This window comes from Neobacillus sp. PVCKKU3, assembly GCF_058323225.1.
In genome coordinates this window covers 1-57,671 of sequence record NZ_JBLVQN010000007.1, presented here as the reverse complement: position 1 = coordinate 57,671, position 57,671 = coordinate 1, and the positions used below count along the sequence as shown (strand labels likewise).

The 57,671-nt window shown below is 42.9% G+C and carries 56 protein-coding genes, 1 tRNA gene and 1 riboswitch; of the genes, 40 read left to right on the top strand and 17 right to left on the bottom strand.

The genetic code is table 11. The annotated features are described in order from the left end of the window. Positions 1–68: 68 nt before the first annotated feature. Positions 69–1,544: an alanine/glycine:cation symporter family protein gene (locus tag ACNQGS_RS06730; protein ID WP_491486662.1), complete on the top strand. Its 1,476-nt coding sequence runs from the start codon at positions 69–71 to the stop codon at positions 1,542–1,544. Between the two features lie 64 nt (positions 1,545–1,608). On the opposite strand, the gene ACNQGS_RS06725 is transcribed toward ACNQGS_RS06730, so the two are convergent. Continuing rightward, a complete protein-coding gene (locus tag ACNQGS_RS06725) occupies positions 1,609–2,973 on the bottom strand; it encodes a sensor histidine kinase (protein ID WP_491486661.1) in 1,365 nt (454 codons plus the stop codon). Further along, the gene (locus ACNQGS_RS06720; RefSeq protein WP_491486660.1) at positions 2,970–3,674 is read right to left on the bottom strand and encodes a response regulator transcription factor; all 705 of its coding nucleotides are present in this window, start codon (positions 3,672–3,674) and stop codon (positions 2,970–2,972) included. The genes ACNQGS_RS06725 and ACNQGS_RS06720 overlap by 4 nt, the downstream gene beginning before the upstream one ends. A gap of 207 nt (positions 3,675–3,881) precedes the next feature. Between ACNQGS_RS06720 and ACNQGS_RS06715 the strand changes: the two genes are divergently transcribed. After that, a complete protein-coding gene (locus tag ACNQGS_RS06715) occupies positions 3,882–4,616 on the top strand; it encodes an urease accessory protein UreH domain-containing protein (RefSeq protein WP_491486659.1) in 735 nt (244 codons plus the stop codon). Between the two features lie 573 nt (positions 4,617–5,189). Here the strand turns inward: ACNQGS_RS06715 and ACNQGS_RS06710 are convergent. The 3 genes from ACNQGS_RS06710 to ACNQGS_RS06700 form a co-directional block, all read right to left on the bottom strand. Continuing rightward, entirely contained in the window at positions 5,190–5,936 is a 747-nt protein-coding gene (locus ACNQGS_RS06710) for an amino acid ABC transporter ATP-binding protein (protein WP_491486658.1), read from the bottom strand. A gap of 18 nt (positions 5,937–5,954) precedes the next feature. Beyond that, entirely contained in the window at positions 5,955–6,614 is a 660-nt protein-coding gene (locus tag ACNQGS_RS06705) for an amino acid ABC transporter permease (protein WP_491486657.1), read from the bottom strand. A 69-nt stretch (positions 6,615–6,683) separates the two neighbouring features. Further along, positions 6,684–7,469 carry an amino acid ABC transporter substrate-binding protein gene (locus tag ACNQGS_RS06700; protein WP_491486656.1) on the bottom strand — a complete coding sequence of 262 codons (786 nt, stop codon included), beginning with the start codon at positions 7,467–7,469 and terminating at the stop codon, positions 6,684–6,686. 338 nt (positions 7,470–7,807) lie between these two features. Between ACNQGS_RS06700 and ACNQGS_RS06695 the strand changes: the two genes are divergently transcribed. Continuing rightward, complete coding sequence (locus ACNQGS_RS06695; protein WP_491486655.1) at positions 7,808–8,371, top strand: YdhK family protein; 564 nt, start codon at positions 7,808–7,810, stop codon at positions 8,369–8,371. Between the two features lie 57 nt (positions 8,372–8,428). Here ACNQGS_RS06695 and ACNQGS_RS06690 read toward each other — a convergent pair whose 3' ends face one another. Beyond that, positions 8,429–8,569 carry a hypothetical protein gene (locus ACNQGS_RS06690; protein ID WP_213144183.1) on the bottom strand — a complete coding sequence of 47 codons (141 nt, stop codon included), beginning with the start codon at positions 8,567–8,569 and terminating at the stop codon, positions 8,429–8,431. Positions 8,570–8,636: 67 nt separating this feature from the next. Then, positions 8,637–8,837 (bottom strand): hypothetical protein, encoded by a 201-nt coding sequence (locus ACNQGS_RS06685; protein ID WP_491486654.1) that lies wholly within the window; start codon positions 8,835–8,837, stop codon positions 8,637–8,639. A 254-nt stretch (positions 8,838–9,091) separates the two neighbouring features. Here ACNQGS_RS06685 and ACNQGS_RS06680 point away from each other — a divergent pair, with 254 nt between their 5' ends. Next, on the top strand, positions 9,092–9,484 hold the full coding sequence (locus tag ACNQGS_RS06680) for a hypothetical protein (RefSeq protein WP_491486653.1): 393 nt from the start codon (positions 9,092–9,094) through the stop codon (positions 9,482–9,484). A 2-nt stretch (positions 9,485–9,486) separates the two neighbouring features. Next, complete coding sequence (locus tag ACNQGS_RS06675; RefSeq protein ID WP_491486652.1) at positions 9,487–10,851, top strand: 4Fe-4S binding protein; 1,365 nt, start codon at positions 9,487–9,489, stop codon at positions 10,849–10,851. A 109-nt stretch (positions 10,852–10,960) separates the two neighbouring features. Here ACNQGS_RS06675 and ACNQGS_RS06670 read toward each other — a convergent pair whose 3' ends face one another. From ACNQGS_RS06670 to ACNQGS_RS06650, 5 genes are all read right to left on the bottom strand, one after another. After that, the gene (locus ACNQGS_RS06670) at positions 10,961–12,166 is read right to left on the bottom strand and encodes an ABC transporter permease (RefSeq protein ID WP_491486651.1); all 1,206 of its coding nucleotides are present in this window, start codon (positions 12,164–12,166) and stop codon (positions 10,961–10,963) included. Continuing rightward, positions 12,163–12,846: an ABC transporter ATP-binding protein gene (locus tag ACNQGS_RS06665; protein WP_491486650.1), complete on the bottom strand. Its 684-nt coding sequence runs from the start codon at positions 12,844–12,846 to the stop codon at positions 12,163–12,165. Before ACNQGS_RS06665 ends, ACNQGS_RS06670 begins: the two co-directional genes overlap by 4 nt. After that, a complete protein-coding gene (locus ACNQGS_RS06660; protein WP_491486649.1) occupies positions 12,830–14,062 on the bottom strand; it encodes an efflux RND transporter periplasmic adaptor subunit in 1,233 nt (410 codons plus the stop codon). The genes ACNQGS_RS06665 and ACNQGS_RS06660 overlap by 17 nt, the downstream gene beginning before the upstream one ends. Positions 14,063–14,386: 324 nt before the next feature. Further along, positions 14,387–15,031 carry a response regulator gene (locus ACNQGS_RS06655; protein ID WP_491486648.1) on the bottom strand — a complete coding sequence of 215 codons (645 nt, stop codon included), beginning with the start codon at positions 15,029–15,031 and terminating at the stop codon, positions 14,387–14,389. Beyond that, entirely contained in the window at positions 15,031–15,822 is a 792-nt protein-coding gene (locus tag ACNQGS_RS06650; protein WP_491486647.1) for a sensor histidine kinase, read from the bottom strand. Before ACNQGS_RS06650 ends, ACNQGS_RS06655 begins: the two co-directional genes overlap by 1 nt. A gap of 183 nt (positions 15,823–16,005) precedes the next feature. On the opposite strand from ACNQGS_RS06650, the gene ACNQGS_RS06645 reads away from it, so the two are divergent. After that, positions 16,006–17,580 carry a copper resistance CopC/CopD family protein gene (locus tag ACNQGS_RS06645; RefSeq protein WP_491486646.1) on the top strand — a complete coding sequence of 525 codons (1,575 nt, stop codon included), beginning with the start codon at positions 16,006–16,008 and terminating at the stop codon, positions 17,578–17,580. A gap of 22 nt (positions 17,581–17,602) precedes the next feature. Then, entirely contained in the window at positions 17,603–18,250 is a 648-nt protein-coding gene (locus ACNQGS_RS06640; protein WP_491486645.1) for a YcnI family copper-binding membrane protein, read from the top strand. Positions 18,251–18,404: 154 nt separating this feature from the next. Here the strand turns inward: ACNQGS_RS06640 and ACNQGS_RS06635 are convergent, their stop codons facing one another. The 3 genes from ACNQGS_RS06635 to ACNQGS_RS06625 form a co-directional block, all read right to left on the bottom strand. Then, positions 18,405–19,127: an amino acid ABC transporter ATP-binding protein gene (locus tag ACNQGS_RS06635; protein WP_491486644.1), complete on the bottom strand. Its 723-nt coding sequence runs from the start codon at positions 19,125–19,127 to the stop codon at positions 18,405–18,407. Then, entirely contained in the window at positions 19,124–19,807 is a 684-nt protein-coding gene (locus tag ACNQGS_RS06630; protein WP_491486643.1) for an amino acid ABC transporter permease, read from the bottom strand. The genes ACNQGS_RS06635 and ACNQGS_RS06630 overlap by 4 nt, the downstream gene beginning before the upstream one ends. A gap of 99 nt (positions 19,808–19,906) precedes the next feature. Next, complete coding sequence (locus ACNQGS_RS06625; protein WP_491486740.1) at positions 19,907–20,701, bottom strand: ABC transporter substrate-binding protein; 795 nt, start codon at positions 20,699–20,701, stop codon at positions 19,907–19,909. 68 nt (positions 20,702–20,769) lie between these two features. Then, positions 20,770–20,954, bottom strand: a riboswitch (Lysine riboswitch). Between the two features lie 181 nt (positions 20,955–21,135). On the opposite strand from ACNQGS_RS06625, the gene ACNQGS_RS06620 reads away from it, so the two are divergent. Beyond that, a complete protein-coding gene (locus ACNQGS_RS06620; RefSeq protein ID WP_491486642.1) occupies positions 21,136–22,785 on the top strand; it encodes a M20/M25/M40 family metallo-hydrolase in 1,650 nt (549 codons plus the stop codon). A gap of 95 nt (positions 22,786–22,880) precedes the next feature. After that, positions 22,881–23,426, top strand: coding sequence for a TVP38/TMEM64 family protein (locus tag ACNQGS_RS06615; protein ID WP_491486641.1), 546 nt, complete (start codon positions 22,881–22,883; stop codon positions 23,424–23,426). A gap of 47 nt (positions 23,427–23,473) precedes the next feature. Here ACNQGS_RS06615 and ACNQGS_RS06610 read toward each other — a convergent pair whose 3' ends face one another. Further along, on the bottom strand, positions 23,474–25,840 hold the full coding sequence (locus ACNQGS_RS06610) for an immune inhibitor A domain-containing protein (RefSeq protein WP_491486640.1): 2,367 nt from the start codon (positions 25,838–25,840) through the stop codon (positions 23,474–23,476). A gap of 421 nt (positions 25,841–26,261) precedes the next feature. On the opposite strand from ACNQGS_RS06610, the gene ACNQGS_RS06605 reads away from it, so the two are divergent. The 30 genes from ACNQGS_RS06605 (at position 26,262) to ACNQGS_RS06460 (ending at position 55,898) form a co-directional block, all read left to right on the top strand. Then, on the top strand, positions 26,262–26,546 hold the full coding sequence (locus tag ACNQGS_RS06605; RefSeq protein ID WP_491486639.1) for a YhdT family protein: 285 nt from the start codon (positions 26,262–26,264) through the stop codon (positions 26,544–26,546). Beyond that, positions 26,543–27,988, top strand: a complete 1,446-nt coding sequence (gene panF, locus ACNQGS_RS06600; protein WP_491486638.1) for a sodium/pantothenate symporter — start codon at positions 26,543–26,545, stop codon at positions 27,986–27,988. Before ACNQGS_RS06605 ends, panF begins: the two co-directional genes overlap by 4 nt. Before the next feature lie 100 nt (positions 27,989–28,088). Further along, a complete protein-coding gene (locus tag ACNQGS_RS06595) occupies positions 28,089–28,334 on the top strand; it encodes a CsbA family protein (protein ID WP_261363790.1) in 246 nt (81 codons plus the stop codon). Between the two features lie 287 nt (positions 28,335–28,621). Further along, on the top strand, positions 28,622–30,601 hold the full coding sequence (gene uvrB / locus ACNQGS_RS06590) for an excinuclease ABC subunit UvrB (RefSeq protein ID WP_491486637.1): 1,980 nt from the start codon (positions 28,622–28,624) through the stop codon (positions 30,599–30,601). Positions 30,602–30,640: 39 nt separating this feature from the next. Next, a complete protein-coding gene (gene uvrA / locus ACNQGS_RS06585; RefSeq protein WP_491486636.1) occupies positions 30,641–33,514 on the top strand; it encodes an excinuclease ABC subunit UvrA in 2,874 nt (957 codons plus the stop codon). Positions 33,515–33,828: 314 nt separating this feature from the next. After that, positions 33,829–34,770, top strand: a complete 942-nt coding sequence (locus ACNQGS_RS06580) for an ABC transporter permease subunit (RefSeq protein ID WP_491486635.1) — start codon at positions 33,829–33,831, stop codon at positions 34,768–34,770. A 2-nt stretch (positions 34,771–34,772) separates the two neighbouring features. Beyond that, on the top strand, positions 34,773–35,678 hold the full coding sequence (locus tag ACNQGS_RS06575; RefSeq protein ID WP_491486634.1) for an ABC transporter permease subunit: 906 nt from the start codon (positions 34,773–34,775) through the stop codon (positions 35,676–35,678). Positions 35,679–35,752: 74 nt separating this feature from the next. Beyond that, on the top strand, positions 35,753–36,067 hold the full coding sequence (locus ACNQGS_RS06570; RefSeq protein ID WP_464491520.1) for a magnetosome magnetite crystal formation protein family: 315 nt from the start codon (positions 35,753–35,755) through the stop codon (positions 36,065–36,067). A gap of 42 nt (positions 36,068–36,109) precedes the next feature. Further along, positions 36,110–37,216: a DUF4097 family beta strand repeat-containing protein gene (locus ACNQGS_RS06565; RefSeq protein ID WP_491486633.1), complete on the top strand. Its 1,107-nt coding sequence runs from the start codon at positions 36,110–36,112 to the stop codon at positions 37,214–37,216. A gap of 70 nt (positions 37,217–37,286) precedes the next feature. Next, the gene (locus ACNQGS_RS06560) at positions 37,287–37,655 is read left to right on the top strand and encodes a phage holin family protein (protein WP_491486632.1); all 369 of its coding nucleotides are present in this window, start codon (positions 37,287–37,289) and stop codon (positions 37,653–37,655) included. Between the two features lie 168 nt (positions 37,656–37,823). Next, positions 37,824–38,759 (top strand): HPr(Ser) kinase/phosphatase, encoded by a 936-nt coding sequence (gene hprK, locus ACNQGS_RS06555; protein ID WP_491486631.1) that lies wholly within the window; start codon positions 37,824–37,826, stop codon positions 38,757–38,759. Positions 38,760–38,825: 66 nt separating this feature from the next. After that, positions 38,826–39,641: a prolipoprotein diacylglyceryl transferase gene (lgt, locus tag ACNQGS_RS06550; RefSeq protein ID WP_491486630.1), complete on the top strand. Its 816-nt coding sequence runs from the start codon at positions 38,826–38,828 to the stop codon at positions 39,639–39,641. Between the two features lie 62 nt (positions 39,642–39,703). Then, the gene (locus ACNQGS_RS06545; RefSeq protein WP_491486629.1) at positions 39,704–40,639 is read left to right on the top strand and encodes a nucleoside recognition domain-containing protein; all 936 of its coding nucleotides are present in this window, start codon (positions 39,704–39,706) and stop codon (positions 40,637–40,639) included. Continuing rightward, on the top strand, positions 40,639–41,277 hold the full coding sequence (gene ppaX, locus ACNQGS_RS06540) for a pyrophosphatase PpaX (protein WP_491486628.1): 639 nt from the start codon (positions 40,639–40,641) through the stop codon (positions 41,275–41,277). Before ACNQGS_RS06545 ends, ppaX begins: the two co-directional genes overlap by 1 nt. Before the next feature lie 23 nt (positions 41,278–41,300). Continuing rightward, positions 41,301–41,834, top strand: coding sequence for an acyltransferase (locus tag ACNQGS_RS06535; protein ID WP_491486627.1), 534 nt, complete (start codon positions 41,301–41,303; stop codon positions 41,832–41,834). 392 nt (positions 41,835–42,226) lie between these two features. Further along, a complete protein-coding gene (locus ACNQGS_RS06530; RefSeq protein ID WP_491486626.1) occupies positions 42,227–43,396 on the top strand; it encodes an ATP phosphoribosyltransferase regulatory subunit in 1,170 nt (389 codons plus the stop codon). Next, positions 43,393–44,022 carry an ATP phosphoribosyltransferase gene (gene hisG / locus ACNQGS_RS06525; protein ID WP_491486625.1) on the top strand — a complete coding sequence of 210 codons (630 nt, stop codon included), beginning with the start codon at positions 43,393–43,395 and terminating at the stop codon, positions 44,020–44,022. The genes ACNQGS_RS06530 and hisG overlap by 4 nt, the downstream gene beginning before the upstream one ends. 3 nt (positions 44,023–44,025) lie before the next feature. Continuing rightward, entirely contained in the window at positions 44,026–45,300 is a 1,275-nt protein-coding gene (gene hisD, locus ACNQGS_RS06520; RefSeq protein ID WP_491486624.1) for a histidinol dehydrogenase, read from the top strand. A gap of 12 nt (positions 45,301–45,312) precedes the next feature. Continuing rightward, entirely contained in the window at positions 45,313–45,900 is a 588-nt protein-coding gene (gene hisB, locus ACNQGS_RS06515) for an imidazoleglycerol-phosphate dehydratase HisB (RefSeq protein ID WP_491486623.1), read from the top strand. Between the two features lie 61 nt (positions 45,901–45,961). Next, positions 45,962–46,588, top strand: a complete 627-nt coding sequence (hisH, locus tag ACNQGS_RS06510; RefSeq protein ID WP_491486622.1) for an imidazole glycerol phosphate synthase subunit HisH — start codon at positions 45,962–45,964, stop codon at positions 46,586–46,588. After that, complete coding sequence (hisA, locus tag ACNQGS_RS06505) at positions 46,585–47,313, top strand: 1-(5-phosphoribosyl)-5-[(5-phosphoribosylamino)methylideneamino]imidazole-4-carboxamide isomerase (RefSeq protein ID WP_491486621.1); 729 nt, start codon at positions 46,585–46,587, stop codon at positions 47,311–47,313. The genes hisH and hisA overlap by 4 nt, the downstream gene beginning before the upstream one ends. A gap of 21 nt (positions 47,314–47,334) precedes the next feature. After that, the gene (gene hisF, locus ACNQGS_RS06500) at positions 47,335–48,096 is read left to right on the top strand and encodes an imidazole glycerol phosphate synthase subunit HisF (protein ID WP_491486620.1); all 762 of its coding nucleotides are present in this window, start codon (positions 47,335–47,337) and stop codon (positions 48,094–48,096) included. Between the two features lie 54 nt (positions 48,097–48,150). Continuing rightward, positions 48,151–48,780: a bifunctional phosphoribosyl-AMP cyclohydrolase/phosphoribosyl-ATP diphosphatase HisIE gene (gene hisIE, locus ACNQGS_RS06495; protein WP_491486619.1), complete on the top strand. Its 630-nt coding sequence runs from the start codon at positions 48,151–48,153 to the stop codon at positions 48,778–48,780. A gap of 317 nt (positions 48,781–49,097) precedes the next feature. Then, a complete protein-coding gene (locus tag ACNQGS_RS06490; protein WP_491486618.1) occupies positions 49,098–50,594 on the top strand; it encodes a tetratricopeptide repeat protein in 1,497 nt (498 codons plus the stop codon). Between the two features lie 245 nt (positions 50,595–50,839). Next, entirely contained in the window at positions 50,840–51,790 is a 951-nt protein-coding gene (gene trxB / locus ACNQGS_RS06485; RefSeq protein WP_491486617.1) for a thioredoxin-disulfide reductase, read from the top strand. 360 nt (positions 51,791–52,150) lie between these two features. After that, on the top strand, positions 52,151–52,609 hold the full coding sequence (locus ACNQGS_RS06480; RefSeq protein WP_491486616.1) for an 8-oxo-dGTP diphosphatase: 459 nt from the start codon (positions 52,151–52,153) through the stop codon (positions 52,607–52,609). 21 nt (positions 52,610–52,630) lie between these two features. Beyond that, entirely contained in the window at positions 52,631–53,527 is an 897-nt protein-coding gene (rapZ, locus tag ACNQGS_RS06475; protein WP_491486615.1) for an RNase adapter RapZ, read from the top strand. Then, positions 53,524–54,507 (top strand): gluconeogenesis factor YvcK family protein, encoded by a 984-nt coding sequence (locus tag ACNQGS_RS06470; protein ID WP_423799569.1) that lies wholly within the window; start codon positions 53,524–53,526, stop codon positions 54,505–54,507. The genes rapZ and ACNQGS_RS06470 overlap by 4 nt, the downstream gene beginning before the upstream one ends. A 106-nt stretch (positions 54,508–54,613) precedes the next feature. Further along, entirely contained in the window at positions 54,614–55,564 is a 951-nt protein-coding gene (gene whiA / locus ACNQGS_RS06465; RefSeq protein ID WP_491486613.1) for a DNA-binding protein WhiA, read from the top strand. Between the two features lie 76 nt (positions 55,565–55,640). Then, complete coding sequence (locus ACNQGS_RS06460) at positions 55,641–55,898, top strand: HPr family phosphocarrier protein (RefSeq protein WP_491486612.1); 258 nt, start codon at positions 55,641–55,643, stop codon at positions 55,896–55,898. Positions 55,899–56,618: 720 nt separating this feature from the next. On the opposite strand, the gene clpP is transcribed toward ACNQGS_RS06460, so the two are convergent. After that, positions 56,619–57,221, bottom strand: coding sequence for an ATP-dependent Clp endopeptidase proteolytic subunit ClpP (gene clpP / locus ACNQGS_RS06455; RefSeq protein WP_378583067.1), 603 nt, complete (start codon positions 57,219–57,221; stop codon positions 56,619–56,621). 247 nt (positions 57,222–57,468) lie between these two features. Between clpP and ACNQGS_RS06450 the strand changes: the two genes are divergently transcribed. Beyond that, positions 57,469–57,540 (top strand) — tRNA-Arg (locus tag ACNQGS_RS06450). The last annotated feature ends 131 nt before the right edge of the window (positions 57,541–57,671 follow it).

Genomic DNA, 57,671 nt, shown 5'->3' with positions numbered 1-57,671 from the left:
TTTTTTATCACCTTGTTATATAACATCTTTGAGGGGAAATTTGCAGTACATAACAGAGGGGGAAAATTATGTTTGAGAAACTGGTCACAATCATTACAGGTTATTTATGGAGCCCGCCACTCATCGTCTTCATCGTTGCGGTAGGGCTGTACTTTAGTTTCCGCACCGGATTTTTGCAAATTCGTCATTTTAAAGAAATGATTCGGTTAATCTCTTCCGGTAAAAGTTCCAATGAGGGGGTATCTTCCTTTCAAGCATTGGCCATGTCATTATCAGGCCGTATAGGTGTCGGGAACATTGCTGGAACGGCAACGGGAATTGCCTTTGGAGGACCAGGTTCTGTGTTTTGGATGTGGGTGATTACCTTTATTGGTGCAGCATCCGCTTTTGTGGAATCCACACTTGCGCAAATTTACAAGGAAAAGCAGGACGGAGAGTATCGAGGCGGTCCGGCCTTCTATATTGAAAAAGGGCTTGGATGGAAATGGTTTGCGGTTATTTTTGCGATTGCCACTCTCCTTGCTATGGCTGTATTGATGCCGGGTATTCAGGCAAACTCCATCGCAGAGGGCATCAGCAATGCATTTGGCATTGACAGGACGGTTACTGGTTTAGTAGTTGTGGTCCTAATGGGTCTTATTATTTTCGGCGGGGTTAAGCGTATTGCTAGAGTCGCAGAAGTTGTCGTGCCGTTTATGGCCGGTGCATATTTATTGATTGCTATTGCCATCATTGCGGTTAATTTTGATAGAATTCCAGAAGTATTTTCCCTTATTTTTAAGAGTGCTTTCGGAGCAGAAGAAATGTTTGGCGGAATACTCGGTTCGACCATCATGTGGGGTGTAAAACGCGGTCTATATGCGAATGAAGCAGGACAAGGTACAGGTGCCCACCCCGCAGCGGCAGCAGAAGTATCACACCCGGCAAAACAAGGACTTGTACAAGCATTTTCGATCTATCTTGATGTATTCCTAGTCGTTACATCGACTGCACTTATGATTTTATTTACAAATTCGTATAATACCATTAATGAAAAAACTGGAAAAATCCTAGTTGAGCACCTCAAGGGAGTGGAGAGTGGTCCTGCTTTCACGCAAGCGGCAGTTGATACCATCCTGCCTGGATTAGGTTCAGGATTCATTGCTATCGCTTTATTCTTCTTTGCTTTTACAACCATATTTGCCTATTACTATATTGCAGAAACCAATCTTGCCTATTTAGTAAAAGGTAAAAATAGAAAATTGTCTATGACAGTTTTAAAGATTGTTCTCTTAGGTGCTACTTTCTATGGGTCCGTAAAAACAGCAGCAACCGCGTGGGCCATGGGGGATATCGGACTTGGAATAATGGTATGGTTGAACTTGCTGGCCATTCTTTTATTATTCAAACCAGCACATATTGCTTTAAAGGATTATGAAGCACAGCTGAAGCAAGGGCTGGATCCAGAGTTCAATTCAACAAAACTGGGTATCAAGAATGCAGATTTCTGGGCTGATGGTTATAAAAAGTCTGAAAAAGATGAACAGAAACGTGTAGCAAATTAAGCAAAAAAATGTATAAAGCAGGACAAGGCAGCAGGGAGGAGTACCAATTTCCTGCTGCCTTTATTTATTTCCTTAATGTTATGATAAAACAAGTGCCCTGCCCCACTTTACTTTCAACCGTAATTTCTCCGCCGTGTGCTTCCACTAATTGTTTTACAATGGCAAGGCCCAGCCCAAAGCCGCCGGTTGCCCTTGATCGGGATTTATCCACTCTATATAAACGGTCAAAAATATAAGGGAGGTCCTCTTGAGGTATGCCAACTCCCTGATCCTGAATGTTAAGCCGGATGGTTTCGTTCTCTTCCAGCACTGTGATAAAGGTTGTCGTACCCTCTTTCGAGTATTTAAGACTGTTATCGAGCAGGTTTAAGATTACTTGTTCAAACCGAACTGAGTCTATTTCTACAGACAAACTTTTCGGACAATCTACGAATAAACGAATTCCCTTATTATTAAAGGCAGGCAGCACTTTTTCATAGACCGACTTTAAAAAAATACATAATTCCACTTTTTCCTTAATAATAGAAAATGCGTTTTGGTCTAACTTCGCCAGGTCAAATAACTCCTTCAATAATTCGCTGACACGCTGGGATTCTTCCTGGATGATATTCAGGTATTGGTCCCTGTCCTTTTCATCCAGCCCCTGTCTCCTAGCGATATCAGCGTATCCGCTAATATAGGTCAGCGGCGTTCGCAGTTCGTGTGAAACACTGGCCAAAAATTCATTTCGTTCTTTTTTTAGGTGATTTAGGTCATTCGCCAATGTTTCAATGGATTGGGATAGTTCCCCTAATTCATCCCGGGAAGGCGTAGGAAGTGTGACGGAAAAATCCCCTTTACTTAATTTTTTAGTTGCTTCCGTCATTGATATTAGCGGTTTCGTTAAAACCTTTGATAAAAAGAAAATCGTAATCAGAATAAAGAAGAGAATCAATAGAGACGCCAAAAGAAAATGCTTATTCAATTGTGTAATCAGTTTTTGAACCTCAACCGTGTTCTTGAACATATAAACATATCCGGCTTTTTTTCCATGGCTATTATAAGCTGTCAGGGTTGCGATATAAGGTTCCTTTTGCCAATCATCTTCTATGATACTTCCATTTCGCGGAAGGTTAGGGATTGACTTTTTTAGTACTGCTTGAATATTGCTATCCATATTTCCAGAAGAAACTAGAACATTTCCCTTTGTATCTGTAATCACGACTTCTGTATCCGTGTGGGATTCCATTAAACCTATATGATGCAGAGTGGAGGGGTCTGCACTAATTTCTAAGACAGCACGATGACTGTTTCCCCTAGCCTGCAGTACGTGTATTTCCCGGTCCACTTGTGAATGAACTAAATTGTTATGAAGAAATCCCATCGAAAAGACTTCGATGACTAATATGCAGAAAAAGAACCATAAACCGAATTTAATGGAAATTTTCATAATTTACTCCGTTGCGATTCCGATCCCTCATTAACCCATTTATAGCCGACTCCCCATACAGTGAAAAGATGCTGATTAATCGGAAACCCGGCATTTCGTAATTTATCTCGTAGATTACGAATATGGGAATCAATGGTTCGGTCGTCGATATTGGATTCTAGGCCCCAAATAGTCGAAAGTAAATGCTCACGGGAGAATACCTTTTGTGGATTTTTTAAGAATAAACCAATTAGAGCAAATTCTTTAGGTGTGACTGAAACAGGCTGGTTTTGATATTTTAATTCAACTGAATCTTCTTTCCATTCCAATCCTTTAAAAACTAAATGTTGATCCTTGTCTTGGCCGGTTCTTCTTAAAAGTGCTTCCACTCTAGCTAATAGTTCCGCTTCGTGAAAAGGTTTGGTTATATAATCATCAGCGCCTTTTTTCAGCCCTTTCACTACGTCTGCCGTTTCACTTCGAGCCGTAAGCATGATGATTGGGACATCTGAAAACTCCCGGATTTTTTGGCAGGTTACCCAACCGTCCATTTCCGGCATCATCACATCCAAAATAACCAGGTCGGATTTCTCCCTTTTTAAAAAATTTAACGCCTGTTTACCGGATTCTGCTTTAATGCAACGGTAGCCGTTTGGTGTGAGGTAAAGGCCCAAAAGGTCAAGCATTCGAATTTCATCATCGACAAGAAGAATTGTTTTCATATTTCCACCACCTATACCATGTTTATACCATAATGATAGAAGAATAGTTCCCTGATTTTTTACAAAAAAAGCAATTTAAATTGTTCCTGTATCAAGAATATGTACTGATGACCTTTAAAAGGTTTGGATTTCGTCATTTTTTCTCCATAAAACCTGCACGTTTGTGTGTTAGACTAATTCTATTAAAATGGTATTTAAGGTGATATCATGTACAATTTATTTAGCCAAATTAGTGCAGTATTAAGTAAACCATTTTTTGAGATGGCCAATAGTTTAGAATCATGGCCGATTATTTTTGCTATAATTCTAGGGTTGGTAGGAGCCCTTGCCCCCTGCCAGCTGACAGGGAATATTAGTGCCATAACCCTTTATGGCAACCGTTCGATTCAACGGAAAATTGCCTGGAAGGATGTTTTCTTTTTTACTCTGGGGAAAATAATCGCATTTTCTCTATTAGGTGTTTTGGTTTGGCTGCTGGGAAAAGAAATAGAACAAAATCTTACCTTTGTTTTTCCATGGCTACGTAAGATTATGGGCCCATTATTAATTTTTGTGGGACTATTTATGATAGGAATCATAAAATTGAAAGGGACTTTCAATCTTTTTAAGGGAACAAAAGAGTACAAACATGAAAATCCTTTTGGATCCTTTATGCTTGGGTTTAGCTTTTCGCTTGCCTTTTGTCCGACCATGTTTATTCTGTTTTTTGTTACCTTAATGCCCGTTGTGCTTGCCAGTCCATATGGATTTATTCTTCCTCCTGTATTTGCCCTTGGTACTGCCATTCCATTATGGATTATCATTTTAATCATTTGGTATCTCGGTGGAAGCGGTGCAATCATGAAAAAAGGGAGAAAGTTTGGGGCATTCATTCAAAAAGCTGCTGGCATCATTTTGTTGCTTTTAGGAATTTTTGATACGTTAACTTATTGGTCTTTATAAAAATAAAAGCCGACCATAAGGTTTAACGGGTTTACTTTAGAGGTGCAATCATTATAAACTACACAGCAAAACGCACTTGAATTCACAATATGATTCACAGTGCGATTTTTATTGATTTATCACCATTTTAGAGAATTTTAATTGCTTAAATAAAGTTCACTTGATTTTTTTGAAACATAAGAAGTCTTATTCTTAATTGAGTAATTTGTGGTAGTAAAATAAGCGAAGATTTTTCCGTTAAATGTAGAATTGGGCTCATTCAGGCGTAAATAAGGGAAGGTTTTTCGCTTAAACAAAGCAAAATACCCAATACTGAAGTTTTTTTAGTCAATAGGGGAAATTTCTTCGCCTATTTAAGTTATTTTTAATCTTATTTATTATTTAAGGGAAATTCCTTCCCTTATTTATCAAATGAACTTATACAACTTACGGTCGCTTTAGTGAAAAAAGGCTTAGAGACATTTTCATCTCAAAGCCTTATGGACTGTGCAATATACTATGATTTGTGTTGTAAAAATTATGTTATTTACTAATACTGCTACCAAAGGGTTTCGGCTTTTACTTTTATCTAAATTATTTCAAACTGCGGTTCAAGAAAGCCTTCGTCCGTTCATGCTGCGGTTTTTCAAAAAGCTCAGCTGGATGGCCAGATTCAACAATCTCCCCGTTATCCATAAAAATAACACGGTTGGCTACCTCTTTGGCAAAGCCCATTTCATGGGTTACGACAATCATCGTCATGTGTTCTTTGGCTAGTTCCTTCATTACCTGCAGAACCTCTCCTGTTAACTCCGGGTCCAAAGCAGAAGTCGGTTCATCAAACAGCAGTATATCAGGATTCATCATCAGAGCACGCGCGATGGCTACCCTTTGTTTTTGTCCGCCTGATAAGTTAGCTGGGTAGGCATTCGAGTGACCGGCAAGGCCAATTTTTTGCAGTATTTCTGCGCTCTGCTGTTGGATAGTGGCGAAAGACTCCTTTTTTACCAATCTAGGGGCAAGCTCCAGGTTTTCCTTAACCGTTAAGTGTGGAAAAAGGTTAAAGTGCTGGAAGACCATACCCATCTTGGCGGTAATATTCTTGATATCGGCAGGTCTAGAATAGACGCCATCCTTCACCAAATAATCTCCGGAAACACGGATGCTTCCTCCGTCAATTGTTTCAAGCTGTACCAGGCTGCGAAGCATCGTACTTTTTCCAGAACCGGAGGGGCCGATCACCGCCACTACATCATTTTTATTTACATCAAAGGTAATTTGTTTTAGTACATCTAAATTGCCATAGGACTTTTTTAGATTCGACACTTCGATTATTGCCATATCTGTTCAGCCCCTTTCTTATGCAAATTTGAACCGCTTCTCAAACCATTTAAAGAACATCGTTAAGATTAACGTCATAATTAAATAAATAATACCGGCCACAAGGAAAGGTGTAATCGTAAAATCACGGTTTACCGCTGTTTCCGCAAAGTGGAGCAATTCTGGAACAGCAACGGCATAAAGGAGAGCGGTGTCCTTAACTAGTGTCACTGATTCGTTTGCCACTGCCGGAAGAGCAATGCGGAACATCTGCGGCAAAATGACGCGTGTCAATGTTTGAAATTTATTTAAGCCAAGAACCTGGGCCGCTTCATATTGGCCTTTATCAATGGCTAATAGTCCGCCGCGAAAAATTTCCGCAAAATAGGCCGCATAGTTCAGGATAAACCCTAAACAAGCTGCAACAAAGCGATCTAACACCAAATATTCACCGATAACTGGAATCATCGGCAATCCGAAACAAATGAATAATAGCTGCAGCAAAAGCGGCGTGCCGCGCATCACATAAATATAGCCCTGGGCAATCCAGGATAACGTCTTAAAGCGGCTTCTGACTGCCAATGTCAATAAAAAGCCTAGCGGTATCGATACGACAATGGCAATTAAAAACAACAGGATGGTCATCTGTGCCCCTTCGAGCATGGGTCCAAGAATGGAGTCGATATAATCAAATGACATAGAAGGATTCCTCCAAAAACAAAACAGGGTTTCCCATGGAAATCCTGTTCCGTATAATCTTCATTATTATTATTTTAAAACTTTATCTTCGCCAAACCACTTTTCTGAAATTTTCGCGGCAGTGCCGTCTTCGTTCATTTCATCTAAGGCTTTTTGCAGTTTATCTAGAAGCTTTTCATTTCCTTTTTTTACACCGATTCCGTACTCTTCAGGAGCAAGGGATTCATCGAGAATTTTAAAGGATTCTTTTTCTTTGGACATGTAATACTTAATAACAACCTCATCAATGACAACAGCATCCAAACGGCCACTCTTTAGGTCGTTCAACGCAAGGACGTTGTCTTTGAATTCTGTTACTGTTTTGATTTTGTCTTTAATTGGATTAGCATCTAAGGCATCCGATGCAGAAGAAAGAGATTGCAAGCCAACCACTTTGCCTTCTAAATCAACTAATTTTTTTATGTTAGAATCAGAGCGAGTAACAACTACCTGGGCATTTTTTAAATAAGGCTTTGTAAAAAGTACTTTCTTTTTACGTTCATCTGTAATAGTGTAACCGTTCCAGATGAGGTCGATTCGGCCAGAGCTTAATTCGGACTCTTTTGTTTTCCAATCGATAGGCTGGAATGTAACCTTTTGACCCATTTTTTCAGCCGTTGCTTTTGCATAATCAATATCAAAACCAACAATTTCGTTCTTTTCATCGCGGAATCCCATAGGGGCAAATTTATCATCGATACCAATGACTAGCGTGTCGTCGGCCTTAGCTGCTTTTTCAGCGGAATTGGAAGAACATCCCGTTACGATGGAAAATACGGCAGCTATTGATAGAATCATAGTTGCTAAACGTTTCATTGTTATATAAACCACCTTTATATTTAATTTTTACTTTAATCCTTTATCACACTACCATATTATAATACTAAAATACTATCTAGTACAATAGCAGTATAATAAAAATAATATTAAGAATATTAAATACATACTGTGCTTTGGAGTATTAACCAAAAGAGTTTATTTATTTTTTTGTAGGAAATAAAAATAATGAAAGAACAGGCATTATAATTTTTCAAGACTTCTTTGAGGCTCGAAATATAGTTTCCTAAATTCCTACTATGGATATATATAAATCCATAATTTCTGCACATTTATTTAGTAATATTCAATTTAAATTAACTTGTAAGGAGGAAACCATGAAAAGTAAAAGAGCGTTAATAGGTTTTATTTCTTTAGCATTCATGCTGATGTTATCTGCTTGTGCAAGCAATGGTAATCAAAAGGGTTCGGAACAAACTAAAGATATGGGACATAAAGGTATGGATATGGAACATTCTAGTTCAGGAGAAGTTCCTAAAGGATTAAAAGTAAAAGAGAATCCAACCTATAAAGTAGGGGATAAAGCAATTATTCACACAGAACATATGGAGGGGATGGACGGTGCTGAAGCAACGATCGTAGGTGCGTATGATACGATAGCATATGCTGTTACCTATACCCCAACTACAGGAGGAGAAAAAGTAAAGAACCACAAATGGGTTATTCAAGAGGAGTTTAAAAATGCTGGTAGTGAACCTTTAAAACCAGGGTCGGAAGTAACGATTGAAGCAGACCACATGAAAGGGATGAAGGGGGCAACAGGCACAATCGATTCAGCAGAACAAACAACCGTATACATGGTTGATTACACACCAACTACAGGTGGAGAAAAAGTGACAAACCATAAATGGGTAACAGAAAGTGAACTTTCATCTAAATAGCGTTCACTTATTGAAGATATAAAAGGCTTGGCAGTAACGCCAAGCCTTTTAAACAATTTAGTTCATTTTTTGATTTCGTAATGCTAATTTAACTGCAAAATAAACAACTCCGCCTATAACAGCAAGACCTATCAGCCACATCAGGATACACATTACCACTCCCATGGTTCCGCCCATCATTCCATAAGAGCCCATCATGTCAAATCACCTCATCGTTAAAATTGGTTCATCATATTTTCACTTTTGGTTTCCGATGTTCCTCCCATCATTCGCCCTTTTCATGGCAGGCTTTGTACATGTCCTCTAACTCTTGTTTAGAGGAATCCGGGTGCATTTTTTGCATGAAAGGAAGCATCTTATCAAAGCTTAGGCCTTCTCCAGTGTTATTATTTCCAGCAGCAAATACCGCCGTGCCTGCTCCCAGGATTAATGCAGCAGAAAATAATCCAAACGCTAACTTCTTCACTTTTAGCATCTCCTTCCTTTGTTTATACCTTCATCATAGAGCAAAAATATGCAGAAAAAATGGATATCTCGTGTCAATGTTATGAAGATTTAGCCCTTAGTGAAGTTTTGACAAAAAAATGAACAATCCTAATAGATATATATGCTGCCATATTATCTTCATCAAAAATGCATAGAAACTGCAAACTTACCCACTAAATTATAGGCATAAAGCAAACAGATAATAAGTTACTAAACTTAATGGAGGTGCAAAAAGTGAAAAGGATATTTCTCGTTTTATTTGCTTTAGCATTTATTTTCTCATTTGATTTAAAAGCTTTAGCAGATGAGGGTCACTCGCATGATGAAAGTGTCAAGAAAGCGGCAGAAAGCTTCAAAAGTGGTTCACAGGCAAGCAATGAGGATCATGAGAACATGGAAGGAATGGACCATGATGGCAGAAGCAGTGATCATGCCAACATGGAGGGTATGAACCATGAAAGTGGAAGCAATGATCAAGCTACTCATGAAGAGGGAGGCGGACACAGTCACGGTGCAGTAGCCGAAACACCGCCAAATTATAAAGTGTTAGGAACATATGGAGCTGTAAATCTATCATTTGTTATGATTGGCATTTGGAACAAATGGTTTAGAAGGAAGGAGAAATAACTATGGCAATGCCTGAGGGAAAAATAAAACCAGAAAAAGCACCTTTTGACCTGCTTTCCATTCCATTTGTAAAAAAGTTTGTCAAAAGCAAATGGTATCCCGGAATTTTTCAATGGATTGTTATTACCGTGTTTTCGATCATTGTATTTGAATTAGTTATGGGTACGGTCAACCCAAGTAAGAACTTTGGAACAACGATGACCTGGGTACTGTGGTGGCCGATCATTCCAATTATTTTCTTAGTTGCCGGCCGCTTCTGGTGTGCAATCTGTCCGTTTGGTAAATTGAGTGACATTGTTCGAAAAACCATCGGCGCGAACCGGCCGATGCCAAAGTTTCTAAGAAAATACGGAATATGGTTGATAGATTTATTCTTTATTGCAATTACGTATAGTGACCACGTTTGGGGCATTGTAGAATCCCCAAGGGGTTCCGGATATTTATTGCTGCTGCTCGTAACAATGGTAGTAGCGACTTCTGTTTTTTATGAAAGAAGAACTTTCTGTAAAACACTTTGCTTCCTGGGCGGATTGGCCGGAAACTATTCCAGATCAGGGGCAGTTAAGTTAACCACTACACCTGATATTTGCAAAACGTGTAAAGTGCAATCCTGCTATCGGGGAACCGAAAAGGTCGAAGGGTGTCCAATGTTCCAATTTCCAAGAACGATGGAATCCAGTGCGGAGTGTAATCTTTGTGCTAACTGTGTGAAAAACTGTCCTAACAACTCTATTAAAATTGAGACGAGAATTCCAACAAAAGAACTGTGGGACTTAAAAAATCCGAAGATTGAGCATGCATCCCTTGCTGCTGTTATCATGGGTATCGTTTTCGTCCAAAATATTACGATGCTTGAACCATGGCAGGATATTCTAAGTGCGATTGGGACTGTGACAGGAACCACTAATTACACGGTTAATTTTACAGTAGCCTTTATCATTGCGATGGCTATTCCGATTCTATTATTGTTAGGAACGGCAAAGATTGCGTCATTATTTGGAATGGAAGGTACTGTGAAAAAGAACTTTACCCGTTTTGGCTATGCGATTATTCCGTTGGATCTTGCCGGCCACTTAGGTCATAACCTGTTCCACATCTTTACTGAAGGAAAAGCAATCTGGTATAACTCAATTGGTTTATTTGGAGTACAGTCTAATCCATCAAGCTTAAGCTTGGCTTCGACACCAACAGTTCAAATGATTCAGTATGCGATTATTTTAATCGGTTGGGTAGGTACCACTTATGTTGTGTACAGAATGGGTAAAAAATCAAGCTTTAAGGCGGTTCTGCCATATTATTTACTAATGTTTGCGCTAACGATTGTCAATATTTATTTGTTCTCATTACCTATGATGCACAGGGTTTAATGAAGTGTGAAAATTAAACCAGTATTACATCTTTATTAACAGGCAAAAAAGCATCAAACATGAAATTTAACTAGTTTGATGCTTTTTGCCTTAATTCATCAAATTCAATTTATTCATAACGTAAAGCATCAATTGGACTAAGCTTTGATGCTTTATTAGCAGGGAGGATGCCGAAAATAATCCCGATAAAGGCAGAAAAACTAATTCCAATGAGCACAATTAATGGGCTCATTGTGGCAGTAATTGGTGATACTTTTGAAACAATTATCGTACCGATTGTGGCTAACCCCATTCCAATCAGTCCTCCCAAAGAAGTTAACGTAATCGCTTCAATTAGAAATTGCAGGAGTATTTTTCTGCGTGTTGCGCCGATTGCTTTCCGAAGTCCGATTTCCCTTGTTCGTTCTGTAACCGAAACTAGCATAATATTCATGACGCCAATCCCGCCAACTAACAAGGAAATACCTGCAATACTTCCAATCAGCAGTGTCAGCAACGAAATCATATTATTTAATTCCTTTTCATAATCTTCGAAGCTATTTGTTGTATACTTTCCATCTTCCAGTCCTTTTTTTTCTGTCAAGGTTTCTGCAGCCAATCTGCCAGTCGCTGAAACTTTCTCAGGATCACTTGCAATCACAGATAATTGTTCAATTTCCCGATTGCCAAACATCATCGAAATGACAGCCCGAGGCATCATCATTTCACCGTTATCCTTGTTCCGGAATTGCTCAGGAATAGGTGATTCATAGACACCAACGACTTTATAAGGATTGCCGTTTAAATCAATAATTTCACCAATAGGATTTTCAGATTCCTTGAAGAATTTCTTTCGGGCAACAGTGTCAATCATGACTACTCGATTCAGCCCGTCATTATCTGCTGCATAAAAGGACCGGCCTTCCGGAACCTTAACTTTTCTGGCAGAGAAGTATTCAGCACCGACACCGGTGATTTGCATGTCTCCCTGCACATCATTTCGCACCATCATGCCAAAGCCTTGATTAGTCGCAATAACTGCCTTAACGCCGGGAACTTCAGCAAGTGTTTGGACATCATCGTTGGTAAGCTCAGGTTCCATCCAAAACGTCGGTTCTTCACCTTCTGGGGGAACGTATTCATAGAAAATATTAATCGCATTTTTATCGGTTCCGAAAAATTCATTCGTCATTTTAGTTCTGGTACCTTGTCCAATTGCTACTATAATGATAACAGCGGCAACACCGATAATAATCCCAAGCATCGTTAAGATGGACCGCACCTTATGACTCCAAATCGAGGAAAAGGCAATTTTAAAGCTTTCCCAAATATTCATGAGGCTACCACACTCCGGTCATCTGTAATCATGCCATCTTTTATTGTAATAATCCGCTTCGCGTAGGCTGCGATCTCTTCTTCGTGGGTAACGATAATCACCGTTTTTCCTTCCTCGTTCAGCTGGGTAAATAGCTTCATGATTTGGGCGCTTGTTTTTGAATCGAGAGCCCCAGTTGGCTCATCTGCTAGAATAATTGTGGGATTGTTGACAAGAGCCCTGGCTATGGCGACCCGCTGTTTTTGACCTCCGGATAATTCGCTGGGTAGATGCTTCATCCGGTCTTCTAAACCGACCTTGGTAAGCATCTGCTTCGCCCTTTCGTTTCGTTCCCGTTTTGATATCCCTGCATAAATGAGCGGAGAGGCAACATTTTTCAAAGCATTGTCCCTTGGAAACATAAAGAACTGTTGAAAAACAAAGCCGATATGCTCATTCCTTAATTTTGCCAAGGCGCTCTCTTTTGCGGAGTTGATGATTTCGCCGTTTAATTCATAGATTCCAGATGTCGGGTAATCCAAAAAACCAATGATATTCATCAACGTCGACTTGCCAGACCCTGATGGCCCCATGATTGCAATAAATTCTCCATCTTCAACGGTTAAATCAATTCCATGGAGGACTGGAACCTCAAGTGAACCCTTTCCATAGACTTTTGTGATATTATTTAGCTTCATCAAAAGAGGTCACTTCCATTCCATCATGGATTTGTTCATTTGGCGTGATGACGACAAGCTCACCAAGCTTTACTCCATCTTTAATTTCAATGAATTCATCATTCATTGCACCTGTTTTCACTTCACGTCTTTCCAGCTTTTTATCTGCTAAAACATAGACCACCTTGACTCCACCTTCATCAACAAGCGCCGGGTGTGGAACCGCAAGTTGTTTTTCGGCGCCGCCGACTTTAATTTCTAAAGAAACATGGAAGCCTTGCCGCAGCTCTGAAGTATCATCCGTTATCGCGACCTTAAACGGATACATCGTCACGTTGCCTCCACCTGGAGGGCCTCCAAATTCCCCACCGGCGCCTCCACCGTCTGCCGAAGGGAACTGGGAAACAGATTCGATCGTCCCCTTCCATTCCCGGTCTTTAAATACCTTTGGGCGAATGATGACGGGCTGCCCGTGCTGAATCTTGACAGCGTCAAATTCACTCATGGTCCCAATCACTTTATATGGCTGACTTGAAATAATATGGATGACAGGTTCTGCTGACCCGGTTTCCGTTTTGGCAACGTTAGGGTCAACCTTCACGATGATGCCATCCATTTTGCTTACAACCGTCATGTCATTTTTCTGCGCAGTTAGCTCTTTAATCTTATCATCAGTGGTGGCAATTTCAGATTTTGTGTTTTCATATTGCATCTCCAGCTGAATTTTTTCATTCGACAGCTGATTTACACTTTCTTGGGTAACAGGAGCCTCTTCTGTACTTTCCGAAGTGGAAGCCTGAGTCTGCACTTTCTTCTTCGCATCATTAAGGCGCTTCGTTAGGTCAGCAATTTGATTTTGCTCCGTTTTGGCTCTGCTCGTAAGCAAATCCTTACTGCGAACAGCTCTAGTAAGTTCGCTTTCTATTTTGGTGGAATCGTATACCAGCAGCGCATCACCGGCTTTGACAGCCTGGTTTTCTGCCACTTTAATTTCTTTGATTGCTCCTTTTGGTGGCTCGATAAACACCTTTTGCTCACTTTCAGGCACAATTTTCCCGGTTACGAGAATCGATTGGGCCAGTTCTTTCTGACTTACTTTTTGAACGGTTATTCCCATTGTTGTTTTTGGTTCCGCTCCTGCCATTTGACTCTGTGGCTTGGTAAAAAAATAAGCGGCCGTTCCCCCAATGATTAATACTGCTGCAATCGATACAATCCAAATCCATACCTTTTTCTTCATGCAACTGCGTACCCCCGTCTAGTAATTTATTTTTCTCTCATATTAATCATAGAATATTTTACAAATAATTCAAAAACAATATAAATATGGGAGATTTAATAGATAATTGGAAAATTATCTATTATATTGACGAGATTTCAAACGTAAAGGGTTCAGTAAGTTTAGAAAAAATAGTCTGAAGAGAACTGGGGGATAATTTCGAGCGAAATTATGCCGATTTGTAAAGGGATAACTGGTCCCGTAAAAAAGAGAAGTTCGTGGTAAGTAAGGGTGTTTGACGTCATTATCTAAAGAGGAACCTTTAGGCTTTTGCCAAAGGTTCCTCTATGCTTTTAGGTGTTTAATAGCATAAGAAGCCAGCTGGACACGGTTTTCTAGTCCCAGTTTTTCCAATAAGTTTTTGATATGATTTTTCACCGTATTTTCGGCAATATATAATTGCTCAGCAATCTGTTTATTGGTAATCCCTTCCGTAAGCAGTAACAAAATCTCTTTTTCACGTGGAGTAAGTGCTTTTGCAAACGGAGAGTCTTGCAGGTCCTTTTCTCTGAATTGATAAAGAAGCTTTCCAGCCATACCACGCGTTGCTTCACTCGACCCTTCGACGATGGAGTAAAGATACTGCAGCCAATCATCTGGGTCCATATTCTTCAGGAGGTACCCTTGAGCACCATATTGTATCGCTGTGAATAAATCAGCCACATTATCCGAAACACTTAAAATAATGACCTTTATAAAAGGCAAATTCTCTTTAATCACTTTTGTGGCTTCCAACCCATTTATTAAAGGCATTTCAATATCCATTAAAACGATATCGGGAATAAGTTCCCTGCTTAGTTCAATTGCTTCCGCTCCGTTTTTAGCCTGTCCAATTACTTGAAAAATTTTGTCATCCTCCAGCATGGTGACAATAGCTTCACGCGCATGCGGATGATCATCGGCAATTAACACACGATATGGATGGTCCATTATTTCTTACCTCGCAGCATAATTTTTGTTCCAAGCCCTATTTTTGAAGTAATTTCATATGAGGCACCGAGCTTTTCTGCTCTGCCCTTTAACATCGAAATCCCGTACTGTTTAAGACCGATATTAGTCACTTCAAATCCAACTCCGTTATCTAGAATCTCCAATATCCACTGGTTATCATTGGCATGAAATTTGAAGGATACATTCGAAGCTTCCGAATGCTTTCGGATGTTTGCAAAAGCCTCCTGAATAATGCCAAAAAGCTGTACCTCTTGAGCAGAGGTGAAATAAGCATCCTTTACATCGATGCTGGAATCTATATCAATCCCCGAGACAGTACTCCAGTCTTCCAGCCAATTTTCGATTCTTTTGGAAAAAGAAACATCCTCTGCCGGGTTTATCCTTAGGTTAAAAATGGCCTGTCGCAGCTGGGTGTCAATAGAATTGACAAGAGCTCCTGCTTCGTCAAGCTTTCCTTTTTTTAAATGAACCTTTAATAAAAACAGAGTTTGGGCAATACTGTCATGTAATTCCTTTGCCAACCTTTCTCTTTCTTCATAGATGGCCCGCATTTCCCTTTCAATGGTGATTCGTTTATTTTGTTTTTTCATTAAACGGAAAATCCAAAGGGCGAAAGCATATGAAATAAGAAAAGTTAGGATAGTAATTAAATAATTTCCAGTCTCCATCGATATTTTATGGAGCAGCTCACTATGACGAAAAAATTCAAAACCACCGATTAAAATAGTCGGGATTAGTGCGGTAAGAAACGGAAGAAAACGGTAGGACATTAAAGCTTCTCCTTTATAAACGGCATATCTGTTGATCATACTAACGATACAATACTGTGACGGTTTTATGAACACCTCAGACTGATTTTTTAAAAAATAGCCCCTAAGAGTCATATAAAAAAAAGGCTGAAAATCTTAATTTTATATTAGTAAACTTTTTAATAGTGGAAAAAGGGGGTGATGGTGATTTTAAAAAGATCCCTTCCCTATACCTTATTATTATGGGTGTTGTTGTTACTAGCAACACCACAGGCGGCATTTGCCCATGCTGTTTTGGAAAAGGCTGTACCGGCCCAAGATACCCACTTACAGTCTTCCCCAAAAGAAATTACTCTAGCGTTTAACGAAAGGTTGGAGAATGAATTTTTCGCGCTAAAAGTTTTCGGTGAGAACGGGAAAGAAATCGGCAGAACAAAAGCAAAGCTAAGTGCTGATAAAAAGGAATTGGACTTGAAATTACCAAAACTAGTAGACGGTAATTATACGGTATCCTACCAGGTGATTTCCGCGGACGGCCATCCTGTTAAAGGGTCTTACATATTTTCTGTTGGAGCAGGAGTTACTGGCAAAAGTAAGACTGCCCAGATTCAACAAGAGAATGAAGTATCACCTATAACATCAGCGGGACGGATTTTCTTTTATCTAGCCTTGCTTCTTACAACCGGATGGATTTGGTGGGGAGTATGGCTGAGAAAACAATGGGCGGAATCTGGAGAGTTAAAACGCAGTTATGAAAATAGGGCACTCCTTGCGTTATTGGTCCTTTTGCTTGCCAATATCGGATTTGGTGCCATCTCGGCAGTCGGGTACCTAGACAAATGGAACCTAAGTAACTTAACCGCCATGATGATGGATACAACAGCAGGTCTATCATGGATGATCACGACAATTTTATTGGTTCTTGGATTTTTCATATTGTTCCGTAACCCTTGGATAGATAGTGTCTGGGTATTGCTGATTCTTGCGGCTAAGAGTATCAACGGCCATGCGTTTGCCTTTGAACCAAGGCTCTTAACCGTTTCCTTGGACCTGCTTCATTTGCTGGCAGCAGCCATTTGGGCAGGCGGTTTGCTCTACATTTTGCTCTATTATAAAAAGTTTCAAGAACATGTCCAAAGGTTTTTAGGAGTATTTTCTACGGCGGCCCTTGTCAGTATGGTGGTGTTGATTGGAACAGGATTGATTTCTACATTTATGTATTTGCCAAAAATACAATACCTTTTAGATACACGGTGGGGCACCATGCTATTGGTTAAAACGGTTCTCGTTCTAGTCGTGATCGCTGTTGCCGGGACATTACGTTTTTATCTAAAAAAACAGGCGGAAGGAAATATTCGTAAACTGGTAAAGCTTGATTTTATTCTCATGCTAAGCATTGTATGTATTGTGGGGGTTCTTACCTACCTTAGTCCGATTCCGGAAAATAAGCCGTTATATTGGAATGAAAAAGTGGATGGAATGGATTTTACAACAAACATTTCACCTAAGGTGCCAGGTACCAACTCATTTATGGTGGAGGCGAATTCACATGAGAAAGGGCTTGGGATTAAACGAATAGAGCTTAATCTGATTTACAAAGACAATTCTGATGTCGCTCCGATTCATGTTCCGCTGGAGGTTTACAATCAAGGGAAATATGCCCATTTTATGACTGAGGGCAATTATCTGCCGTTCTCGGGAAACTGGACTGCGGAGGTCCGGATTTTGGATTCTGAGGATAATGAAAAGGTATACCATAAAGATTTTGTTGTTTATTAAAAAATAGATAGGAGAATTTAATATGAAAAAACTTTTAACATCTATGTTATCAATGATTGGGGCCTTATCTCTTTTTGCTGGAATCGCCAGTGCCCATGTTACTGTTCAGCCCAGTGAGACATCACAGGGGAAATATGAAGTATTCACGGTTAAAGTACCTTCAGAAAATGAACAGGTACCAACAACGAAAATTGAAGTGAAAATTCCAGATGATGTCGATGTGACTCGTTTTGAGCCAAAACCGGGCTGGAAATATGACCTTCAAAAGGATACGACGGGCAAAATCACAAGTGTTACTTGGACTACAGAAGGCGAAGGCTTATCACCTACAGAATTTGCAATGTTTAACATGTCCGGAAAAGTTGGCGACAAAGCCGAGAAAATTGTCTGGAAAGCCTACCAAACGTACCAGGATGGAAGTGTCGTAGAATGGGTAGGAGCAGCGGATGCGGACAAGCCTGCTTCAGTCACCGTTGTCCATCCGGCGGTTGCAGGAGATAATGGGCATGGTCATGGTGCTGCCCAAACCGAAAAAAAGGCGGACACTTCAGCTGGCCAAGATCAAAAAACGGAAGATGCAGCTTCATCGAACGTACCGCTCTACCTATCTATTGCAGCACTGATTGTAGGGTTAATTGCTTTAGTGGTTTCTTTTAAAAAGAAATCATAGGCTATCAAGTTTATAAAAAGCCCTTTGTTCGGACATTTCCTTCTGTTATCGAGGAGGTTTTGTCCGAAGTGTCGAAAGAAATAAAGGCTGTCGAGTTTTTCGACAGCCTGTACCTTTTTCTCTTAAAAAAATGAATTATTTCACCGTGATATTCTTATAAAATCTGGTTTAAAAACCTTTGTGTCCGCTCATGCTTTGGATTGGCGAAGATTTCACTTGGATGTCCTTCTTCTATTATATTGCCGTCAGCAAGCATTACGATCCGGCTTGCAACTTCTTTTGCAAAACCCATTTCGTGTGTCACGATGACCATTGTCATTCCTTCACGGGCTAAATCCTTCATTACTTGAAGTACCTCGCCCACAAGCTCAGGGTCCAATGCCGACGTTGGTTCGTCGAATAGCATCACTTTTGGCTCCATTGCCAATGCTCTGGCAATGGCTACACGCTGCTTTTGTCCGCCAGATAATTGGTCAGGGTAGAAGTTGGCTTTATCCTGCAGTCCTACTTTTTTCAGTAGGTCCATTGCTTTGGAGCGGGCCAGATCTTTAGAAACACCCTTTACATGAACAGGGGCCTCAATAATATTTTCTACCACGGTCATGTGCGGGAATAGGTTGAAATGCTGGAATACCATTCCTACTTTTTCCCTTATCTTATTTAGATTTGTTTTTGCAGGATTTATTTTTTCCGTATCGATGATAATGTCTCCGGCTTCTGCTGTCTCTAAAAAGTTTAAGCAGCGGAGAAGGGTGCTTTTCCCTGAACCACTCGCACCGATGAGGACAACAACCTCTTTTTCTTTTACGAGTAAATCTATATTTTTTAAAACGTGAAGTTCCCCGAAAGATTTTGATAGACTTTTAATTTCAATCATGCGGCTGCTGCCTCCTTCGGTCTACTGACATCCAACCTTTTCTCCAATCGGTTTGTAAACCAGGTGAAAATTAACACGATGATCAAATAATAGAGTCCGACAACAAAGTAGGTTTCAAATGGCATATAGTTTTCCCCTTGGACGGTAAGGGCAGTGTTGAATAAGTCTGTTACAGCAATATAGGCAACCAGGGAAGAATCCTTTAAGCTGATAATGAACTGATTCCCCAGCGGCGGGATGGCTCGTTTGAAGGCCTGTGGAAAAATAATTCTGCGCATTGCAAGCGGGTAGGACATCCCTAACGATCTGGCAGCTTCCATTTGACCGCGGTCGATCGATTGGACAGCCCCTCTGAAAATTTCCGCTATATACGCGCCGGTATGGATACTTAATGCAAGCGCACCGGCTGTAAAGCTGTCTAGGGTAAGAATATTAGCGATTCCATAATACAGGAACATGATTTGGACGATTAACGGGGTCCCGCGGATCAGCCCAATATAAATATCTGATATCCAATTAAGAAATTTGATAGAAGAGAGTTTTAAACCGGCAAAGATGATTCCAATGATTAATGCAAATAGTAGAGAAATAATTGTAATGGAAATCGTCATCCATGAGGCTTTCAAGAAGGCAACACCATGCTCACTTAGGATGCCGATTATATTTTGCAAAAAAGTCATGATTTCATTTCAACCTCCTTTGAAAAAACGTAAGCCCCAAGGAATGGAGCTTACGTTATCCAATTTTCCTATTTTTCCATCTTAAAGATGTGCGGGTGATTACTTTTTAAGTAAGTTTTCGTTGAACCATTTTTTGCTAATCTTTTCGTAAGTGCCATCTTTTTGCATGTCGTCAATGGCTTTGTTGATTTTATCAGCAAGTTCTTTGTTTCCCTCTGCTACTGCTACACTAACGCGGTCCTCATTTAGCAGGTCGCCAATCGCCTTGATTTTTAAACCCTTTTCGTTTTTGGCATTCAAACCGACGATTTTATCAGTAATAACGGCATCTAAACGGCCAATTGCCAAGTCCTGAAGAGCATTAACATCGGATGGATATCCTTTTACTTGATCGGATAGTTCAAGGGCCATATCCTTCCAGGTGCTTGCCTGGATGACACCAATTGTTTTTCCCTTTAAATCATCTTTTGAAGTAATAGTGCTGTTGTTATCAGCAACAAAAATTTGGGCGCCTGATAAATAATATGGATTTGTGAAGTCTACTTGCTTATCACGCTCAGGTGTTGCTGTCATACTCCCGATAATCGCATCGTATTTTTTTGCTTTTAATCCTTGGATGATGGTTTCCCATTGGTTTGTTACAGGATTTGCTTTTACACCAATTCTTTTAGCAATCTCATTTCCAATCTCTACGTCAAAACCTGTTAATTTGTCATCCTTCTTAAAGTTTAATGGCGGATATTGCCCGCTCATCGCAAACGACAATGTGCCCTCTTTAATTAGGCCTAAATCTTCACCCTTTGCCTGGTTTGTTTTAGCTGTTTCCTTCGACCCGCATGCTGCTAAAATCACAAGTAATGCAGAAATTACTAATATCATAAGTTTTCTCATGATGCTTCCCCCTTTTTAATATAAAAAGCACCGTCCATGTGACGGTGCCTGACACCCTCATTAAAAGCTTTGAATTAGATAGTTCTCCACAATTCTTAGATGAATTGTGACAGTTCTGCCCCATTTCGAGTACAGCCCCAGCTCTCTGAAAACAGTGATTTCAGAGGCTTCGGCGATTTATCCTTTTTCCTATTTTCATAGATTTCACTGAATCTCTAATAGGATACTTATATAAATCGCGACCTCTACCTCATCTCAAAAGCTTAAAGATGAGGAATTATTATTCATTTCGCAATATTAGTATAAATAAATATTTATACATAGGCAAGTATAATTTTTCTAGAATACTTAATCTATTACAAAAGACTTGACGTAAAATTGTTATTTGGTATACATTTTTCTACAATACTAAAATTTTTAAAAAAGGGGTCAGAATGATGCTGCAATGCCGTGAGGATGTATTGGCATTCACGAATCAGCTCGTGAATATAGAAAGTATCGTGAACACAACGGGTGAAAAAACAATTGCCCATTCTTTATATACATTTATTTCTTCTTTTCCTTATTTTTCAAAAAATCCTTCTTACGTTACGATGCCTCAAACCATTCATGATGAACATGAAAGATATAATGTCTTGGCATTTGTCAAAGGCACAAAAGGGAATAGCAGCCGTACGGTCATTTTGATGGGACACATGGACACGGTTGGCATTGATGACTTTAATCACCTAAAAGAACATGCGTGTTTTCCGGATCAACTAATGGATGCGTTAAAGAGGGAGGAACTGCCTGCGTCGGCGAAAGAGCATTTAGAATCGGGCGACTGGCTGTTTGGCAGAGGCGTGCTCGATATGAAAAGCGGAGTCGCCAGCCATCTTTATCTATTAAAATATTATTCTGAGCATCCCGAAGAGCTTGATGGAAATATTGTCTTATTGGCAGAATGTGATGAAGAGGACAGCTCTCACGGAGTTTTATCTGCCTTAAAGACCCTGAAAAGCTGGAAACAGGAGCATGGTTTTGAATACGTTGCGGCGATCAATTCCGATTTTGTCTCCCCGCGCTTTGCAGGAGATGAGAATCGCTATATCTATATGGGGACAGTGGGCAAGCTTTTACCATCGTTTTTCATTACAGGTGCGGAAACGCATGTAGGCTCATGCTTTGAAGGGCTAGACCCTAACTTTATCGCGGCGGAGCTGACCAAGCAGATTGATTACAATCCTGAGCTTTGCAACGAAGCCTTTGGTGAAATCACGGTTCCGCCTGTTTCTTTAAAACAAACAGACCTGAAACCGTCTTATACCGTTCAGACCGCGTTGGCGGCCTATGTATACTACAATTTCTTCATTCATTCCTGGTCTCCGAAGGATGTCCTGGTGAAATTAAAAGAGCAGGCTCGAATTGCATTTGAAAACGCCTTGAATGCTTTTGATGAAAGATATAAGCAGTTTAGCAGCTTAAGCGGCGAACCATATTTCAAACATCCTTGGCAGCCAAGGGTGTTCACATATGAAGAAATGGAACGACAGTTGGTTATGGAGCACGGTGATACCTTTATCACGCATATGAATCAATTTAAAGAGAGTTTATTAGAGGATAAGGAACTGGATACCCGCATGTTTGCAGCAAGGGTCGTAGAAGAGGCGTGGAACTGGATGAAGGACAAAAATCCTGCCATTATTCTTTTCTATTCATCCCTTTATTCTCCAAGAATCGAGCTGTCAGGCAAGACAGAGCCGGAACAGGCCTTGATCGATGCGTTAAATCAAGCAGTGGAATCGATTCAGCCCGCCTATCCACATCCGATTGTAACGCGGAATTTCTTCCCGTATATCTCTGATATGAGCTTTGTTGCGCTAAGCGATGACGAAGCAGGCATAGAGGCTGTTTCCAATAATAATCCTGGCTGGGGAACAAAGCATTATGTGGAGTACCAAGACATCCGCGACTTAAATGTGCCGGTTATCAATATTGGCCCTTATGGACTAGATGCCCATAAAAAGCTTGAAAGAATGGAAATGACCTATTCACTTGAAGTGGTGCCGAACCTGACTAATCTTGTTATCCGAAATTTATTAAAATAATGAAACTGGGTGTCCTGTGGGACGCCCTATATTTTTTTGCCGGTAAATTATAAAATGGAAGAATGTTATAAGGAACGATCTGATCGGAGGAACAGATGGAGGCGCACATATTAGCTTGGTTTGAAAACAGCGGCACATTTGCAATATGGCTAAGTATCTTGTTGAATATCATCATTAGTTTCTTAGGGGTTGTTCCGAGCGTTTTTCTAACTGCGGCCAACATCACTTTCTTCGGATTTGACCAAGGTCTGTTAATTTCGATTCTTGGTGAGGCCTTTGGAGCCATAATTAGTTTTTATTTATATAGAAAAGGTATAAACAGGGTAAAAAATAAGATTTCGATTAAAAATAAATTTTTAGAAAGATTGCAAAATACGCAGGGTGTGGAAGCATTTTTTCTGATAATCGCACTTAGGATTTTACCTTTTATCCCTTCTGGAGTGGTGACGCTTGTTAGTGCCGGAAGCAAGGTGGGGATCGTTAATTTTTCCATCGCCAGCACGCTTGGAAAAATTCCTGCCCTATTAATAGAGGCTTACTCCGTGAAGCAGGTTTTGAATTGGAGTTTGCAAGGGAAAATCATCTTAGGTTTACTTTCATTTTTTATGGTTGTTACTTTGATAAAAAGGTTTAGAAAATAAGACAAGGGTTCCTACGAATAAAGTGCAGGATACCCTTGTTTGTTTTCTTATTTAAAGATTAATACTTTTCCAACTGTGCCGTCAGCACTTTCTCCAACTACACGGAATTTTAATCCGTAGTTTGGTATGTTACGGCCAGCATCGACAAGGCCTGGATTGCTGTAGTCGGACTTGTCATCGAATAGCGGGTTGCGCTGGGTGAAGTTGTCGGTTAACGTAAATTGCCCTGGGTAATTCAAGAACATTTTTTCAGTTTTGCTTAGGCCAAATGCAGCGTCATGTAATTGGTAACGAGAGGAGCTGACAGTTTTATCGCTCCAGGCTAGAGCGTGCTGGTCAGAATCTACGACACCTAGGAAGCCATCTCCAGGATGGATACCCGTCCAGTTGTTATCATAGGATTCATCAACATACCAAACAACAAGGCCAGGGTCATAGCTCATTAGGGTTGCGCCGCGGCGGATGTGGGATAAACCTGCATCGACACCGTTATGGGAGCGCCATTCTAATAGATAATAATGGGTAGTAGTATATTTGCCATCATGCTTTTCAAAGCCGTTTAATGTAAATTGAGGGGTGTCTTCTGCACCATCAAAGAATACCTGAGCGCCGTCGGCAGTCACTTTTACATTATCAACGAAGAAGCCGTCTAAATTGGTAGCCCAGTCTGTCATAGAGCGGAATTGCAGCTGAATTTTTTGTCCTCTGTATGCTGATAAATCAATTGATTCATGCACCCAGCCATTACTTGAACCGGTATAGCCCGGAAGGTTATCTTTGATTGCGGGGTAACCGTTAGGGTCAAGTTTAGAGCTTGTTCGGTCTGTTGACAGTGATTTCCATGTTTCCCCGTTATCAGTTGATACTTGTACCATGGCGTAATCCCACTCTTTTTCAATGTTGTACCAGGTATCAAAATCAAGGGTAGCACTAGTTTTATTTGTTAAATCAACAGAAGCTACCATCTTATGGTCTGCTTCATCGCCTTTGCCGCCATAATACTCAAATTTTCCGTCCTTTGGCGTGTTCAGGACATTTACTTTGTCTGGCAGGTCAATTCTGACCGCATCATTATTCGTACCCTTTGTTACCCCTTCATCAAGAAGGACAGTCGTGCCTGCCTTTGTGATGTTATCCGAATGAAGAGTTGTTCCGCTCAACCAGTTCCCGCCATGCAGATTTTGCAGCATTTCTCTTGCGTATGGACTAAATCCCGGTGGCTCAGTTCCAGGAATGTCTCCGGCCCAGCTGCCTGCTGACATAATGGACCAATATTCTATTGCTTCTCCAGCACCTGTATATTGAGTATCATACTCATCAGGAAGACCTAAGTCATGACCGAATTCGTGAGAGAATACTCCGGCTGCGCCGTCTTCAGGTTCGATGGTGTAGTCGTACGCCCCTAAAAGGCCACCAAAACGATCGCTATTCGATTTTCCCCCAGGTACAGCAACTAAATTTCCAAGATTCCAGCGATGTGACCAAATAGCATCACCGCCTAATTTACCACCGCCGGCCTCTTCACCGACTCCAGCATGAATCACCATAAGGTGGTCGATAATACCGTCTGGTTCATTATAAACGCCGTCATTGTCGTAATCATCACGATCCCAAACATCATATTCACTCAGGTCAACATTTGGATCCTGCCCTGCTTTAGTGAGAGCTTCATACACTAAGGTTCTTGGACGAGCGTCGCTTCCATCCGGCGTCGGATAGTTTCCACCATAGTAAGCAGCAGGATGATCCGCCGTATACCAGCCTGCTACCGTTCCGTCAACCGTATAGCTACCGCCTGATTGCTGCTCATAATACTGTTTCATCGAAACAAGCTTTTCACCGTTAGGGCCATCGTAGCCATTTGCTCCGAAAATCATATCTTGGAAATGGTCATGGGTATAGTCCTCATACCACATGTCCGTCTCATCTTTAGTGATCGAGCTTTTCTCGTAATCTGGGAAATCAATCGCCAGAACAAGAACTTTGTCATGACGGACCTCTCCGTTATATCCTTCTTTTTGAACAGGATCTACAGTATTTTTATTAGCCTGTCCTAATTTATTACCATTTCCATTTTTTAGTCCGTTTGATTTTGGCTTGGTACTTTCTTTAACTGTGCCAATTCCGGCAGGGAGCTGGTCTTTTGTCTTGAAAGCTTTGCCTTTTGCTTTTAGATATTGTTGTAATGCCTTTTCCGCCTCTGCAGGGCTTGCATTTTTAGCAATTTTCCCTTGGCGCTTTAGCATTTCTATTAATCTCTCATCATTAGCAATCCCCAGGTCAACCGTTGACCCCTGTGCCGATACTTTTGCTGCCGGCCCTGCGGCTTTTCCGGTAGGTACTGCGGCCACGTTCAGCATTCCCAGCCCTAAAGATAGCGCTAGTGCTGTAGAAAATAGTTTTCTTCTTTTCATAAAGCCCCTCCTAGACAATATTTGTAACCGCTTTCACTATTTGTTCTATAAAAAACTTACGCTATGTACCATTCCCCCTACAGGGTTACTAAAAAAACTTAGTGTCCCTAAGAAAATAGAATCTATTTTAATAATAAAATTGGTACGGAAAATTGTAAATATTTAAAATATTAAATGTTAAAAATAGTTAAATTATCCCAAAAATCGGAAACATACTTCGTCTTTTGATAAGCATTCTTCAACATAAAGAGGGAATTTTCTCCTATTTTTTCAAGTGATTAGGTTTGGTAAAATATTCATTATTCGTTAAAATAGGAAATTGGAATTATATCCCGTATCATAGGGAAGAATTAACGCTTTAAAGCATTCGAGGTCAGGCATCGCTTGGCAATGCATTAAAGTGATGATTAGGAGGGGTTTTGTGAAGAAGCGAGATAACCCACTGGACAAGCGGTTTAAGATTGCCCACCGGGAAGCGTTAATCGGCGTGGTTTTGGTTGTAATCAATTTTGTATGGTGGTACGGGTTTGCTTACGGTTTGGGGTCCAAAAAGGTAGAGGATTACTCATACATATTCGGCTTGCCGGCCTGGTTTTTCTATAGCTGCATCGCCGGATTTATCGTAATGGTCATTCTTGTCAGCCTGACCGTGAAGTTTCTATTTAAAGATGTACCGTTTGAAGAGGAAGAGAGGAATGCCGAGTGAACTGGGCAGTCATTACGCCATTAATTATTTTTTTATTCATCATTTTTGCTGTCGGCTTCTGGTCGAATAAATTTGTCCTCAAATCCAACTCATTTTTGGAGGAATATTTTTTAGGTGAACGTCAAATGGGCGGTTTCATTCTTGCGATGACGATGGTCGCCACTTATGGCAGTGCTTCAAGCTTTATCGGCGGACCGGGTGTAGCCTATACACAAGGTCTGGGCTGGGTGCTGCTGGCGATGGCTCAGCTGGCGACCGGATATTTTACCTTAATGGTCTTGGGAAAGAAATTTGCGATTATTTCCCGCCAGTATAAGGCCATTACCTTGATTGATTTTTTGAAAAATCGTTATCATAGCAAAACAGTCGTTCTTTTATCAGCAGCCAGTATTATTATTTTTCTATTCTCATCGATGACGGCTCAATGGATTGGCGGGGCAAGGTTGGTGGAGTCGTTAACTGGACTGCCGTATACGGTTGCATTATTAATCTTTGCTTTCTCAGTCCTTGTTTTTGTTATTGTGGGCGGTTTCCGGGCTGTTGCTCTGACGGATACGATTCAAGGTGTCGTCATGTTCATGGGAACTTTAATTCTTCTTATTGCCACCATTAAGGCAGGCGGAGGAATCCCAAGGATCATATCCGATTTGGCGGCAGAAAATCCTAACTTAATCAGCCCATTTGGTGCCGAACGCACTTTAACACCGGCGTATGTTTCCTCGTTTTGGATTTTAGTTGGGATTGGCGTCGTCGGTCTGCCGCAGATTGCGGTTCGGGCCATGTCCTATAAAAACTCAAAGGCAATGCATAATGCCATTATCATTGGAACAGTTGTGGTCGGCTTTATCATGCTTGGCATGCACCTCATTGGCGTTTTCGCAAGACCAGTGCTCCCAGGTGTTAAAATCGGCGATACCGTTATGCCGCTGCTTTCCATGAAAGTGCTCCCGCCGTTTGTTGCGGGTATCGTGCTGGCGGCTCCGATGGCGGCCATCATGTCAACAGTTGATGCCCTGTTGATTTTGGTCAGCTCGGCATTGGTGAAGGATGTTTATCTAAATTATATTAAACCGTCCGCCAGCGACCAGCAAATTAAAAAGGTAAGTTTCAGCGTAACGGCGATTATTGGTGTCATGGTCATTTTGCTCGCCTTGAGTCCGCCGGATTTAATCATTTGGCTCAATCTATTTTCGTTTGGCGGCTTGGAGTCCGTGTTTATTTGGCCGGTTATTTTAGGCTTGTATTGGAGCAAGGGGAATAAATATGGGGCGATTACTTCGATGATTTTGGGGATGAGTTCGTACATTATCTTTGACCGATTTTATCCTAATTCCCTCGGCGTGCACACGGTGGTGCTGCCAATCCTGATTTCCCTGGCTGGATTTGTCGTGGCAAGTATGTTTACTGATTCTAAAACCAGCAGTCTTGGACTGGAAAAATAGGCAGCTTTTCAGGATGCCCCCGCTTCGGAACTATTTTTGTTGCAATTTTCTTTGTGAATTTTTAAAATGAATTAACAGAATGAAGAGGTGGGGGATCCCATTGGTAGAGGTTATTCGCCATTTATCGGCGCTTATCATGCCAGGTTTATTAGTGTTATTTTTTACAAGGGTTACATACAATCGGGTGATTGGCCTTGTCCTGACGGTGGCGCTTATCGCAGCTTCTGTATACAAGGGGTATACCAATACGTTTGTCCTGATTGTCATTGATGCCTTTTCGCTGACCGCCGGCTTCTGGCTCGCCGCGAAAATGAAGCCCAAAACCGTTAGAAAAATTGATGGATAATAGTCTGCCTTAATTGGCAGGCTTTTTTTAGTTTAAATGAGGCTCTTTTTGCCCTGGGAAGGGTAAAAGAGGGTGCCACCGGTAAAAATAGACCTCTTATTTTTACTAGAAAGAGTTTTTTACAAAGGAAAGAAGGAAATAGATAAAAAACGAATATTAGTTCGCATATTATTGGTTTGATTTTGGGTAAATGTGTTAAAATGTTAATATGAAATTTAGGAGGATACACTTTCTAGCTGCCTCAAGAAAGTGTGAACGGTAGTTTTCTAAAAAGGGAGGGAAACCGTGTGAAGGACCAATTTGAGTTAGTTTCAAAGTATTCCCCACAAGGCGACCAGCCGGGTGCCATTAAAGAACTTGTCGAAGGCATCCGAAACAATAAGAAGTACCAGACGCTTCTTGGTGCAACAGGTACGGGGAAGACTTTTACCATTTCAAACGTGATAAAGGAAATTAATAAACCAACCCTTGTCATCGCCCACAATAAAACATTAGCCGGCCAGCTTTACAGTGAGTTCAAGGAGTTTTTTCCAAACAACGCAGTAGAGTATTTTGTCAGCTATTACGATTATTATCAGCCGGAAGCGTACGTTCCGCAGACAGATACGTTTATTGAAAAAGATGCCAGCATCAACGATGAGATTGATAAACTGCGGCACTCCGCGACTTCTTCTTTGTTCGAACGCAAGGACGTCATCATCATCGCCAGCGTATCCTGCATTTACGGCCTCGGTTCGCCGGAGGAATACCGGGAGATGGTGGTTTCCCTCCGCACTGGCATGGAAATTGAGCGCAATCAGCTGCTTCATCGTCTGGTTGATATCCAATATGAACGAAATGATATCGATTTTAAGCGCGGGACGTTCCGTGTACGTGGCGATGTGGTCGAGATATTCCCGGTTTCCCGCGATGAACACTGTATGCGGGTTGAATTTTTCGGGGATGAAATTGACAGGATCCGCGAGGTTGACGCCCTGACCGGTGAAATCATCGGTGAACGCGATCATGTGGCAATTTTCCCGGCATCCCACTTCGTTACCAGGGAAGAGAAGATGCGAATAGCCATCGAGAATATTGAAAAAGAGCTTGAAGAACGGCTTGCCATAATGCGTGAAAACAATAAGCTGCTGGAGGCACAGCGGCTGGAACAGCGCACCCGCTATGACTTAGAAATGATGCGTGAAATGGGTTTTTGTTCCGGAATCGAGAACTACTCGCGCCATCTGACCCTCAGACCGGCAGGCTCGACACCATATACATTATTAGATTATTTTCCAGAAGACTTCCTTATAGTAATTGACGAGTCGCACGTAACCCTGCCGCAAATCAGGGGAATGTTCAATGGCGACAAGGCGCGGAAGGAAGTTCTGGTTGAACATGGTTTCCGCCTTCCATCTGCGTTGGATAACCGACCGCTCACGTTTGACGAGTTTGAAAAACATATCAATAACATCGTCTTCGTTTCAGCGACACCGGGACCTTATGAGCAAGAGCATACACCAGAAATGATAGAGCAAATCATTCGCCCAACTGGACTACTAGATCCAACCATCGATGTCCGTCCAATCCAAGGGCAAATTGATGACCTGATTGGCGAAATTCAGGATCGCGTTAAACGAAACGAACGCGTCCTGGTCACGACTTTAACGAAAAAAATGTCCGAAGACTTAACGGATTATCTGAAGGAAATTGGCATCAAGGTCCAGTATTTGCACTCTGAGATCAAAACGCTTGAGCGGATTGAAATTATCCGTGAGCTTCGTCTTGGTAAATACGATGTTTTGGTCGGAATCAACCTGCTCCGGGAAGGTCTCGATATTCCAGAGGTTTCTTTGGTTACCATTCTTGATGCCGACAAGGAAGGCTTCCTCCGTTCGGAACGTTCCTTGATTCAGACGATCGGCCGGGCGGCCCGGAATGCAAACGGTCATGTCATCATGTATGCGGACCGAATGACCAATTCAATGGAATTGGCCATCAGCGAGACGAAGCGCCGCCGTGCTATACAAGAGGAGTACAATGAAAAGCATGGCATTACGCCTAAGACTATTCAGAAGGATATCCGTGATGTCATCCGCGCTACCCATGCGGCGGAAGAACAGGAAGATTACAAACCGACTGCAGCATTTGGCAAGATGACGAAGAAGGAACGAGACAAACTGATTGGCGATATGGAAAAAGAAATGAAGGCTGCCGCCAAAGCGCTTGATTTTGAGCGTGCCGCAGAGCTTCGTGATTTAATTTTGGAATTAAAGGCGGAAGGGTAACAAAACACCGCTTTTATAAACGGAAGGATGACGTAATGCATGGCAATGGAAAAATTAATTGTGAAAGGTGCCAGAACCCACAATTTAAAAAATGTCGATGTCACCATTCCGAGAGATAAGCTTGTTGTATTGACAGGACTTTCCGGGTCAGGAAAGTCCTCGCTCGCGTTTGATACGATTTATGCAGAAGGTCAGCGCCGCTATGTGGAATCACTCTCGGCCTACGCAAGGCAGTTTCTCGGACAAATGGATAAGCCCGATGTGGACATGATCGAAGGTTTGTCTCCGGCAATTTCAATCGATCAAAAAACAACTAGCCGGAATCCGCGCTCAACGGTCGGAACGGTGACCGAAATCTACGATTATTTAAGATTGTTATTTGCCAGAGTCGGACATCCAACCTGTCCGATTCACCATATTGAAATCTCCTCACAAACCATTGAGCAGATGGTCGACCGTGTTCTTGAATATCCGGAACGGACGAAAATGCAAATCCTCGCTCCTGTGATTTCAGGGCGTAAAGGACAGCATGTTAAGGTATTTGAAGACATTAAAAAGCAGGGCTTTGTCCGTGTCCGAGTTGACGGGGAAATGCTCGACCTGAGCGACGAGATTGAGCTTGATAAAAATAAAAAGCATTCGATTGAAGTGGTTGTTGACCGGATTGTCATTAAAGAAGGTATCGCCGCTCGTGTCGCGGACTCCATTGAAACCGCCTTGGGTCTTGGCGAAGGAAAGGTAATCGTCGACGTGATTGGCGAGGAAGAGCTTCTGTTCAGTGAAAACCACTCATGCCCTCAATGCGGATTTTCGATTGGGGAACTGGAGCCGCGGATGTTCTCATTTAACAGTCCGTTCGGAGCCTGCCCGCAATGTGATGGCTTGGGCTCAAAGCTTGAGGTTGATCTCGATTTGGTGATTCCAAATAAAGATTTGACCTTGAAGCAGCATGCGATTGCTCCATGGGAACCAACAAGCTCACAATATTACCCGCAGCTGCTGGAAGCAGTCTGCAATCATTATGGTATTGAAATGGATATTCCTGTAAAGGACCTTCCGGAACACCAGCTTGAAAAAATTCTCTATGGCTCAGGTTCGGAAAAAATTTACTTCCGCTACGAGAACGATTTTGGGCAGCTCCGCGAGGGCTATATCCAATTTGAAGGTGTCATTAGCAATGTCGAGCGCCGCTACAAGGAGACAAGCTCTGATTTCATCCGCGAGCAAATGGAAAAATACATGGGCCATCAGCCATGCCCAACCTGTAAAGGCTACCGTTTGAAGAAAGAAGCACTGGCTGTTTTAATCAACGGCCGTCATATCTCACAAATAACCGAACTTGCCATTGATGAAGCGAAGGCCTTTTTCTCGAGCCTTCAGCTTTCTGAAAAAGAAGAGCAGATTTCCAGATTGATTTTACGAGAAATAGACGAGCGCATAGGCTTTCTGATCAATGTTGGTCTCGATTATCTGAATTTAAGCAGGCAGGCAGGGACACTTTCAGGGGGAGAGGCTCAGCGGATCCGCTTGGCGACACAAATCGGTTCCCGGTTGACAGGCGTGCTCTATATCTTGGATGAACCGTCTATCGGGCTTCACCAGCGGGACAATGACCGGTTAATTGGGACGCTGCAAAATATGCGTGATATCGGCAACACGCTGATTGTCGTTGAGCATGATGAGGATACGATGATGGCCGCGGATTACTTGATTGATATTGGTCCGGGTGCCGGGGTGCACGGAGGTGAAGTCGTTTCCGCTGGAACACCGGCAGAGGTGATGGCCGATCCGAACTCGCTGACAGGCCAGTATTTGTCCGGGAAAAAGTTTATTCCGCTTCCGCTTGAACGCCGCAAGTCGGATGGCCGCTACGTCGAAATCAAAGGGGCGGCCGAAAACAATTTAAAAAATGTCAACGTGAAGATTCCATTAGGGCAATTTATCGCCGTAACGGGCGTTTCCGGTTCTGGAAAAAGTACGCTTGTGAATGAAATCCTTCATAAGGCGCTGGCACAGAAGCTTAATCGCGCAAAAACGAAGCCAGGCCAACACAAGAGTATTAATGGTATAGAACATTTAGAAAAGGTCATTGATATCGACCAGTCACCAATCGGTCGGACGCCACGCTCCAATCCGGCAACTTACACCGGTGTGTTTGATGACATTCGTGATGTGTATGCTGCCACAAACGAATCCAAAGTCCGAGGATACAAAAAGGGCCGCTTCAGCTTTAACGTAAAAGGCGGCCGCTGTGAAGCCTGCCGCGGTGACGGGATTATTAAAATCGAAATGCACTTTTTACCTGATGTTTATGTTCCTTGCGAGGTTTGTCACGGTAAACGCTACAACCGTGAAACGCTCGAGGTAAAATACAAAGGCAAAAATATTTCTGAAGTTCTCGATATGACCGTTGAGGACGCAGTGAAATTTTTCGAAAACATTCCAAAAATCAGCCGCAAGCTCCAGACTATTTATGATGTGGGACTAGGTTACATGAGGCTTGGCCAGCCGGCAACGACGATGTCGGGAGGGGAAGCACAGCGCGTCAAGCTTGCCTCCGAGCTGCACCGCCGCTCCAATGGCCGTTCGTTCTATATCTTGGACGAGCCGACAACCGGCCTCCATGTAGACGACATTTCACGTTTGCTTGTGGTGCTGCAGCGCTTAGTCGAGAATGGCGACACCGTATTGGTCATAGAGCATAACCTGGATGTTATCAAAACCGCCGATTACCTGATCGACCTCGGACCAGAGGGCGGCGACAAAGGCGGTACGATTGTCGCTACGGGAACGCCGGAAAAGGTTGCTGAAGTTCCCGGATCGTACACAGGTAAGTACTTAAAGCCCATCCTCGAGCGCGACCGCTTAAGAATGAAACAGGAAATTGAAGATAAAAGTGCTATTAATGCATAGATAAGGTCTAGGAAGAGCCGGAACCGCTTAAGAAGTGGGACCGGCTCTTTTTTGTCTGGGAAATTACCGATTACTCGATGTTGCTGACCTCGGAATTGGTGTTCGGCGGATAATGGCGGGAAATTGGCGGATATGCTGCACAGTTCGGCGGATATACCCAAAGTTTTGGCGGATATAATCGGGATTTAAGCGGATAACTCCCAAGGTCTAGTGGACAACCCCAAGAGTCCAATCCTTAAACTTCCTGAAATTGAAAACAATTCAAGAAATTGGTAAAATAGTAGTTAGATAGACTAAATAAAGGAGATTACCCAATGATATTGCGCAGAATCCTTCAGCAATTTCTATTATGGATGATTACCATTTTCTTATTTTTAACGTTGTTATTCCTGCCGCGCACAACAGAGTATCAAACCGGGCCAAGAGGGATGTTTTTAAGTGCAAAATACTCCTATACTATTGAAGCTCACGTTGACCAGTTCAAAGAATTCTTTCACTATATAAAGGAAAACAAAGGTCTTGGCACTGTGTACAATGGTTTTTCCCTGACAGAAAATATTTGGCGGACCTTTAAAAAGAGCATGCTGATTACAATTCCGGCGCTTCTCATGGGCTTTTTTCTGGGCATTGCCAAAGGGATATTCGATTATAGGATCAGGGACAAAAAAGGAAAACTGCTGGGGGTCAGCACGACAAGATTCTTCCTCTCCGTCCCCGACTTATTTTTAATCATTGCCTTGCAGCTTCTCATCATGGAGGCTTATGAAGCCGGAATTCTGCCCCATATCAAAGTGTATGGCAGCGGCGAACCGAGCGTCGTCGTTCTTGACATCATTTTTCTGGCCATTTATCCGTTATTTTACATCGCGAACATCACCTTTTTCAGCATCCGCGACGAGCAGGGGATGGACTACATACGAACCGCTTTTTCGAAGGGAACTTCCTCACTTAAAGTGCTGTACCGCCATGTCTTAAAAAATAGTTTCCTTAAAATCTTGAGCCACTCCAACACCATTACCCTTTACACACTATCAAACTTGTTTATTGTCGAATATTTAACCAACTATCGCGGAGCCGCCTACTTTTTCTATGAAACCGTAACCTCGCCAGCGTCTTTTGTAACCGGCCAGCATTTCAAGGTTGGGGTGTACCCGGCCGCAGGGTACATCATCCTGTTTACTGGCTTTATTTTTGTGGCGAAAATTCTGACGGAAATTGCCAGGGGACTGGTTTCTCCGCTGGAAAGGAATCGATAGACATGAAGAATTGGAAGCTATGGGTAAGCTCGCTGTTTTTGCTGCTGCTGGTATTTATAATGTTTGCCGGTCCCTACCTGCCATTTGTTGATCGAAACCTGGAACAAACGGGAGTGGTGAAAACAGAAGAGGGTAAGTTTATTCTGCCGCCGATTCCGCCGCGTGAAGGATTTCCGCTCGGCACCGACAAATATGGGGTGGACATCCTTAGTCAGATTATCCTAGGGGCAAAAGAAACATTGGCAATTGTCGTAAGTGTGGTCATCATCCGATATATTTTGGCCATCCCGCTTGCTATCGGGGCGTTTTACTCAAGGCTCTTGGAAAAACTGCTTCACGGCTGGCAGCAGCTGTTTTCCTTTATGCCGCCCATTTTTTTCGTGTCCTTTTTCGTCACGCTGCCATTTATCTTTTTTTCGGAAAATCGCGGTCCCTGGATGATTGCAGTCATTGCCATCCTCGAAACAGGAAGGGTAGCCGACGTCATTCTCCATCACATGAAGGAAACAAAGCGGAGGCCGTATATTGAAGCGGGCATTGCGGCCGGCGGTTCGCCGTTTAGTCTTTTTAAAAAATACTATCTGCCCGTCGTCATTCCAACTATTATTATCTTAATTATCAACGATATGGGACGAGTACTCTTTTTAATAGCGCAACTTGGGGTCGTTCATATTTATGTGACGCATAAATTTGTTACCTTAGAGGGTGGTTCATATGAGGTTGTGAATACATCCTTGGCCTGGCCGACGATGTTTAGGACCATCACCGCTGACATTTTTACCTATCAATGGATTCCGTTTTCTGTCATCGGTGCCATCGCCATCACCATTTTTTCTCTTAATCTATTTGCCGACGGACTGCAGAAGTTTTTTGAAAATAAATACCGAACGTACCGGGCGGATTTATAAAAAGCAGCGACTTCAAAATTTCGAAACCTTTCCCGGCCCAATCCGTAAATAAAGGATAAGGGGTGGTGGAGAAAATGGAATCGAGAAAAGTTCTATCAAGTCTGTGTTATTTCAGCATTTTTTTTGCGGGATTTCTTTTCCCATTGGTTGTTTATTTTGCATCAGGGGATGAAGTTACCAAAGGGCATGCCAAAAAATCATTGCTGTCGCATGTGCTGCCGGCCGTTTTAACGCCTTTGGCTGTTGTGGCTTTTATTTTTGATTTTGCCAACTTCGAAAATCAATTCCCTTTTGTTTTTATTATTAGTCTGATTGTCCTTGCGATCATATGGGTCGTTGTGATCATATGGAACATTATAAAAGGCGTAAAGGTCTTAGTGGCTGAATAATATTTTATGAAGAAAAATATTAAACCTTAGAGGGTGGAAACCATGAAAGAGGAACGTACGCGAATTTTAAAAATGGTCGAAGAGGGTAAGCTGTCAGTTGAGGAAGCCTTAACCTTGCTCGAAGAATTGGAGAAGGCTCAAGCTGCGATGGAGCAAAAGCAGGCGCAAATTCTAAATGAGCTATCATCGGCCGTTCACTTTGAGGAGGCAAAAAAGGAAGATCCTGTTTTTGCTAAGTATCAATCGACAAAGGAAAAGATTTTTGAATTTGTCGATAGTGCCTTGAAAAAAATAAAAGAGATTGATTTGGACCTGAATTTTGGCCATTCCCATGAAATTTCGCATATTTTTCACCATGGCAATGTAGAACTTAAGGACATGGATATTGACCTTGCGAATGGCTCTGTGAAACTCGTTGCTTGGGATCAGCCGGATGTTCGGGTGGAGTGCCAGGCAAAGGTTTATCGCGTTGACAATCAGGATCAGGCCCGCCAAAACTTTTTACGGGATGTTACGTTTACAGTGGAGTCCGAAAAGCTGAGCTTTTTAACCCAGCAAAAATGGATGAAGGTGGAAGCCGTGATGTTCGTGCCCAAAGCGCAGTATGATAAGGTACGGGTGCGAATCTTTAATGGCTCCATTTCCGGTGGTGATATTAATGTAAATGATTTGCGAGTGAAAACCGCAAATGGAAAAATTAAGCTGGAACAGCTCACAGGTACGAAAGCAGAGATAGAAACAGCGAACGGGAAAATCAAGGTCAAGAACAGCTGCTTTGATGAGCTCGAGGCCGAGACGATAAATGGTTCGATAAAGCTTGATGGTGATTTTAAAAAGGCGGAGGCCCAATCCTTTAATGGGCACGTCAGCGTGAACTTGAGTGGTGACCGCTGCGAATGGATTCATGCCAAAACAACGTCAGGCCCAATTGATTTGTATGTCCCGGAGAGCCTGCCGGTAAATGGTGAGCTTAAGACCAACCTGGGCGGCTTTAACCTGAAGCTTGTCGGTGTACAAATTTTAGATGAAAAGAGTGAAATGATTCAAAAATCGCTTCGCTTCGAGTCCGTCAATCATCCTGATAAAATGTTAAAGATCTACGCCGACTCCAAATCGGGTTCGATTTCATTGCAAAAATCGTTTGAATAATTGTGGCTTTTGTAAATATATTTAAATGAACAAGCTTTAATTAATTTTTTTGTTATAGGAGTTTGGTTATATGAGATGGCTGATTGGATGTTTGATCAATGCAGTATTGTTCATGGCGTTTGCCGGTTATTTTCACGATAGCTTATATCTGACAGGATTTTGGGCAGCGCTGCAGGCCAGCATTCTTTTGTCCATCTTAAATATACTAGTACGTCCATTGCTGATCCTGTTCACTCTTCCGGTGACGGTCCTGACAATGGGGTTGTTCCTGTTCGTGATTAATGCGATGACGCTTGAGCTGACAGACTATTTAATGGGAAATGCATTCGAAATCTCCGGATTCGGCATGGCCCTCTTTTTCTCCTTGCTCATGTCGCTCATCAATATTATCTTGCAAAAAACGATTATGGACTCAGACAGATCTTCAAGGAAGAAATAAACGAAATACCCGCCCCAAACTGGGGGCGGGTATTTTTGTATGGAGACACGTTACACATTTAAACAACTAAAGTATGGTTTCGATAAAAAAAATGTTAAAATAGGAGCAAATTGATTTTTTGATGTAGTTTGTTTTGAAATGAGTGGAAATTTGAAGGAGGTAGCTTCCTTGCCTAAGGTCCGTACAAAAGATGTGTTAGAAAAATTTCAGCTTGAATTGATTTGCGGAGAAGAGGGTATTAATCGCCCGATTACGATGAGTGATATTTCCCGGCCTGGAATTGAAATGGCCGGTTACTTTGAATATTACCCGGCAGAACGCATTCAGCTTTTAGGAATGACAGAGTTATCTTTTTTCGAAGAGCTTCCTGAAAGAGATAAAGCTTCCAGAATGGAGCGGCTATGCACCGATATCACACCGGCTATTATTGTGACGAGAGGCTTGGAGGTTCCTCCTGTGTTGATTGAAGCAGCAGAGCGGGAATCTGTACCGGTTCTCAGAACCACTTTAAAGACGACCCGGTTCTCAAGCCGTCTGACCAATTATTTGGAAAGTAAACTGGCGCCTACCACGGCTGTGCATGGGGTATTGGTGGACGTTTACGGCATTGGTGTGTTAATTACCGGAAAAAGCGGCGTCGGTAAGAGTGAAACAGCGCTGGAGCTTGTTAAGCGCGGACACCGTCTCGTTGCCGACGACTGCGTAGAAATCCGTCAGGAGGACCAGGACACACTGGTGGGAACGTCACCGGAATTAATTGAGCATTTATTGGAGATCCGCGGCCTAGGCATCATCAACGTGATGACGCTGTTCGGTGCTGGGGCTGTCCGCAGCAACAAACGGATTACGCTTATCATCAACCTGGAAATCTGGGATGCCAAGAAGCAATATGACCGCCTTGGCTTGGATGAAGAGAAAATGAAAATCATCGATACTGAGGTAACGAAGCTGACCGTACCGGTCCGTCCAGGACGGAACATTGCCGTCATCATTGAAGTGGCAGCCATGAACTACCGCCTCAAACGTATGGGTGTCAATGCCGCTCAGCAATTTACCGACCGCCTGTCCGACGTTATCGAAGATGTCGAGCATGAAGAGATGTAAAGGGAAGGAATTCGTGGCGGAACTAATGAACCACATGAACAGTTTTAATAGGAAGAGGAGAATTAGATGAACGAAAATATTCAGCCGCTAAACCCTATCGCCTTTTCGCTTGGTCCCATCCAGGTGCATTGGTATGGGATTATCATAGGCTCCGGCCTTGCTCTTGCCTTGTACCTGGCAATTCGTGAAGGAAACCGGCGCGGTCTGCCGAAGGATACGTTTGCCGATTTAATGCTTTGGGCGATTCCAATTGCCATCATTTCCGCCCGCATTTATTATGTTATTTTTGAATGGGGCTATTACAAAAACCACCTGGCGGACATTCCGCAAATTTGGAACGGTGGAATTGCTATTCACGGCGCCTTGATTGGTTCCGTCCTGACGGCGTACATTTTTTCAAAAAAACGGGGGATTTCTTTTTGGAAAATTGCCGACATTGCTGCGCCCAGCCTCATCCTCGGGCAGGCTATCGGCCGCTGGGGCAATTTCATGAACCAGGAAGCCCACGGCGGAGAGGTTACCCGTGCCTTCCTTGAAAATTTGCATTTGCCGGAATTTATTATTAACCAAATGTACATTAACGGGGCTTATTATCATCCAACATTTTTATACGAATCGCTTTGGGACTTCGCCGGTTTTATTCTGTTAATGCTTCTTCGCCGCGTTAATTTCCGCCGCGGGGAATTGTTCTTAACGTATGTGATCTGGTACTCCATCGGCCGCTTCTTCGTAGAAGGCCTTCGTACAGATAGCTTAATGCTCGGCAGCCTGCGCATGGCACAAGCTATTTCGATTGCGCTAATTGTTAGTGCGATTATCATTTTAATTTATCGCCGGAAAAAACAGCTGTCGGAAACAAGGTATTTGGAGCAGGCAAACTAGGTTCTTAAAATTATTAGATAAAATGAAATAACATGTAAAACATAAAAGGGAGTTTTGGGGAAATGCTGTTCAACTCGATTAAAAACGGACTGCTGTCCGGCTTAAAGACAACTTGGACATTGGGCAAAATCATTTTTCCAGTTACGTTGATCGTCGCCGTGCTGCAGTATACACCAGTATTGCCGTGGGTCATCAAGGTGATTTCCCCGCTGATGAAGCTTTTGGGACTCTCTGGAGATGCCGCCATTCCGCTTGTTCTTGGCAATTTCCTAAACCTTTATGCGGCAATCGGAGCCATATTGACACTCGATTTTTCTGTAAAAGAAGTGTTTATTTTAGCCGTGATGCTATCCTTTTCACACAACTTATTTATCGAATCCGGTGTTGCGATGAAGGCTGGCGTCAAGCTTTGGGTCGTCCTGACAACAAGGCTGGGATTGGCGATTGTTTCTGCTGCGGTGATTAATCTTGTCTGGCATGGCGGCAGCGCCCCAGCCAAGTACGGTTTAATCGAAGCGCAAACAGGGCATCCATCAAGCCTCGGCGGAATCTTTTTACAGGCGATTGAAAAAGCGGGCCTCGGTATCCTGCAACTCGCGATGATTGTTATTCCGCTTATGGTGGTCATTCAGATTTTGAAGGATATTAACTGGTTGAAAAAGTTTTCGAAAACGATGGCTCCTGTTACCAAATCGCTTGGCATGCAGGAGAATACCTCCACGACCATGGCTGCAGGTCTCTTGTTCGGGCTGGCGTACGGTGCAGGCGTCATGATTCAAGCCGTTAAAGAGGATGGAGTTAGCCATAAAGACGTAACCTTAGCATTTATTTTTCTCGTCGCCTGCCATGCAGTTGTCGAGGATACATTAATTTTTGTACCGTTAGGCATCCCGGTTTGGCCGTTGTTCTTGATCCGGCTGGGGGTAGCGATTATCTTAACCTTAATCGTCGGCACCATTTGGCGGCGGTCAGGTCTACTAAGAAAGGAAGCGGCATAGTGAAAATTACTACACTCCTATTTGATTTAGATGGAACCTTGATTGATACAAATGAATTAATTATCGCATCGTATTTGCATACATTGGAAAAATTTTATCCCGGCAAGTATCAGCGCGAGCATGTCTTGCCGTTCATGGGTCCAACTCTCAGTGAGGCGTTTAGCACCGTAGACCCCGAGCAGGTAGACGATATGATTGCTGAGTACCGGGCATTTAATGTTGCAAATCATGATGCCTTTGTGAAAGAATTCCCTGGTGTATTTGAAACAATTCAAACTTTGAAGGAAAAGGGCTATAAGCTTGCGATCGTTACGACTAAACGTCTTGATGTGGCGATGATGGGACTGCGATTGACGAAGATGGATTCGTTTTTTGATACGGTCATTGCTTTGGACCATGTCACAAAGGTCAAGCCTGATCCAGAACCAATTTTGAAAGCATTGGAACAACTTGGTTCGTCTCCATCTGAAGCGATGATGGTCGGCGATAATCTCCACGATATTTTAGGCGGGAAAAATGCCGGTGTGTTGACGGCAGGAGTCGCTTGGTCAGCTAAAGGCCGCAATCACATTGCCGAGCAAAATCCAGATTACATCTTAGAGGAAATGCCGGATTTGTTAAAAATCCTTGATAAATAAAAAATCCTCGGAGAGTGAGAAGTATGAGGAAAACGACCCGCTACCCTGTCAAGGGCGCGAACTCCCTTTGGCAGGTTTACAAAACGGTGTCTTTCTGGAAGGTTGCCAAAAATTTTATTGTTATTCAATTGGCGCGCTATACTCCTTTTATGAGTGTGAAAAACTGGCTGTATCGAACTTTTCTTGGCATGAAGGTAGGGGAAAAGACTTCGTTTGCGCTGATGGTTATGCCGGATATTATGTTCCCGGAAAAAATCAGCGTTGGCCGCAACACGGTCATCGGTTTTAATACGACGATCCTTGCCCATGAGTATTTGATAGAGGAATACCGATTGGGTGAAGTTATCATCGGAGACGAAGTGATGATCGGCGCCAACTCGCTTATCATGCCCGGGGTGACGATTGGCGACGGGGCCATTGTCTCAGCGGGTACGATGGTACATAAGGATGTTCCACCCGGCTATTTTGTCGGGGGTAACCCAATGCAGGTCATTTATACAAAAGAGCAGCAGGCCGATCGCTGGGCCGATGATCCGATTTATGGAAAAAAAGAATAATTGAAATGGAAGTCTGGTCTGGGGTGTTTGACCAGGCTTTTTTTGATAGTTGGTTTTTGTGATTCGGCGGATACTTACAGGGCTACGGCGGATTTTCAGATAAAATTGGCGGATACGTTCCCTACTTTGGCGGATAACACTCTAAAAATGGCGGGTAGTTGCCAGTCTGACCTTTTGAAAGCAACCTTTTTGGGGTATAAAATCCAGAATCCGGCGAATAATACATAAGATTTGGCGAATCAGCCAATACCCCCAGCCAGAAATCCCACAAAAAGTCTTTATATTCAATGTTTTTTCATTGACGAAAACCACGACAAGGTTTAAACTACATATAATTAACTTTAATTCTCTAATACATTAGCAGACTAAAGTGTTCGAAAAGGATGGGAAAGATGAGCCGCTTGTTTATGTTTGAAAAGCCTTTAGGGATGCGGGATACGCTCCCAGAATTATATGAAAAAAAGCATCAAGTACGTTCCTCAATTGCGGATACGATGAAGCTTTGGGGCTATCAATTTATTGAAACCCCGACTCTTGAATACTATGAAACCGTTGGCGCGGCATCGGCGATTCTCGATGCGCAGCTTTTTAAATTACTTGATAAAGAGGGGCATACCCTCGTTCTACGGCCGGAAATGACAACCCCGATTGCACGCGTAGCGGCTTCCAAGTTATTAAATGAGGACTTGCCGGTTAGATTGGCGTACTCGGCAAATGTATACCGGGCCCAGCAGCGCGAGGGCGGCCGGCCTGCTGAATTTGAGCAGATTGGTGTCGAATACTTGAATGACAATACCGTATCCTGCGATGGTGAGACGATCGCTTTATTAATTTCTTCTTTAAAAAAAGCAGGCTTGTCAGAATTTCAAGTTTCAATCGGACATGTCGGGTTTTCCCAGGAACTGTTCATGCAGATTCTTGGCACCAACGGCAGGGCTACAGCACTAAGGAAGTTTTTATATGAAAAAAATTATGTCGGCTATCGCGAAAGCGTACAGTCGTTCAACCTCTCTTCAATTGATAAACAAAGGCTGTTGAAGCTGCTTCAGCTAAGGGGTGGCGATGAGGTGATTGAATATGCCTTGGACGTTATTGAAAATGACAAAGGCAAGCAGGCAATCACAGAATTACAAGAGCTGTGGGATGTCATTAAGGATTATGGTGTCGAAGAGCATGTGAAGTTTGATTTTTCAATCGTCAGTCATATGAGCTACTATTCTGGCATTTTATTTGAGGTTTATGCCGGGAATGTCGGCTTTCCGATTGGCAACGGCGGCCGCTACAGCTTACTTGAGAAGTTTGGAAAAAATGCAACTGCAACAGGGTTTGCGGTCCGGCTTGATATGCTGCTCGAGGCAATGGGAGGCGGCCAAACGGAAACTACCGGGCATTGCATTTTGTTCAGTCAGGAACGGCGGAAGGAAGCCTTCGAACTTGCTCGGAAACTGCATGAGGAAGGAACCAGAACAGTGCTTCAGGATATTACAGGCGTTAAAGACATAGATGCTTTTACTAAAAAATTCGCCGAAACGACCTTTTTAATCGGAGGTGGACAGCGATGAACGATGTATTGACGATTGCCATGCCAAAGGGCCGAATTTTTGAAGAAGCGGCGGAATTGCTGCGGAAAGCAGGCTATAAACTTCCACCGGAATTTGATGATTCCCGTAAACTCATCATCGATGTTGCCGAGGAAAACCTGCGCTTCATTCTCGCAAAGCCAATGGATGTGGCTACCTATGTCGAGCACGGCGTTGCCGATGTCGGGATTGCCGGAAAAGACGTATTGCTCGAAGAAGAGCGCGATGTCTATGAGCTTCTTGATTTAAAAATCAGCTATTGCTATTTAGCAGTTGCAGGGCTTCCTGATACTAAAATGAACGATGTGGCACCAAGAGTGGCGACGAAATATCCGAATGTTGCTGAAGCGTATTTCCGTGAGCAGGGGGAGCAAGTCGAAATCATTAAATTGAATGGCTCCATCGAACTCGCCCCGATCATCGGGTTATCTGACAGAATTGTTGACATTGTCTCTACCGGCCGGACCCTAAAGGAAAACGGGCTTGTGGAATACGAAAAAATTGTTGATATTACGTCAAGACTCGTTGTAAATCCAGTCAGCTACAGAATTAAAGATGCGCAAATTGACGACCTAGTCGCACGTCTTCATGAAGTTGTGGGGGGTTAATAAATGAAAATACAAAGAGTGCAGGATCTAATTTCGATAAAAAGATCAATTGAAGCAGGGACCTCCGAGCAGCAAGCTGTTGTCAAAGGAATCATCGCTGATGTCCGCAGCCGTGGGGACGAGGCATTAAGTGAATATACAGAGAAATTCGACCGTGTAAAGTTATCTTCTTTTTCCGTAACAGACGAGGAAATTGAAGAAGCCTACGGGAAGGTCGATGAGCAATTTATTTCCATCGTTCGTGAGGCAGCGGAAAATATCCGTACATACCACGAAAAACAGCTTCGTCCTTCCTGGATGACGACGGAGGAAAATGGCACAATTCTTGGTCAAAAAATTACCCCGCTTGATTCAGTCGGCGTATATGTGCCGGGTGGAACGGCTGCTTACCCTTCATCGGTGCTGATGAACGTGGTTCCAGCAAAAGTTGCCGGTGTGAAAAGGATTGTCATGGTTTCCCCGCCGGATGCGGATGGGAAACTTCCTGCAGCGGTACTTGTTGCCGCAAAGGAAGCAGGTGTCGTAGAAATTTACAAGGCTGGCGGAGCCCAAGCCGTGGCGGCGTTAGCGTACGGTACGGAAACCATTCAAGCCGTAGATAAAATCACCGGTCCGGGAAATATTTATGTTGCGCTTGCTAAACGCGAAGTATTCGGCGATGTCGACATCGATATGATTGCGGGCCCAAGTGAGATTGCTATTTTAGCAGACGAAACAGCCAGTGCAGACGAGGTGGCAGCTGATCTGTTATCCCAGGCGGAGCACGACCCGCGGGCCTGCAGTGTATTGGTAACACCGTCATTGGAGTTGGCCGAAGCGGTTGCAGCAGAGGTTGAAAAGCAGATTGCTGTGCTGCCACGAAGAGAAATTGCCGCCCGATCAATTGCGGATTATGGAGCTATCTATGTAACGGAAAATATCGATGAGGCGGTTGAAACGGTTAACCAGCTAGCGCCAGAACACCTTGAAGTGATGACAGCAAACGCAATAGAGCTGTTGGGGAAAATTCGTCATGCCGGAGCCATTTTTATCGGACGATACAGTTCTGAACCAGTTGGCGACTATTTTGCCGGACCGAATCACGTGCTGCCGACAAATGGAACGGCTCGCTTTTCGAGCCCGCTCAATGTCGATGATTTTCAAAAGAAATCCAGTGTTATTATATATAGTGAAAAAGCATTAAAGGCTAACGGTGCAAAAATTGCTGCATTTGCCAGGATGGAAGGGCTTGAGGCCCACGCTCGCGCCGTTGAGACGAGATTAAAAAACGATAACTAGTGGGGTGAGCTCGTGGAACGAGTTGCAAGTGTGGATAGAAAAACAAATGAAACGAAAATAAAGCTGACGTTTGAAGTAGATGGCGAAGGAAGTTCCAACCTGGAAACAGGGGTACCATTCTTAAGCCACATGCTCGATTTGTTTACAAAACACGGACAATTTAATTTAACAGTGGATGCAAATGGTGATATTGAAGTCGATGACCATCACACTACGGAGGATATCGGCATTTGTCTGGGACAGGCGCTTCGTGAAGCCCTTGGCGACAAACGTGGTATCAAACGTTATGGCAATGCTTTTGTTCCGATGGATGAAGCATTGGCGCAGGTAGTGGTCGATCTTAGCAATCGCCCGCATTTGGAAATGCGTGCGGAGTTCCCTGGCCAGAAGGTAGGAACCTTCGATACCGAATTGGTTCATGAGTTTCTCTGGAAGCTAGCCCTAGAGGCCCGGATGAATCTCCATGTAATCGTCCATTATGGAAAAAATACACACCACATGATTGAGGCTGTTTTTAAAGCACTTGGCCGGGCACTCGATGAAGCCACAACCATCGACCCGCGCATCAAAGGTGTTCCATCTACAAAAGGAATGCTGTAGATTTTAGAAAATTCGGGGAGTATCAGGCACCGCGTGCCACTGCACCAGAAAGGATGTTTATATGATCGGTATTGTAGATTATGGCATGGGGAATTTATTTAGTGTCAGCAAGGCGCTGGAACGTCTGGGGGCAGATTATTTCATTTCAGCCAATCATAGGGAGTTGCTTGAGGCTGATGCTCTGATTTTGCCTGGGGTTGGTGCCTTTCGTGATGCGATGGAGCGCCTGCCGGCAGATACAATTAAGGAATTTGCGGCAACCGGCAAACCGCTTTTAGGCATTTGCCTTGGCATGCAGTTATTGTTTGAAAACAGTGAGGAAAATGGTTTTACAGAAGGTCTTGGTCTCTTGCCGGGCAGTGTCCGCCGTTTCCCTGGCCGCTCCGAGAACGGTGAACCATACAAGGTTCCCCACATGGGCTGGAATCGGCTTGAATTCGTGAAGGAATCGCTGCTTACTAGCAATTTGGAAGAGAATTATGTCTACTTCGTTCATTCGTATTTTGTGAATGCGGAAAACTCTGAGGTCCTTATTGCCAAAGCGGATTACCATGAACAGGTTTCCGCTGTTGTCGGCCGCGATAACATTTTCGGAATGCAATTCCATCCCGAAAAAAGCAGTCGGCTTGGAATGGCCCTACTTGATAATTTTTTAAAAATAGCAGTTGAAAGGAAGGCGGTACGATGACATTCACCATTTATCCCGCAATAGACATGCGGGGCGGGAAATGTGTCCGCCTTCTGCAAGGCGATTACGACAAAGAAACAGTTTACGGCGATTCCCCATTTGACATGGCTAAGACCTTCGCGGCAGATGGCGCCGAGTGGATCCATATGGTAGACCTAGACGGGGCTAAGGATGGCAAGCGGGTAAATGACCGTTTTGTGATTGAGGCGGCTCAGCAGCTCGCTAATGTGAAAATTCAAATCGGCGGCGGGATTCGTTCAGAGGCGGATATTGCCCATTATTTAGAGAATGGTGTTGACCGAGTTATTATCGGAAGCATTGCGGTTTCCAATCCGGAGTTCGCTATTGATATGATTAAAAAGTTCGGTGGGCGGATTGCCGTTGGAATCGATGCAAAAAATGGCTATGTGGCTACACATGGTTGGCTCGACACTTCTGAGGTGAAGGCGGTCGAGCTTGGGAAACGCTTCGCGGATGCTGGGGCTGAGACCTTTATTTTTACCGATATTGCCACAGACGGAATGCTTTCAGGACCCAATATTGCAGCTGTCAGTGAACTGGCTGAAGTTACTGGCAAAAACGTCATTGCCTCAGGCGGAGTGAGCAGCCTTGCGGATTTACAGTCCCTATCCACGGCAAAAGGCATCGGTGGAGCAATCGTTGGCAAGGCCCTTTATGAAAAAAGATTTACCTTAAAGGAAGCTTTAAAAATTGGTCAGCTTTAAAACAAGGGCGGGGGAGAAATCATGACTTTAACGAAAAGAATTATACCCTGCTTGGACGTGAAGGACGGGCGGGTAGTAAAGGGAATTCAATTTGTCCAGCTGCGCGACGCCGGCGATCCGGTAGAACTGGCGCGGATTTACGATGAGCAAGGGGCCGATGAGCTTGTGTTTCTTGATATCTCGGCTTCGGTTGAGGGACGAAAGACAATGGTTAAGGTCGTTAAGGCGGTTGCCTCCGAATTGGCCATTCCTTTTACGGTTGGCGGCGGCATCAATTCATTGGAAGATATGAAAAAAATTCTTCGAGCCGGGGCAGATAAGGTTTCTTTGAATACTGCGGCGGTCCAGAATCCGGAACTTATTCGCGAAGGGGCCGACTTTTTCGGATCCCAGTGTATCGTTGTAGCCATTGATGCAAAATATGATTCCGAGATCGGGACTTGGAGGGTATACACACATGGCGGCCGAAAGCCAACTGAAAAGAAGGTAATCGATTGGGCGCGGGAGGCAATGGAGCTAGGCGCGGGTGAAATTTTGCTGACGAGCATGGACAGCGATGGTGAGAAAAATGGCTTTGACCTCTCTCTTACGAAGGCGGTCAGTGAAGCCGTTACGATTCCGGTGATTGCCTCAGGCGGTGCCGGAAATGCAGAGCACTTTGCTGAAGCCTTTTTGGAAGGTAAAGCCGATGCCGCACTTGCCGCATCCATTTTTCATTACAAGGAAACTTCAGTGCAGGAAGTTAAAAGCTATTTGCACGAAAAGGGACTGGCTGTACGTTAAATCTTAGTTTTATTATATAAATAAGTTGATTTCAAAAAAGGAAGTGAAGGTCCGATGAATCCGGACACTATCAAATTTGACGAAAAGGGATTAGTCCCTGCCATTATTCAGGATGCAGAAACATTAGAAGTTTTGACGCTTGCTTATATGAATAAAGAGTCGCTTGCGAAAACATTGGAAACAGGTCAAACCTGGTTCTTCAGCCGCTCCCGCCAGGAATTGTGGCATAAGGGGGAAACAAGCGGCAATACGCAGTCTGTAGTCAGCATTAAGTACGATTGCGATCAGGATGCCTTATTAGTGCTTGTGAATCCTAAAGGACCAGCATGCCATACAGGAGCGGTCAGCTGTTTTTCAGGGGAAGAGGTAGCGGATAGAAAATCGAGTTTGGGCGATTATCAAATTCTGCAAACCCTTGAAAAAGTCATCTTGGACCGTGAACAGGAGCGTCCGGAAGGCGCGTATACCACTTACCTTTTTGAAAAAGGTGTCGATAAAATTTTGAAAAAGGTCGGCGAGGAAGCTGCCGAAGTCATCATCGCAGCAAAAAACCGCGACCATGGAGAACTGAAATGGGAAGCAGCGGACTTGCTTTATCACCTGCAGGTATTGCTGGTGGAACAAGGCCTTCCATTCAAAGAAGTATTACGTACATTGGAAGAAAGACACAAGGACCGGTCCTGATTTTGGACCGGTTTTTCTATTTGAAAATACCTATTTGGGGGATGGATTCGTTCCTTTTAATGGTTTGGCGGATAACTATTAGCTCTTGGCGGATATCAACCATAATTCAGCGGATAAACCTGCAAGTTCGGCGGATATCTCCGTGATTTAGGCGGATAATGAACAAATTTCGGCGGATACCCCTTTTTAACAAACATCCAACAGGTGCCAAGCACTGCCCGGAAATTTTTCCATACCGCCCAAAGCTCTAAATCCTTCTCGTACAAGAGTCAATTGTGTTATACTACATTAGTTATGAAAGGATGATGGAGGACTGCATGAGTAAAGACGCAAAAGCAAGAATGCAAAAGGGGAAAATACTCTCATTTGTTCCTACAGGGGAATATTATTTCAAGAAAGGAATTAAGGCATACCATCGCCGTGATTTTTTCAAAGCGAAAAAATATTTAGGACGGGCGCTGCAGCTTGAACCGGGCGAACCGATGATTGCGTGCCAGCTGGCCATTGTATCGACTGAACTTGGCGAGTTTGAAGATTCCAACCGACTCCTGCATCTCATCCTTGAAGATCTTGACCATGAAATGGTGGAGTGCCACTACTTCTTAGCAAATAATTATGCCCATTTGGGATTTTTTAAAGATGCTTATCACCATGCCAACTTGTATATGGAATTGGATGCAGGTGGGGATTTTTCAGAGGATGCGGAGGAATTGCTTGAGCTTCTCGCATTGGAGTCGGATGATTTGGCTGAAGAGTTCTTTCAGCAGGACGACCTAATCGTTAAACAGGAGCAGGCTCGCGAGTTGCTCGAATCAGGTTATTTCCCAAAAGCGATAGAACTATTAAAGGAAGTCATCAAGGAGTACCCGGAATACTGGTCTGCCTACAACAACCTAGCGCTCGCTTATTTCTATTTAGGCAAAGCCGAGAAGGCGGACGCCATCTTAAATGATGTTTTGAAAAAGAACCCCGGGAATCTGCACGCGCTATGCAATAAAATGATATTTGCCCATTATCAAGGGCGTATAAAATATGTCAATGAGCTGTTTGATAGCTTGAAAAAAATTCAGCCGCTTTTAAGCGAGCACCAATTTAAGCTCGGAACCTCTTTCGCGCTTGTCGGCGAATATGAGCATGCTTATGTTTGGCTGAAAAAATTATATAAAAACGGCTTTGATGGGGATGGCCCGTTTTATTATTGGCTCGCCTATTCTGCTTATTTTACAGGCAGGGAAGTTTTTGCCCAAAACGTTTGGAAAAAGCTGCTTGAAATTAATCCTGACAAAGAAGGCCAGGAACCGTGGAATACAAATGAGCAGGACCGTGCAAACGGATTTGAGGACCATTCCGGCTCGATTTTTCAAAAACTAGAAAGCGATTATGTCGAGGAACGGTTATTTGCTCTATTCCTGACAACTGTTTCGGATAAAAAGGATGAAATTATCACCTCAAAGCGCCTTTTTCAAAATCAGAAATTTACGGCGCTGGAGAAGGAATACATCTCGTTAATCCGGTCGGGAAGACCGTCACGGACGGCCGATGCGCAGGAAGTCGCTGAGCTGTTTTATGAAAACCATCAGCCAATTGGGACAATTGAGGCCGGTTTATATTTAATGTGGTTTTCCGTTTTTGTGGAAATGTTTAAAGCAAATATGCAATTGAAAAATAAAAGCGCCTGGGCAGGTGCAGTCGAGTACGTATGGCACAGGCTGCGCAGTGAAAAAGTGTCCCAGCAGGAAATTGCACAGCGCTACGGAACCTCATCGGCAACAATCGGAAAATACGTAAAGTTAGTCAACGAGCTTTTAAATTAAAATCACCCCAAAATCGCCGAAGTAGACTAGCTCCAGCGCCTAGCCCCTCGAGGTCATAAGCCAACCGTCAAGAAGGTTAAAAAGCAACCTTCTCGCCGGCTTGTCTTATGCTTGTCGGGGCTGGTCAAGGCGCTTCCGCTTTCTGATTTTGAGCAGATTTTTGGACTATAGATCAATTGTTTAATACGATTAAGTTGGGAAAGCTAAACTTAATCGTTTTTTTTATACAAGGAGTGAAAACGACCATGACTGAAGAAAAAATTTATGATGTCATCATTGCTGGGGCGGGTCCTGCCGGGATGACAGCTGCTGTATATACATCACGTGCAAATCTATCGACCCTCATGATTGAACGGGGAATGCCGGGCGGCCAGATGGCCAATACCGAGGATGTTGAAAACTATCCGGGTTTTGAAAGCATTTTAGGTCCGGATTTATCAACGAAAATGTTTGAGCATGCGAAGAAGTTCGGTGCCGAATATGCTTATGGTGACATTAAAGAAGTTATTGATCATGGCGATTATAAACTGGTCAAAGCCGGATCAAAGGAATATAAAGCCTACTCCGTCATCATTACAACAGGTGCAGAGTATAAAAAAGTCGGAGTGCCAGGCGAAAAAGAGCTTGGCGGCCGCGGAGTATCCTATTGTGCCGTCTGTGACGGAGCATTTTTCAAAAATAGAGAGCTTTTTGTCATCGGCGGAGGGGACTCTGCAGTTGAAGAGGGTGTATACTTAACTCGATTCGCATCTAAGGTTACCATCGTGCATCGCCGTGACCAGCTTCGCGCACAGAAAATTCTTCAAGACCGTGCCTTTGCCAATGAAAAGGTTGATTTTATTTGGAATCATACTATTAAATCAATTAATGATAAGGACGGTAAGGTTGGCAGTGTGACATTGGTATCAACAGTGGATGATACAGAACAAACCTTGCCTGCTGATGGCGTGTTCATTTATATCGGAATGGTGCCGCTATCTAAACCATTCGAGAGCTTAGGCATCACAAACGAAAATGGCTACATTGAAACAAACGAAAAAATGGAAACAAAGGTGCCGGGCATTTTCGCTGCAGGAGATATTCGTGAAAAAACACTCCGCCAGATTGTAACGGCTACTGGCGACGGCAGTATTGCCGCCCAAACAGCCCAACACTATGTGGAAGAATTGAAAGAGGAAATGAAACTGAAAAAATAATCAAAAAGTTTCCCAACATTTTTTACAAAAAGTTAATCCTGTTTTAATTCAACTGTAACAGTAGTGAAATAAAAATATAGTATGATTATGGAAATTGACCCCCTTTAAAAATATATACCTTTTCTGCACAGGTCCAGCAGCCTGTGCTCTTTTTTTGTGTTCAGCAAGAAAGCTACATAATAAATATGGGAACTCGCCAATCTGGCTCTAATTGTAATATTTGTAAGATGTAATTTGCAGAAATATCAATTTTCAATTGATTGTGAGCGGGTTATAAAAATAGTATAATGAGAAGAATATATGAAGTTGTTATCTTAAGATATTTTGCAATATGTGTTTATATAAAGAGGGTGAAATGTTGTGCAGCGGGTCACCAATTGTGTGTTAATTAGAGAAAATAAGGTATTGTTGCTGCAAAAACCGCGGCGTGGCTGGTGGGTGGCACCTGGCGGAAAAATGGAGCCGGGCGAGTCTGTTCGGGATTCCTGCATCCGGGAATACCGTGAAGAAACTGGCGTGTATTTAAAAAATCCCCAGCTAAAAGGAATTTTTACGATGATTATGATGGAGGGCGACCAGCTTCTGTCGGAGTGGATGATGTTCAGCTTTGTGGCCCATGATTCCGATGGCTTGGACCTTGATGAGTCGGATGAAGGCAAGCTTGAATGGCATCCTTTTGACCAAATAAAAGGCTTGCCGATGGCTGCTGGAGACTACCATATTATCGATTATATGATCCACGGCAAGGGTATGATTTACGGTACTTTTACTTATACAAAAGACTTTCAGCTGATTAGTTACCGATTAGATCCAGGTTAATTCGAAATAGGAGGAATCAAAATGAGTACCGGTTCGACAAGCGATATCCAAATGGTCATTATTACTGGCATGTCCGGCGCAGGGAAAACAGTCGCCATCCAAAGCTTTGAGGATTTAGGATTCTTCTGTGTCGATAATCTGCCTCCTACTTTACTCCCAAAATTTCTAGAACTTATGAAGGAATCAGGGAATAAAATGAATAAAGTTGCCCTTGTCATGGACCTGAGGGGTCGGGAATTTTTCGATCATCTTTTTAAAGCGTTGGATGATAATCTTGCAGAAACCTCCTGGGTTACACCGCAGATTTTATTCCTTGATGCGGATGATGCCACATTGGTCCGCCGCTATAAGGAAACAAGACGGTCCCATCCACTCGCCAAATCAGGGTCACCTCTTGAAGGTATTACCCTTGAACGGGAGCTTCTTGAGGAGTTAAAAGGCAGGGCACAATTAATTTACAACACTTCCCAGATGAAACCGCGGGAATTACGTGAGAAGATATTAACGGAGTTTACGGCAAATAAACAATTAATTTTTACAGTTAACGTTATGTCGTTCGGTTTTAAACACGGCATTCCCATTGATGCCGACCTTGTTTTTGATGTGCGTTTTTTGCCCAATCCGCATTATATTGACCATATGCGCCCGAAAACAGGACTCGACGAGGATGTCTCCAGCTATGTCTTAAAATGGAACGAAACACAGAAATTTTTGGAAAAAGTAACAGACCTTCTGAGTTTCATGCTTCCTCATTACAAAAGGGAAGGCAAGGCCCAATTGGTGATTGCGATTGGCTGTACGGGCGGCCAGCATCGTTCTGTGGCGCTCGCTGAATACATCGGCCGATTTTTCCAAAAGGATTATAAGACGATTGTTTCTCACCGTGACATCGAGAGGAGAAAGGAAAAGACAACATGAGAGAATTTGGGCAGCCTAGAATTGTCGTCATTGGAGGAGGCACAGGGTTACCTGTTTTGCTTAGAGGCTTAAAGCAGTATCCTGTTGATATTACCGCTATTGTCACCGTAGCTGACGATGGCGGCAGTTCAGGCCGAATCCGTGAGGACCTGCATGTTCCTCCGCCGGGTGATGTCCGTAATGTTTTGGTGGCACTTTCCGATGTGGAGCCTCTCGTTGAGGAAATGTTCCAGCACCGGTTTAAGACGTCAAACGAACTATCCGGCCATTCGCTTGGCAACCTGATTATCGCCGCGATGACCTCGATAACCGGTAATTTTGTTCATGCGATTCAGGAGATGAGCAAGGTTCTGAATGTAAGGGGAAAAGTGCTGCCTGCTGCCAACCAAAGTGTTGTGTTGCATGCAGAAATGGAGGATGGGACGATTGTATCAGGAGAATCGAAAATTCCCTACTCCGGTAAAAAAATTAACCGGGTTTTTTTGACCCCAAAGCAAATCCGGCCGCTTCCGGAAACGATTCAGGCCATCCGCCAAGCCGACCTGATTATTCTTGGACCGGGCAGTTTATATACGAGTCTATTGCCTAATCTGCTGGTGCCACGGCTAGGCGATGAGGTTTGCCGGTCACATGCCAAAAAGGTTTATATTTGCAATTTGATGACACAGGCCGGCGAAACGCACGGCTATACTGCCAGCGATCATGTGCGAGCCATTTATGATCATTTGAGCAGCGCGTTTATTGATACGATACTCGTGAATAATGAAGAGATTCCGCAGGATGTTCAGCTTCGCTACAATGAGGAATTGGCCCATCCTGTCCTCTACGATGTGGATCGGTTAACCGAGCTTGGGCTGGAGACGGTTTATGCCGACATTGCCAATCTAGAAAACGGTGCACTCAGGCATGACCCGAAGAAGGTCGCCAAAATTTTATATAATTTGTTAATAAATGAAACCAAAAGACGTTATGAAGCGTAAATAAGTTAATATTATTTAAAAAGCTTATTTAACATGTTCTTTTTTGAAAGAAATTACTTTCAAAAAGGAATATTTATGTTAGTGTTGGTCATAAGGAGGTGAGGGAATGTCTTTCGCTTCGGAAACGAAAAAGGAATTAACGAACTTGGAAGTGAAATCCTGCTGCAGCCGTTCTGAGCTTTCAGCGCTGATCCGCATGAACGGTTCCCTTTCCTTTTCAAATCGAAAAATCATTGTCGATATTCAAACCGAAAATGCTGCGATTGCCAGAAGAATTTATACATTGATTAAAAAGAATTACCAGGTTCAGGTTGAGCTGCTCGTCCGCAAAAAAATGCGCTTGAAAAAGAACAATGTTTACATTGTGCGCTTGGCAGAGCAGGCAAGGGAAATTCTCGAGGATACAAAAATCCTTGGTGAGGGTTTTACCTTCATCCATAATATCTCCCCCGAACTGATAACAAAGAAGTGTTGTAAGCGTTCTTATCTTCGTGGTGCGTTTTTGGCCGGAGGTTCTGTGAATAACCCGGAAACATCCTCCTATCACTTGGAAATTGCTTCACTATATAAGGAGCATAATGATTCCTTATGTGAATTGATGAATACATTTGACTTGAATAGCAAAACGCTTGAGCGCAAAAAAGGCTATATTACGTACTTAAAAGAGGCTGAAAAGATAACCGAGTTTTTAAATATTATTGGCGCGCATAATGCCCTGCTCCGCTTTGAGGATGTCCGAATTGTCAGGGACATGCGTAATTCCGTTAACCGCCTGGTAAACTGCGAAACCGCCAATCTTAATAAAACCATCGGAGCCTCAATCAGGCAGGTCGAAAACATACGGTTCATTGATCAAACGGTTGGCCTGCAGATTTTACCTGATAGATTAAGGGAAATTGCCGAGCTTCGGTTAAATTATACAGACGTTACCTTAAAGGAACTAGGTGAAATGGTTTCCGGCGGGTCTATTAGCAAATCCGGCATCAATCATCGCCTGCGTAAAATTGATGAAATTGCCGAAAGGCTGCGGGTCGGAGAAATGCCATCGGTGAAGTAGATATAATTTTAAAATAGTTTGTTAGTGAATGAGCATTCATTTAATATTATAGTGGGATAATGAGGAGGAATTTGAAATGTTGGTAAAAGAAGTAGAAGTTAAATTAAGAACTGGTTTACAGGCGCGTCCTGCCGCCCTATTTGTACAGGAGGCGAACCGATTTTCGGCAGATATTTTCCTAGAGAAGGATGGCAAGAAAGTAAATGCCAAAAGCATTATGGGCTTAATGAGCCTGGCTGTCGGCTCTGGTGTTGTTATTAACATTATTGCAGACGGCTCTGATGAAGAAACCGCCATTCAGGCATTATCTGAGTTTATTCAGAAGGATCATTAAGGAATAAAGGGTTTTGGCTATAGTGGTGCCAAGCCCTTTTTTGTTATGGCGGCTATTTTCGTATAGTTAGTAATCGATAAATCTAGTCATAATGCCTTGGACTGACCTTTTTTTTATTAATTGGTATTTATGCGTCATTCATAACGCCTGGAGCAGAAAACAATCGGAGAGTTCGGTAGTTATAAATCGTTCATAACGCCAGGAGCAGAAAACAATCGGAGAGTTCGGTAGTTATAAACCGTTCATAACGCCCGGAGTATGAATAAATCGGAGAGTTCGGTAGTTATAAACCGTTCATAACGCCCGGAGTATGAATAAATCGGAGAGTTCGGTAGTTATAAACCGTTCATAACGCCTGAAGCAGAAAACAATCGGAGAGTTCGGGAGTTATATATCGTTCATAACGCCTGAAGCAGAAAACAATAGGAGAGTTCGGTAGTTATAAACCGTTCATAACGCCTGAAGCAGAAAACAATAGGAGAGTTCGGTAGTTATAATTCGTTCATAACGCCCGGAGCAGAAAACAATCGGAGAGTTCGGGAGTTATAAATCATTCATAACGCCCGGAGCAGAAAACAATCGGAGAGTTCGGTAGTTATGAACCATTCATAACGCCCGGAGTATGAATAAATCGGAAGTTCGGTAGTTATGGACGGTTATAACACCCTTTAGGACGAAAAAAAAAGCAATCGGCTTGCTGCCGATTGCCCGTTTTAAGTATTATTTTTCTTTCTTATCAAGAATATTGCGTGTAATGATGTTGTCAATTAAGCCATATTCTTTCGCTCTTTCAGCAGTCATGAAGTTATCGCGATCAGTATCTTGGCGAAGTACTTCGATTGGCTGGCCAGTGCGCTCAGCTAAAATGCCGTTTAGTTTTTCACGAAGGAATAAAATGCGCTTAGCAGCAATTTCAATTTCAGTAGCCTGACCTTGAGCTCCGCCCAGCGGCTGGTGAATCATTACTTCAGCGTTTGGTAATGCAAAACGCTTGCCCTTTTCCCCAGCGGCAAGTAAGAATGCACCCATTGAAGCTGCCATACCGATACATACAGTGGATACATTTGGCTTAATATACTGCATCGTATCATAAATGGCCATTCCAGCGGTGATGCTTCCGCCCGGGCTATTAATATAAAGAGTAATGTCCTTTTCAGGATTTTCCGCTTCAAGGAACAACAACTGCGCTACAATGCTGTTGGCAACATTATCATCAATACCGCTGCCAAGCATGATAATTCGGTCTTTTAATAAACGGGAATAGATATCGTATGCCCGTTCGCCGCGATTCGTTTGTTCAATGACTGTAGGAATCAAATTCATTTTTCTTCCTCCTTTGAATAAAAAATGTAAAAAGCTTATGTATTGTTATCATACACTGATGGTCAATAAAGGTCAAACAATTCAGCTTGAAAAATGTTCGACAACTTTCCCTCATACAGCATAACCAATCGCGAGCGGTTTTAAAACTATTTTTTAGCTTTGGAGAAAGGATTAACCGTTAAATATTCTATTAGCTCTTGCCAAAATAGAAATAATGAAATATAATATGTAAGTCGCTAATAAATTTGCCCTCGTGGTGCAACGGATAGCACGTAAGATTCCGGTTCTTAAAATGTGGGTTCGATTCCTGCCGAGGGCGTCATAGAAGCTTCCTGTTCTTTTACGACAGGGGGCTTTTATTTTTTAAAAAAATTTCTCTCTTCCCCGCAAATCCTTCTAACCAACTAATTCCCATTCACGAATTCCCCGCTTTCATGTAAAATAAAACAG

Coding starts and splice junctions, on each gene's coding strand:
- ACNQGS_RS06730 (WP_491486662.1), top strand. CDS start 69: ATGTTTGAGAAACTGGTCACAATCATTACAGGTTATTTATGGAGCCCG.
- ACNQGS_RS06725 (WP_491486661.1), bottom strand. CDS start 2,973: ATGAAAATTTCCATTAAATTCGGTTTATGGTTCTTTTTCTGCATATTA.
- ACNQGS_RS06720 (WP_491486660.1), bottom strand. CDS start 3,674: ATGAAAACAATTCTTCTTGTCGATGATGAAATTCGAATGCTTGACCTT.
- ACNQGS_RS06715 (WP_491486659.1), top strand. CDS start 3,882: ATGTACAATTTATTTAGCCAAATTAGTGCAGTATTAAGTAAACCATTT.
- ACNQGS_RS06710 (WP_491486658.1), bottom strand. CDS start 5,936: ATGGCAATAATCGAAGTGTCGAATCTAAAAAAGTCCTATGGCAATTTA.
- ACNQGS_RS06705 (WP_491486657.1), bottom strand. CDS start 6,614: ATGTCATTTGATTATATCGACTCCATTCTTGGACCCATGCTCGAAGGG.
- ACNQGS_RS06700 (WP_491486656.1), bottom strand. CDS start 7,469: ATGAAACGTTTAGCAACTATGATTCTATCAATAGCTGCCGTATTTTCC.
- ACNQGS_RS06695 (WP_491486655.1), top strand. CDS start 7,808: ATGAAAAGTAAAAGAGCGTTAATAGGTTTTATTTCTTTAGCATTCATG.
- ACNQGS_RS06690 (WP_213144183.1), bottom strand. CDS start 8,569: ATGATGGGCTCTTATGGAATGATGGGCGGAACCATGGGAGTGGTAATG.
- ACNQGS_RS06675 (WP_491486652.1), top strand. CDS start 9,487: ATGGCAATGCCTGAGGGAAAAATAAAACCAGAAAAAGCACCTTTTGAC.
- ACNQGS_RS06670 (WP_491486651.1), bottom strand. CDS start 12,166: ATGAATATTTGGGAAAGCTTTAAAATTGCCTTTTCCTCGATTTGGAGT.
- ACNQGS_RS06660 (WP_491486649.1), bottom strand. CDS start 14,062: ATGAAGAAAAAGGTATGGATTTGGATTGTATCGATTGCAGCAGTATTA.
- ACNQGS_RS06655 (WP_491486648.1), bottom strand. CDS start 15,031: ATGGACCATCCATATCGTGTGTTAATTGCCGATGATCATCCGCATGCG.
- ACNQGS_RS06650 (WP_491486647.1), bottom strand. CDS start 15,822: ATGTCCTACCGTTTTCTTCCGTTTCTTACCGCACTAATCCCGACTATT.
- ACNQGS_RS06640 (WP_491486645.1), top strand. CDS start 17,603: ATGAAAAAACTTTTAACATCTATGTTATCAATGATTGGGGCCTTATCT.
- ACNQGS_RS06635 (WP_491486644.1), bottom strand. CDS start 19,127: ATGATTGAAATTAAAAGTCTATCAAAATCTTTCGGGGAACTTCACGTT.
- ACNQGS_RS06630 (WP_491486643.1), bottom strand. CDS start 19,807: ATGACTTTTTTGCAAAATATAATCGGCATCCTAAGTGAGCATGGTGTT.
- ACNQGS_RS06620 (WP_491486642.1), top strand. CDS start 21,136: ATGCTGCAATGCCGTGAGGATGTATTGGCATTCACGAATCAGCTCGTG.
- ACNQGS_RS06615 (WP_491486641.1), top strand. CDS start 22,881: ATGGAGGCGCACATATTAGCTTGGTTTGAAAACAGCGGCACATTTGCA.
- ACNQGS_RS06610 (WP_491486640.1), bottom strand. CDS start 25,840: ATGAAAAGAAGAAAACTATTTTCTACAGCACTAGCGCTATCTTTAGGG.
- uvrA (WP_491486636.1), top strand. CDS start 30,641: ATGGCAATGGAAAAATTAATTGTGAAAGGTGCCAGAACCCACAATTTA.
- ACNQGS_RS06580 (WP_491486635.1), top strand. CDS start 33,829: ATGATATTGCGCAGAATCCTTCAGCAATTTCTATTATGGATGATTACC.
- ACNQGS_RS06575 (WP_491486634.1), top strand. CDS start 34,773: ATGAAGAATTGGAAGCTATGGGTAAGCTCGCTGTTTTTGCTGCTGCTG.
- ACNQGS_RS06570 (WP_464491520.1), top strand. CDS start 35,753: ATGGAATCGAGAAAAGTTCTATCAAGTCTGTGTTATTTCAGCATTTTT.
- ACNQGS_RS06565 (WP_491486633.1), top strand. CDS start 36,110: ATGAAAGAGGAACGTACGCGAATTTTAAAAATGGTCGAAGAGGGTAAG.
- ACNQGS_RS06560 (WP_491486632.1), top strand. CDS start 37,287: ATGAGATGGCTGATTGGATGTTTGATCAATGCAGTATTGTTCATGGCG.
- lgt (WP_491486630.1), top strand. CDS start 38,826: ATGAACGAAAATATTCAGCCGCTAAACCCTATCGCCTTTTCGCTTGGT.
- ACNQGS_RS06545 (WP_491486629.1), top strand. CDS start 39,704: ATGCTGTTCAACTCGATTAAAAACGGACTGCTGTCCGGCTTAAAGACA.
- ACNQGS_RS06535 (WP_491486627.1), top strand. CDS start 41,301: ATGAGGAAAACGACCCGCTACCCTGTCAAGGGCGCGAACTCCCTTTGG.
- ACNQGS_RS06530 (WP_491486626.1), top strand. CDS start 42,227: ATGAGCCGCTTGTTTATGTTTGAAAAGCCTTTAGGGATGCGGGATACG.
- hisG (WP_491486625.1), top strand. CDS start 43,393: ATGAACGATGTATTGACGATTGCCATGCCAAAGGGCCGAATTTTTGAA.
- hisD (WP_491486624.1), top strand. CDS start 44,026: ATGAAAATACAAAGAGTGCAGGATCTAATTTCGATAAAAAGATCAATT.
- hisH (WP_491486622.1), top strand. CDS start 45,962: ATGATCGGTATTGTAGATTATGGCATGGGGAATTTATTTAGTGTCAGC.
- hisA (WP_491486621.1), top strand. CDS start 46,585: ATGACATTCACCATTTATCCCGCAATAGACATGCGGGGCGGGAAATGT.
- hisF (WP_491486620.1), top strand. CDS start 47,335: ATGACTTTAACGAAAAGAATTATACCCTGCTTGGACGTGAAGGACGGG.
- hisIE (WP_491486619.1), top strand. CDS start 48,151: ATGAATCCGGACACTATCAAATTTGACGAAAAGGGATTAGTCCCTGCC.
- ACNQGS_RS06490 (WP_491486618.1), top strand. CDS start 49,098: ATGAGTAAAGACGCAAAAGCAAGAATGCAAAAGGGGAAAATACTCTCA.
- trxB (WP_491486617.1), top strand. CDS start 50,840: ATGACTGAAGAAAAAATTTATGATGTCATCATTGCTGGGGCGGGTCCT.
- rapZ (WP_491486615.1), top strand. CDS start 52,631: ATGAGTACCGGTTCGACAAGCGATATCCAAATGGTCATTATTACTGGC.
- ACNQGS_RS06470 (WP_423799569.1), top strand. CDS start 53,524: ATGAGAGAATTTGGGCAGCCTAGAATTGTCGTCATTGGAGGAGGCACA.
- whiA (WP_491486613.1), top strand. CDS start 54,614: ATGTCTTTCGCTTCGGAAACGAAAAAGGAATTAACGAACTTGGAAGTG.
- ACNQGS_RS06460 (WP_491486612.1), top strand. CDS start 55,641: ATGTTGGTAAAAGAAGTAGAAGTTAAATTAAGAACTGGTTTACAGGCG.
- clpP (WP_378583067.1), bottom strand. CDS start 57,221: ATGAATTTGATTCCTACAGTCATTGAACAAACGAATCGCGGCGAACGG.